This is a genomic window from Dietzia sp. MNB45, from assembly GCF_051994785.1.
In the GTDB taxonomy this organism is placed as follows: domain Bacteria; phylum Actinomycetota; class Actinomycetes; order Mycobacteriales; family Mycobacteriaceae; genus Dietzia; species Dietzia kunjamensis.
The window spans coordinates 850,001-907,671 of sequence record NZ_CP163397.1; the positions used below are offsets into that span (position 1 = coordinate 850,001).

46 protein-coding genes, 1 tRNA gene, 2 rRNA genes and 1 riboswitch (2 of these 50 running past the window's edge) are annotated in these 57,671 nt (G+C 70.8%); of the genes, 28 read left to right on the forward strand and 21 right to left on the reverse strand.

All coding sequences use genetic code 11. The annotated features are described in order from the left end of the window. Positions 1-2,976: ribosomal RNA gene (locus tag AB5G72_RS04150) — 23S ribosomal RNA — on the forward strand; it begins 120 nt to the left of the window's first position. A gap of 91 nt (positions 2,977-3,067) precedes the next feature. Further along, positions 3,068-3,184: ribosomal RNA gene (gene rrf, locus AB5G72_RS04155) — 5S ribosomal RNA — on the forward strand. Positions 3,185-3,275: 91 nt separating this feature from the next. On the opposite strand, the gene malQ is transcribed toward rrf, so the two are convergent. Next, a complete protein-coding gene (malQ, locus tag AB5G72_RS04160) occupies positions 3,276-5,426 on the reverse strand; it encodes a 4-alpha-glucanotransferase (RefSeq protein ID WP_440221065.1) in 2,151 nt (716 codons plus the stop codon). Positions 5,427-5,563: 137 nt separating this feature from the next. Between malQ and AB5G72_RS04165 the strand changes: the two genes are divergently transcribed. From AB5G72_RS04165 to AB5G72_RS04175, 3 genes are all read left to right on the forward strand, one after another. Next, the gene (locus AB5G72_RS04165) at positions 5,564-6,775 is read left to right on the forward strand and encodes an acetyl-CoA C-acetyltransferase (RefSeq protein ID WP_069389045.1); all 1,212 of its coding nucleotides are present in this window, start codon (positions 5,564-5,566) and stop codon (positions 6,773-6,775) included. 37 nt (positions 6,776-6,812) lie between these two features. Then, entirely contained in the window at positions 6,813-9,002 is a 2,190-nt protein-coding gene (locus AB5G72_RS04170; RefSeq protein WP_440221066.1) for a 3-hydroxyacyl-CoA dehydrogenase NAD-binding domain-containing protein, read from the forward strand. 235 nt (positions 9,003-9,237) lie between these two features. Then, positions 9,238-9,672, forward strand: a complete 435-nt coding sequence (locus AB5G72_RS04175) for a MaoC/PaaZ C-terminal domain-containing protein (RefSeq protein WP_440221067.1) — start codon at positions 9,238-9,240, stop codon at positions 9,670-9,672. Between the two features lie 50 nt (positions 9,673-9,722). Here AB5G72_RS04175 and AB5G72_RS04180 read toward each other — a convergent pair whose 3' ends face one another. Next, positions 9,723-10,874 carry a MalY/PatB family protein gene (locus tag AB5G72_RS04180; protein WP_317471227.1) on the reverse strand — a complete coding sequence of 384 codons (1,152 nt, stop codon included), beginning with the start codon at positions 10,872-10,874 and terminating at the stop codon, positions 9,723-9,725. Between the two features lie 43 nt (positions 10,875-10,917). Beyond that, entirely contained in the window at positions 10,918-11,529 is a 612-nt protein-coding gene (locus AB5G72_RS04185) for a hypothetical protein (RefSeq protein ID WP_154830375.1), read from the reverse strand. Positions 11,530-11,695: 166 nt separating this feature from the next. Here AB5G72_RS04185 and AB5G72_RS04190 point away from each other — a divergent pair, with 166 nt between their 5' ends. The 4 genes from AB5G72_RS04190 (at position 11,696) to AB5G72_RS04205 (ending at position 18,112) form a co-directional block, all read left to right on the forward strand. Then, positions 11,696-13,132, forward strand: coding sequence for a nitrate/nitrite transporter (locus tag AB5G72_RS04190; protein ID WP_440221068.1), 1,437 nt, complete (start codon positions 11,696-11,698; stop codon positions 13,130-13,132). Between the two features lie 41 nt (positions 13,133-13,173). Continuing rightward, positions 13,174-15,345 (forward strand): molybdopterin oxidoreductase family protein, encoded by a 2,172-nt coding sequence (locus AB5G72_RS04195; RefSeq protein ID WP_440221069.1) that lies wholly within the window; start codon positions 13,174-13,176, stop codon positions 15,343-15,345. Then, positions 15,342-16,859, forward strand: coding sequence for an FAD-dependent oxidoreductase (locus AB5G72_RS04200; RefSeq protein WP_440221070.1), 1,518 nt, complete (start codon positions 15,342-15,344; stop codon positions 16,857-16,859). The genes AB5G72_RS04195 and AB5G72_RS04200 overlap by 4 nt, the downstream gene beginning before the upstream one ends. A gap of 128 nt (positions 16,860-16,987) precedes the next feature. After that, entirely contained in the window at positions 16,988-18,112 is a 1,125-nt protein-coding gene (locus AB5G72_RS04205) for a uroporphyrinogen-III synthase (RefSeq protein WP_440221462.1), read from the forward strand. A gap of 198 nt (positions 18,113-18,310) precedes the next feature. Here AB5G72_RS04205 and nirD read toward each other — a convergent pair whose 3' ends face one another. The 5 genes from nirD to AB5G72_RS04230 form a co-directional block, all read right to left on the reverse strand. Beyond that, positions 18,311-18,733: a nitrite reductase small subunit NirD gene (gene nirD / locus AB5G72_RS04210; RefSeq protein ID WP_096905950.1), complete on the reverse strand. Its 423-nt coding sequence runs from the start codon at positions 18,731-18,733 to the stop codon at positions 18,311-18,313. A 128-nt stretch (positions 18,734-18,861) separates the two neighbouring features. Further along, positions 18,862-21,414 carry a nitrite reductase large subunit NirB gene (gene nirB / locus AB5G72_RS04215; protein ID WP_440221071.1) on the reverse strand — a complete coding sequence of 851 codons (2,553 nt, stop codon included), beginning with the start codon at positions 21,412-21,414 and terminating at the stop codon, positions 18,862-18,864. A 180-nt stretch (positions 21,415-21,594) separates the two neighbouring features. Next, entirely contained in the window at positions 21,595-22,281 is a 687-nt protein-coding gene (locus AB5G72_RS04220; protein WP_440221072.1) for a DUF3239 domain-containing protein, read from the reverse strand. Between the two features lie 53 nt (positions 22,282-22,334). Beyond that, positions 22,335-24,002 carry a DNA repair helicase XPB gene (locus tag AB5G72_RS04225; RefSeq protein ID WP_069390399.1) on the reverse strand — a complete coding sequence of 556 codons (1,668 nt, stop codon included), beginning with the start codon at positions 24,000-24,002 and terminating at the stop codon, positions 22,335-22,337. A 66-nt stretch (positions 24,003-24,068) separates the two neighbouring features. Then, a complete protein-coding gene (locus AB5G72_RS04230) occupies positions 24,069-26,483 on the reverse strand; it encodes a helicase-associated domain-containing protein (protein ID WP_440221073.1) in 2,415 nt (804 codons plus the stop codon). A 102-nt stretch (positions 26,484-26,585) separates the two neighbouring features. Between AB5G72_RS04230 and AB5G72_RS04235 the strand changes: the two genes are divergently transcribed. Further along, the gene (locus AB5G72_RS04235) at positions 26,586-26,786 is read left to right on the forward strand and encodes a hypothetical protein (RefSeq protein WP_067712692.1); all 201 of its coding nucleotides are present in this window, start codon (positions 26,586-26,588) and stop codon (positions 26,784-26,786) included. Between the two features lie 104 nt (positions 26,787-26,890). On the opposite strand, the gene AB5G72_RS04240 is transcribed toward AB5G72_RS04235, so the two are convergent. Together AB5G72_RS04240 and AB5G72_RS04245 are read right to left on the reverse strand one after the other, a co-directional pair. Further along, positions 26,891-27,526: a transglycosylase family protein gene (locus AB5G72_RS04240; RefSeq protein WP_132063566.1), complete on the reverse strand. Its 636-nt coding sequence runs from the start codon at positions 27,524-27,526 to the stop codon at positions 26,891-26,893. Between the two features lie 8 nt (positions 27,527-27,534). Then, positions 27,535-27,692, reverse strand: a riboswitch (cyclic di-AMP (ydaO/yuaA leader). A gap of 181 nt (positions 27,693-27,873) precedes the next feature. Further along, on the reverse strand, positions 27,874-28,161 hold the full coding sequence (locus AB5G72_RS04245) for a hypothetical protein (protein ID WP_440221074.1): 288 nt from the start codon (positions 28,159-28,161) through the stop codon (positions 27,874-27,876). A 115-nt stretch (positions 28,162-28,276) separates the two neighbouring features. On the opposite strand from AB5G72_RS04245, the gene AB5G72_RS04250 reads away from it, so the two are divergent. After that, positions 28,277-28,678 carry a cold-shock protein gene (locus tag AB5G72_RS04250; protein ID WP_067712771.1) on the forward strand — a complete coding sequence of 134 codons (402 nt, stop codon included), beginning with the start codon at positions 28,277-28,279 and terminating at the stop codon, positions 28,676-28,678. An 8-nt stretch (positions 28,679-28,686) separates the two neighbouring features. On the opposite strand, the gene AB5G72_RS04255 is transcribed toward AB5G72_RS04250, so the two are convergent. Genes AB5G72_RS04255 through AB5G72_RS04265 form a run of 3 tightly spaced genes read right to left on the reverse strand, consistent with a single transcriptional unit; the run spans position 28,687 to position 31,473 of the window. Further along, positions 28,687-29,196 carry a DUF2771 family protein gene (locus AB5G72_RS04255; RefSeq protein ID WP_440221075.1) on the reverse strand — a complete coding sequence of 170 codons (510 nt, stop codon included), beginning with the start codon at positions 29,194-29,196 and terminating at the stop codon, positions 28,687-28,689. Then, positions 29,193-30,584 (reverse strand): MFS transporter, encoded by a 1,392-nt coding sequence (locus tag AB5G72_RS04260; RefSeq protein WP_440221076.1) that lies wholly within the window; start codon positions 30,582-30,584, stop codon positions 29,193-29,195. The genes AB5G72_RS04255 and AB5G72_RS04260 overlap by 4 nt, the downstream gene beginning before the upstream one ends. Next, positions 30,577-31,473 (reverse strand): glutaminyl-peptide cyclotransferase, encoded by an 897-nt coding sequence (locus AB5G72_RS04265; RefSeq protein WP_440221077.1) that lies wholly within the window; start codon positions 31,471-31,473, stop codon positions 30,577-30,579. Before AB5G72_RS04265 ends, AB5G72_RS04260 begins: the two co-directional genes overlap by 8 nt. A 57-nt stretch (positions 31,474-31,530) precedes the next feature. Here AB5G72_RS04265 and AB5G72_RS04270 point away from each other — a divergent pair, with 57 nt between their 5' ends. After that, complete coding sequence (locus AB5G72_RS04270; RefSeq protein WP_440221463.1) at positions 31,531-32,466, forward strand: DUF3027 domain-containing protein; 936 nt, start codon at positions 31,531-31,533, stop codon at positions 32,464-32,466. Positions 32,467-32,471: 5 nt separating this feature from the next. Here AB5G72_RS04270 and AB5G72_RS04275 read toward each other — a convergent pair whose 3' ends face one another. Continuing rightward, positions 32,472-32,741, reverse strand: coding sequence for a DUF2530 domain-containing protein (locus AB5G72_RS04275; protein ID WP_163376607.1), 270 nt, complete (start codon positions 32,739-32,741; stop codon positions 32,472-32,474). 76 nt (positions 32,742-32,817) lie between these two features. Between AB5G72_RS04275 and AB5G72_RS04280 the strand changes: the two genes are divergently transcribed. Further along, positions 32,818-34,287 (forward strand): NCS2 family permease, encoded by a 1,470-nt coding sequence (locus AB5G72_RS04280; RefSeq protein ID WP_067712674.1) that lies wholly within the window; start codon positions 32,818-32,820, stop codon positions 34,285-34,287. 27 nt (positions 34,288-34,314) lie between these two features. Beyond that, entirely contained in the window at positions 34,315-35,151 is an 837-nt protein-coding gene (locus tag AB5G72_RS04285) for a TrmH family RNA methyltransferase (protein WP_067712671.1), read from the forward strand. A 28-nt stretch (positions 35,152-35,179) separates the two neighbouring features. Here AB5G72_RS04285 and AB5G72_RS04290 read toward each other — a convergent pair whose 3' ends face one another. The 3 genes from AB5G72_RS04290 to serC all read right to left on the reverse strand — a co-directional run bounded on the left by AB5G72_RS04290 (position 35,180) and on the right by serC (position 38,351). Further along, entirely contained in the window at positions 35,180-36,100 is a 921-nt protein-coding gene (locus AB5G72_RS04290) for a DUF6928 family protein (protein ID WP_363425682.1), read from the reverse strand. Positions 36,101-36,108: 8 nt separating this feature from the next. Beyond that, the gene (gene sepH, locus AB5G72_RS04295; protein ID WP_440221078.1) at positions 36,109-37,047 is read right to left on the reverse strand and encodes a septation protein SepH; all 939 of its coding nucleotides are present in this window, start codon (positions 37,045-37,047) and stop codon (positions 36,109-36,111) included. 179 nt (positions 37,048-37,226) lie between these two features. After that, positions 37,227-38,351, reverse strand: coding sequence for a phosphoserine transaminase (gene serC / locus AB5G72_RS04300; protein ID WP_440221079.1), 1,125 nt, complete (start codon positions 38,349-38,351; stop codon positions 37,227-37,229). A gap of 84 nt (positions 38,352-38,435) precedes the next feature. Here serC and pdxH point away from each other — a divergent pair, with 84 nt between their 5' ends. The 3 genes from pdxH (at position 38,436) to AB5G72_RS04315 (ending at position 40,927) form a co-directional block, all read left to right on the forward strand. Beyond that, positions 38,436-39,101, forward strand: coding sequence for a pyridoxamine 5'-phosphate oxidase (gene pdxH, locus AB5G72_RS04305; RefSeq protein ID WP_082923705.1), 666 nt, complete (start codon positions 38,436-38,438; stop codon positions 39,099-39,101). Between the two features lie 148 nt (positions 39,102-39,249). Continuing rightward, positions 39,250-40,539 carry a citrate synthase gene (locus tag AB5G72_RS04310; protein WP_096905937.1) on the forward strand — a complete coding sequence of 430 codons (1,290 nt, stop codon included), beginning with the start codon at positions 39,250-39,252 and terminating at the stop codon, positions 40,537-40,539. 31 nt (positions 40,540-40,570) lie between these two features. Continuing rightward, positions 40,571-40,927, forward strand: a complete 357-nt coding sequence (locus AB5G72_RS04315; RefSeq protein ID WP_067712656.1) for an FKBP-type peptidyl-prolyl cis-trans isomerase — start codon at positions 40,571-40,573, stop codon at positions 40,925-40,927. Between the two features lie 256 nt (positions 40,928-41,183). On the opposite strand, the gene AB5G72_RS04320 is transcribed toward AB5G72_RS04315, so the two are convergent. Beyond that, positions 41,184-43,100: an acetate--CoA ligase gene (locus AB5G72_RS04320; protein WP_440221080.1), complete on the reverse strand. Its 1,917-nt coding sequence runs from the start codon at positions 43,098-43,100 to the stop codon at positions 41,184-41,186. 62 nt (positions 43,101-43,162) lie between these two features. Next, entirely contained in the window at positions 43,163-44,689 is a 1,527-nt protein-coding gene (locus tag AB5G72_RS04325) for a carboxyl transferase domain-containing protein (RefSeq protein WP_069389711.1), read from the reverse strand. A 95-nt stretch (positions 44,690-44,784) separates the two neighbouring features. Between AB5G72_RS04325 and AB5G72_RS04330 the strand changes: the two genes are divergently transcribed. The 5 genes from AB5G72_RS04330 to AB5G72_RS04350 all read left to right on the forward strand — a co-directional run bounded on the left by AB5G72_RS04330 (position 44,785) and on the right by AB5G72_RS04350 (position 50,204). Further along, a complete protein-coding gene (locus AB5G72_RS04330; protein ID WP_317471256.1) occupies positions 44,785-45,531 on the forward strand; it encodes an enoyl-CoA hydratase in 747 nt (248 codons plus the stop codon). A gap of 217 nt (positions 45,532-45,748) precedes the next feature. Beyond that, positions 45,749-47,332, forward strand: a complete 1,584-nt coding sequence (locus AB5G72_RS04335) for a substrate-binding domain-containing protein (RefSeq protein ID WP_317471258.1) — start codon at positions 45,749-45,751, stop codon at positions 47,330-47,332. Positions 47,333-47,598: 266 nt separating this feature from the next. Then, entirely contained in the window at positions 47,599-47,889 is a 291-nt protein-coding gene (locus tag AB5G72_RS04340) for a DUF485 domain-containing protein (RefSeq protein ID WP_067712641.1), read from the forward strand. Next, positions 47,889-49,508, forward strand: coding sequence for a solute symporter family protein (locus tag AB5G72_RS04345; protein ID WP_067712638.1), 1,620 nt, complete (start codon positions 47,889-47,891; stop codon positions 49,506-49,508). Before AB5G72_RS04340 ends, AB5G72_RS04345 begins: the two co-directional genes overlap by 1 nt. A 135-nt stretch (positions 49,509-49,643) precedes the next feature. Then, complete coding sequence (locus tag AB5G72_RS04350) at positions 49,644-50,204, forward strand: hypothetical protein (protein WP_440221081.1); 561 nt, start codon at positions 49,644-49,646, stop codon at positions 50,202-50,204. A 37-nt stretch (positions 50,205-50,241) separates the two neighbouring features. On the opposite strand, the gene AB5G72_RS04355 is transcribed toward AB5G72_RS04350, so the two are convergent. Then, positions 50,242-50,317, reverse strand: a tRNA-Arg gene (locus AB5G72_RS04355). 208 nt (positions 50,318-50,525) lie between these two features. Here AB5G72_RS04355 and rplM point away from each other — a divergent pair. From rplM to glmM, 3 genes are all read left to right on the forward strand, one after another. Then, positions 50,526-50,969, forward strand: coding sequence for a 50S ribosomal protein L13 (rplM, locus tag AB5G72_RS04360; protein ID WP_007627425.1), 444 nt, complete (start codon positions 50,526-50,528; stop codon positions 50,967-50,969). Continuing rightward, positions 50,966-51,508, forward strand: a complete 543-nt coding sequence (gene rpsI, locus AB5G72_RS04365) for a 30S ribosomal protein S9 (protein ID WP_069389715.1) — start codon at positions 50,966-50,968, stop codon at positions 51,506-51,508. Before rplM ends, rpsI begins: the two co-directional genes overlap by 4 nt. A gap of 157 nt (positions 51,509-51,665) precedes the next feature. Continuing rightward, positions 51,666-53,024, forward strand: a complete 1,359-nt coding sequence (gene glmM / locus AB5G72_RS04370) for a phosphoglucosamine mutase (RefSeq protein WP_132063552.1) — start codon at positions 51,666-51,668, stop codon at positions 53,022-53,024. Between the two features lie 59 nt (positions 53,025-53,083). Here the strand turns inward: glmM and AB5G72_RS04375 are convergent, their stop codons facing one another. Beyond that, positions 53,084-53,956 carry a dienelactone hydrolase family protein gene (locus AB5G72_RS04375; RefSeq protein ID WP_440221082.1) on the reverse strand — a complete coding sequence of 291 codons (873 nt, stop codon included), beginning with the start codon at positions 53,954-53,956 and terminating at the stop codon, positions 53,084-53,086. 73 nt (positions 53,957-54,029) lie between these two features. Here AB5G72_RS04375 and glmS point away from each other — a divergent pair, with 73 nt between their 5' ends. The 3 genes in view from glmS to alr are tightly spaced (at most 38 nt apart) and all read left to right on the forward strand, a layout consistent with a single transcriptional unit that may run on beyond the window. Further along, positions 54,030-55,886: a glutamine--fructose-6-phosphate transaminase (isomerizing) gene (gene glmS / locus AB5G72_RS04380; protein ID WP_069389716.1), complete on the forward strand. Its 1,857-nt coding sequence runs from the start codon at positions 54,030-54,032 to the stop codon at positions 55,884-55,886. Between the two features lie 19 nt (positions 55,887-55,905). Further along, a complete protein-coding gene (locus AB5G72_RS04385) occupies positions 55,906-57,519 on the forward strand; it encodes a bifunctional ADP-dependent NAD(P)H-hydrate dehydratase/NAD(P)H-hydrate epimerase (protein WP_440221083.1) in 1,614 nt (537 codons plus the stop codon). A 38-nt stretch (positions 57,520-57,557) separates the two neighbouring features. After that, on the forward strand, positions 57,558-57,671 hold the 5' portion of the coding sequence (alr, locus tag AB5G72_RS04390; protein WP_440221084.1) for an alanine racemase. 1,065 nt of this gene lie beyond the right edge of the window; the window shows 114 of its 1,179 coding nt (coding positions 1-114); its start codon is at positions 57,558-57,560; the stop codon falls past the right edge of the window.

The window sequence follows — 57,671 nt, forward strand, 5'->3', positions numbered from 1 at the left end:
GGGGAAACCCAGCACGCGTGATGGCGTGTTACCCGCATCTGAATACATAGGGTGTGTGGAGGGAACGCGGGGAAGTGAAACATCTCAGTACCCGCAGGAAGAGAAAACAATAGTGATTCCGTCAGTAGCGGCGAGCGAACGCGGATCAGGCTAAACCGCATGCGTGTGATACCCGGCAGGGGTTGCGTGTGTGGTGTTGTGGGGCATGATGTCCCGGTTCTGCCGGACCGGGCGCTGATTGATCGCGGGTTAGGGGAACGACTTGGAAGGGTCGGCCGGAGAGGGTGAGAGTCCCGTACCTGAAAACCTTGCGGCGGGGCGATTTGTGTTCCCAAGTAGCAGCGGGCCCGTGAAATCTGCTGTGAATCTGCCGGGACCACCCGGTAAGCCTAAATACTTCTTGGTGACCGATAGCGGATTAGTACCGTGAGGGAATGGTGAAAAGTACCCCGGGAGGGGAGTGAAATAGTACCTGAAACCGTGTGCTTACAATCCGTCAGAGGCTTGAGGGCTGATGGCGTGCCTTTTGAAGAATGAGCCTGCGAGTTAGTGGTATGTCGCGAGGTTAACCCGTGTGGGGAAGCCGTAGCGAAAGCGAGTCCTAATAGGGCGTTTGAGTGGCATGCTCTAGACCCGAAGCGGAGTGATCTACCCATGGCCAGTGTGAAGCGACGGTAAGACGTCGTGGAGGCGCGAACCCACTTAGGTTGAAAACTGAGGGGATGAGTTGTGGGTAGGGGTGAAAGGCCAATCAAACTCCGTGATAGCTGGTTCTCCCCGAAATGCATTTAGGTGCAGCGTCGCATGTTTCACCTCGGAGGTAGAGCTACTGGATGGCCGATGGGCCCTACAAGGTTACTGACGTCAGCCAAACTCCGAATGCCGAGGTGTGAGAGTGCGGCAGTGAGACTGTGGGGGATAAGCTTCATAGTCGAGAGGGAAACAGCCCAGATCGCCGGCTAAGGCCCCTAAGCGTGTACTAAGTGGAAAAGGATGTGGGATCGCTGAGACAGCCAGGAGGTTGGCTTAGAAGCAGCCACCCTTGAAAGAGTGCGTAATAGCTCACTGGTCAAGTGGTCCTGCGCCGACAATTTAGCGGGGCTCAAGTACACCGCCGAAGCCGCGGCATTCATACAATAACCTCCTCCGGGCAGGTGTATGGATGGGTAGGGGAGCGTCGTGTGGCCATAGAAGCGCCGGAGTGATCCAGGCGTGGAGGCCACACGAGTGAGAATGCAGGCATGAGTAGCGAATGACGAGTGAGAAACTCGTCCGCCGAATGATCAAGGGTTCCTGGGTCAAGCTAATCTGCCCAGGGTGAGTCGGGACCTAAGGCGAGGCCGACAGGCGTAGTCGATGGACAACGGGTTGATATTCCCGTACCCGTGTATGCGCGCCCATGGTGAATCAGTGATACTAACCGCCCTGAACGTCCTAGAGCATCCTTCGGGATGACGTGGACCGGATGCGCGGGACCTGAACTGGTAGTAGCCAAGCGATGGGGTGACGCAGGAAGGTAGCTGGGCCAGTCAGTGGTTGTACTGGTGTAAGAGTGTAGGCCGTGACATAGGCAAATCCGTGTCACATCAAGGCTGAGACTTGATGCATACCCGTTGTGGGGAATTCAGTGATCCTATGCTGCCGAGAAAAGCCTCTAGTGAGTTCATACACGGCCCGTACCCCAAACCGACACAGGTGATCAGGTAGAGAATACCAAGGCGATCGAGAGAACTGTGGTTAAGGAACTCGGCAAAATGCCCCCGTAACTTCGGGAGAAGGGGGACCACGCCCGGTGACGATCCTTGCGATCTGAGCTGGGGGTGGTCGCAGAGACCAGAGAGAAGCGACTGTTTACTAAAAACACAGGTCCGTGCGAAGACGTAAGTCGATGTATACGGACTGACGCCTGCCCGGTGCTGGAAGGTTAAGAGGACCGGTTAGCCGCAAGGCGAAGCTGAGAATTTAAGCCCCAGTAAACGGCGGTGGTAACTATAACCATCCTAAGGTAGCGAAATTCCTTGTCGGGTAAGTTCCGACCTGCACGAATGGCGTAACGACTTCTCTGCTGTCTCGACCACAGACTCGGCGAAATTGCACTACGAGTAAAGATGCTCGTTACGCGCGGCAGGACGAAAAGACCCCGGGACCTTTACTATAGCTTGGTATTGGCGTTCGATTCGGTTTGTGTAGGATAGGTGGGAGACTGTGAAGCATGCACGCCAGTGTGTGTGGAGTCGTTGTTGAAATACCACTCTGATCGTATTGGACGTCTAACCTCGGCCCATGATCTGGGTTAGGGACAGTGCCTGGTGGGTAGTTTAACTGGGGCGGTTGCCTCCTAAAGAGTAACGGAGGCGCCCAAAGGTTCCCTCAGCCTGGATGGCAATCAGGTGTTGAGTGCAAGTGCACAAGGGAGCTTGACTGTGAGACTGACACGTCGAGCAGGGACGAAAGTCGGGACTAGTGATCCGGCACCGGCAAGTGGAAGCGGTGTCGCTCAACGGATAAAAGGTACCCCGGGGATAACAGGCTGATCTTCCCCAAGAGTCCATATCGACGGGATGGTTTGGCACCTCGATGTCGGCTCGTCGCATCCTGGGGCTGGAGTAGGTCCCAAGGGTTGGGCTGTTCGCCCATTAAAGCGGCACGCGAGCTGGGTTTAGAACGTCGTGAGACAGTTCGGTCTCTATCCGCCGCGCGCGTAAGAAACTTGAGGAAGGCTGTCCCTAGTACGAGAGGACCGGGACGGACGAACCTCTGGTGTGCCAGTTGTTCCACCAGGAGCATCGCTGGTTAGCTACGTTCGGAAGGGATAACCGCTGAAAGCATCTAAGCGGGAAGCCTGTTCCAAGATGAGGTTTCTCACCACCTTCGCGTGGTTAAGGCCCCCCACAGACCATGGGGTTGATAGGCCGGAACTGGAAGCGCAGCAATGCGTGCAGGTGACCGGTACTAATCGGCCGAGGGCTTACACACAAACAGCCCCTAAAGAATCGCAACGCGTCCACTGTGCAGTATCTGAAACAACACACCCACGCAAAAACACGTGGGCCTTGTTTCACAGAGTTACGGCGGCCATAGCGGCAGGGAAACGCCCGGTCCCATTCCGAACCCGGAAGCTAAGCCTGCCAGCGCCGATGGTACTGCACTCGTGAGGGTGTGGGAGAGTAGGTCACCGCCGAACACAACTTCACACGAGAGCCCCGAATCACCCACACAGGTGACTCGGGGCTCTCGTCATTCCACCCACAACACCCCGACCACCAGCCCGGCCCTCACCCCACCCGACCGCCGGCGGCACCCATCACCCGACGCGCCAACGCCGAACCCCGCAACTGCTCCACACCCACCACCTCACCACCGGGACCCGACAACGGCACCCGCCAATTCGGATACTCATCCGACGTCCCCGGAACATTCACCGCACGGCGATCACCCACGAGATCCGCCACCGACACGGCGAACAACAGCGACGGCGACTCGGCCACGAATCGATGCAGTGCCACGACTAGATCCTCGGGGGAGTCCCCGTCGAGCAGGCCACGCTCCCGCACGACAGCAGTGATGTCCGCGATCTCGGCCTCGGCACCACGACGTTCCTCGGCGCTGTCGCCCGTCAACTGTCCCAACTCCTCGCGGATATCCACATGGACGAGGTCGGCGTAGCCGGCGGTCGGCGGGAGATCATGGGTCGTCACCGACGCCATACACAGCCGTCGATAGTCCTCAGGCGGGATCGGGGCGTCCTCGTCCTGCTCGAACCACATCACGGACGTGCCCAGGATCCCGAGCTCGGACAGCGTCTCGCGGACCCCCGGAGCCACCGTTCCCAGGTCCTCGCCCACCACGACCGCGCCGGCCCGTGACGCCTCGAGTGCGAGAACTCCGAGCATCGCCTCGTGGTCATAGTGGACATATGTGCCCTCGGTCGGAGCCGCGCCCCGGGGAATCCACCACAGCCGGAACAGGCCGAGGATGTGATCGATCCGGACGCCGCCTGAATCCCGCAATGCCGCGCGGACGATGTCGCGGAAGGGACGGTAGCCCTCCTCGGCGAGGGCGTCCGGACGGAGCGGCGGCTGCGACCAGTCCTGACCGCGTTGGTTATAGGCGTCCGGGGGAGCACCCACCGAGACCCCACGGGCCAGTGAATGGTGGAGCGACCACGCATCGGCGCCCGTGGAATGGACCCCCACCGCCAGATCGTGCAGGACCCCGAGACGCATCCCCGCGGCAAGGGCCTCGCGCTGGGCGTGCGCCCGCTGCTCCGCGACCAACCACTGCAACCACAGGTGGAAACGGATCTCTTCCGGATTCTCGTCGGCGTAACCCGCGACGGCCTCCGAGCCCGGATCCCGGAGTTCCTCCGGCCAGGTGGACCAGTCGGGGCCGTGGTCACCGGCCAGCGCGGACCACGTGGCGAAGCCCAGAATCCCGGGATGCTCATCGACGAACCGGTCGAACGAGTCGGCCCGGGCGCGGGCCAGCGGGACCATGAACAGGATCCGCAACGCCTCGAGCTTCGCGGTCCACGAACTGTCGCGATCGATCGTGTCCACAGTGTTGGTCGCAGCCGCGGTGCGGGCCAGGTCATCCACGCGACGGCGGTCGGCGGCTGACAGGGCGGAGTACTCCGGCACGAGCTCGGGGCGCAGGTACAGGGGGGAGGCGAACCGGCGGGTCGTCGGGAGATAGGGCGACGGACCGACCGGCACGAACGGCTCACCCGCATGCATGGGGTTGACCAGGACGAAGTCCGCGCCGAAGTCGCGGCTCGCCCACTCGGCGAGGTCCCCGAGGTCGGCCAGATCGCCGACGCCCCAGGACTGTTCCGACCGGACCTGATAGATCTGTGCCGCCAACCCGACTGCACGGTGCTCCTCGAGTCCGGCGGGCACGGGGATTGCGCGGGGATGGACCAGCAGGGTGCACTCACTGGAGTGGCGGGTGCCGTCCGGGGCTCGGACCACTGCGGTGACGCGATGCCATCCGACGGGCAGATCATCGGGGACCGCCAGAGTGACCCGCTCCATCGCCACCCCGTCGACATCCCGGGCGATCCGGGGTTCGTCAAGGGGGAGCAACGTCGACGGCACGTCGGCGTCCTCGAGAAGGACCTCGACATTCACGATCGCGCCGCGCGGGACGTGGACCGGGCACCCGATGGCGGTGCCCTCACGCGCCACCAGCGTCGGTGGCAGCACACGTCGCCAGGGGCGCAGACGAACAGCGCCGAGTGCCTCACGTTCGGAGACGCCGCCCTCGTCGTCGTCGCCGACCTCGACGCCCATCGCGGCGAGCACCGCGCGCAGGGTCGAGGCCGGGACCTCGCGACGGACGCCGTCGGCGTCCTCGTAACTCGATGCGACGCCGCAGACGTCGGCGAGCTCGGCCAGGGCAGGGGATACGGCGTGGTTCTCGGTCACGGGACCCACTGTGCCACCGGAGCGAGCCCGGTGAGTCTCGTGCAGAAACGGACCGCAGTCCGAACCGTCCGGTGGGCACAACGTAGTGTGAAGCGGAACACGTATCAGCTCGCCCAGAGAAAGGCCGTGGACCACCCATGACCGAGGCATTCATCTACGACGCCATCCGGACTCCGCGAGGCAAGGGCAAGCCTGGCGGCGCTCTGCACGGGGTCAAGCCGATCGACCTGGTCGTCGGCCTCATCGAGGAGATGCGGCGGCGCTTCCCCGATCTCGACGAGAACCGGATCTCCGACATCATCTACGGGATCGTCACCCCGACGGGGGATCAGGGCATGGACCTGCCGCGGATCGCCGCGCTGGCCGCCAAGATGCCCGACACCGTCGCGGGTGTGCAGATCAACCGTTTCTGTGCCTCCGGTCTGACCACGATCAACATGGCAGCGCAGAAGATCCGCTCCGGGTGGGACGAGGTCGTCCTCGCCGGTGGTGTCGAGTCGATGTCCCGGGCGCCGATGGGCTCTGACGGCGGCGCCTGGGCTCTGGACCCGGCCACCAACTACGACACCTACTTCTCCCCGCAGGGGATCGGCGCCGACCTCATCGCCACCCTCGAGGGGTTCACCCGCGAGGACGTGGACCGCTACGCCGAGCGCTCGCAGCGCCTGGCCGCCCGCGCATGGGAAGAGGGGCGCTTCGCCAAGTCCGTCGTGCCCGTCAAGGACATCAACGGCGTCACCATCCTCGACCATGATGAGCACATGCGCCCGGGCACCACCGTCGACGCCCTGGCCAAGCTCAAGCCGTCCTTCGCCATGGTCGGCGACATGGGCGGATTCGACGCGGTGGCGCTGCAGAAGTACCACTGGGTCGAGGAGATCAACCACGTCCACCACGGTGGCAACTCGTCCGGCATCGTCGACGGCGCCGCACTCGTGGTCGTCGGATCGGAGAAGGCCGGGCAGGAGATGGGCATGACCCCGCGCGCCCGCGTCGTCGCCGCGGCCACCTCCGGTGCCGACACCACCATCATGCTGACCGGGCCCACCCCGGCGGCCAAGAAGGCGCTCGCCACCGCCGGCCTGACCCCCGACGACATCGACCTGTGGGAGCTCAACGAGGCCTTCGCCTCCGTCGTGCTGCGCTTCCAGAAGGACATGAACATCCCCGACGAGAAGCTCAACGTCAACGGCGGCGCCATCGCCATGGGGCACCCCCTCGGCGCGACCGGCGCGATGATCACCGGCACGGTGCTCGACGAGCTCGAGCGCACCGGCGGCAAGCGCGCCCTCATCACCCTCTGCGTGGGTGGCGGCATGGGCGTGGCCACCATCATCGAACGCGTCTGACCCGCACCGACACCACAGGCATAGGAGTAGAAAACCAGTGAGCGAAAACATGTTCCGGTGGGAGCAGGACGGCGACGGCATCGTCACCCTCACCATGGACGACCCCGACCACGGCGCCAACACGATGAACGCCCGGTTCATCGACGACTTCTCCGCCACCGTCGACCGCATTGAGGCCGAGAAGGAGTCCATCAAGGGCGTCGTGCTGACGTCCGCCAAGAAGAGCTTCTTCGGCGGCGGCGACCTCAAGTCCATGATCAAGGCCGGTCCCGACCAGGCCGACGAGCTCTTCGAGCGGTCCATGAGCATCAAGGGCCGCATGCGCGCTCTTGAAACCTGCGGCGTTCCGGTCGTGGCCGCCCTCAACGGCGCGGCCCTGGGCGGTGGCCTCGAGCTCGCGCTCGCCTGCCACCACCGCGTCATAGCCGACGCCCGCGGCGCCAAGGTCGGCCTGCCCGAGGTCACCCTCGGGCTGCTGCCGGGCGGCGGCGGCATCGTCCGCACCGTCCGCATGTTCGGCCTCGCGCAGGCCGTGCCCAACATTCTCATGTCCGGCCGGTCCTTCGCCCCGGACAAGGCTCTCAAGGCCGGCCTGGTCGACGAGGTCGTCGAGCCCGAGAAGCTCCTCGACGCAGCCAAGGCCTGGATCAAGACCGACCCCGAGGCGAGCCAGCCGTGGGACCGCAAGGGCTGGACCCTGCCCGGCGGCACCATCAGTGACCCGGCGCTGGCCGGCGTCCTGCCGTCGTTCCCGGCGAACATGCGCAAGCAGACCAAGGGCGCACCCTCCCCGGCACCGCGCGCCATCATGGCCGCCGCCGTAGAGGGCTCGCAGGTCGACTTCGCCACCGCCGAGAAGATCGAAGCACGCTACTTCGTGTCCCTCGTCACCGGCCCCATCGCGAAGAACATGATCCAGGCGTTCTTCTTCGACATGCAGCACTGCTCCTCGGGCGGGGCCCGGCCCAAGGCCGCCGACGGCTCGGAGATCCCGCGCACCCAGTTCACGAAGGTCGGTGTCCTCGGCGCCGGCATGATGGGCGCCGGCATCGCGTACGTGTGCGCGAAGGCCGGCATCGAGGTCGTGCTCAAGGACGTCGAGCAGGCCTCCGCCGACAAGGGCAAGGCGTACTCGGAGAGCATCGAGGCCAAGGCCCTCGAGCGCGGTCGCACCACGCAGGAGAAGTCCGACGCCCTGCTCGCCCGCATCACCCCCACGACAGACCCGCAGGCCCTGGCGGGGTGCGACCTCGTGATCGAGGCCGTCTTCGAGTCGCCCGAGCTGAAGAAGAAGGTGTTCCAGGAGATCGAGGACATCGTCGCCCCCGACGCGCTGCTCGGCTCCAACACCTCGACCCTGCCGATCACCGATCTCGCCACGGGCGTCAAGCGGCCCGAGGACTTCATCGGCCTGCACTTCTTCTCGCCCGTCGACAAGATGCAGCTGGTCGAGATCATCAAGGGGGACAAGACCACCCCGGAGACGCTGGCCAAGGCGATCGATCTCACGCTGGCCATCCGCAAGATTCCGATCGTGGTCAACGACTCGCGTGGCTTCTACACCTCACGGGTCATCGGCACGTTCGTCAACGAGGCGATCGGGATGCTGGCCGAGGGCATCGAGCCCGCCACCATCGAGCAGGCCGGCCGCATCGCCGGCTACCCGGCGGCCCCGCTGCAGCTGTCCGACGAGCTGAATCTCAACCTCATGGTCAAGATCCGGCAGGCGACCCGCGACGCCGCAGAGGCCGCTGGTGAGGAGTTCGTCCCCGACGCCGTCGACCAGGTGATCCTCAAGATGGTCGAGGAGATCAAGCGCTCCGGTCGCGCCGCTGGCGCCGGGTTCTACGACTACGCCGACGGCAAGCGCGCCGGACTGTGGTCGGGCCTGCGCGAGGCGTTCAGCACCTCCCCGGACAACGCACCCCCGCTGCAGGATCTCGTCGATCGCATGATCTTCGCCGAGGTCCTCGAGACGCAGAAGTGCGTCGACGAGGGCGTGATCGTCGACGACGCGGACGCCAACATCGGCTCCATCATCGGCATCGGGTTCCCGGCGTGGACCGGCGGCACCCGCCAGTACGCGAAGAACTACTCCGAGCCGGGGGCCAAGGTCGCCACCGGGTACAAGGGCTTCGTCGCCCGCGCCGAGGAGCTGGCCGCTAAGTACGGCGAGCGCTTCGCGCCCACCGAGTCGCTGAAGAAGCTGGCAGCCGAGCAGGGCTGACCTCCTCCCACACGGCCCGTACGGCGGTCGTCCCGGGGATACCGGGGCGGCCGCCGTACGAGCATCCCGGCGCGTGCGAACGCCTCTCGGTGTCACGGAACGTGTGCACCACCTCGCGCGGGAGGGCGTTCGGGGCCGTTGTCCCCATGGCCGATTCGCAGAAAGGGAACGCGAGATGTCTGGGCTTATCGCAGCCGACGATCTGCATAGCGGATATCTGATCCGACTCGGGGAGATGACCCTCTCGGAGGACGAGATCGTCGACTTCGCGTCCGCGTGGGATCCCCAGTGGTTCCACACCGATCCGGCGGCGGCGGCGACCGGGCACCACGGAGGCGTGATCGCCAGCGGTATCCACACCCTGGCGGTCCTCCAGAAACTCAGCGTGGAGGCGTTCTACTCACGGGCGGCCGTGATCGCCGGGCGCGGATTCGACCGCCTGCGCTTCACCGCACCGGTGCGTCCGGGCGACACGCTGAGGGGCTCGGTCACCGTGACCGAGGTGAGCCTCGACGAGACGAGGGGCCGCGTGGGGATGGACATCGAGATGCACGATCAGGACGCACGGACCGTCCTCACCGCCACGATGACGGTGTTCCTGTGGCGCCGCGGCCACGGTGGCGCCGCCGGCGGGTGGCGCCGCGGCCACGGTGGCGCCGCCGGCGGGTGACGGCGGGGCCGGACCCGAACCCGATCTGCGCGAGCGCGTGGAATCCGGCGTCAGCCGCGCTCTGCGGCGACCCGGCCCATCCGCACGAACGCCTCGGTGAGCAGCTCGGCGGAGCAGGCGAAGTTCACCCGGGCGAAGCCCTCGCCCTCCGTGCCGAACGCCGGCCCGGGGCTGAGCGCCACCCGCCCCTCGTCGAGGAACGCCGCGGCCGGGTCGTCGCCCAGGCCCGGGTAGCCGCGCAGGTCGATCCATGCCACGAACCCGGCGTCGGGCCGACGCCACCGCGCGCGGGGAAGGTGCTCGGCCAGCAGCCGCCCCATCAGATCGAGGTTCGACGCGAGCGCGGAACGCAGCTCATCGAGCCAGTCCAGGGACCCGGTCAACGCGGCCTCCGCGGCCAACGCCCCGAAGTGCCCCACGGCGCCCGACAGCGCCGAGCGCCGGACGTGGAACCGCTCCGGGTTGCCGTTGATCACGAACGCGCACTTGAGTCCGGCGAGGTTGAACGCCTTGGACGCCGACGAGATGGCCAGCCCCACCTCGCGCGCGGTGTCGGAGGCGGCCAGGAACGAGGTGAACTCGACTTCCGGCATGGCCAGGGGCGCCCAGATCTCGTCGGAGACCACCACGGCGTCGTGCCGCGCGGCCAGGTCGGCGAGCTCGGCCAACTCTGCCTGGCCGTGAAGAACGCCCGTGGGGTTGTGCGGGTGACTGAGCAGCACGGCCCGGGCCCCGTCGGCTAACGCCTGCTCGATGCCCGCCAGGTCCAGTCGCGGGTCCTCGCCGTCGTGGTCGACCAGGGGCACCGCGACCGGCGTCATCCCCACGCGCCGGATCCACGGTCCGAACGGCATGTACACCGGCGGCGTGTACACCACGCCGCTCCCGGCCGGGATGGTCCGGGCGAGGGTCTCCCGCACGCCCACGCCGACGTCGTTGACCGGCACCACCGCGTCCTCCGGCACGTCGTACCCGAAGCGCGAGTAGTACCGCGCGCACACACCGGCGAGTCGCTCGATCTCGGCGAAGTAGCCGGTGTCGCCGTCCGCCACCGCGGCGGCGAGGCGCTCCCGGATCGCCGGGGCGAGCAGGACGTCGGTCTCGGCCACGAACAGCGGCAGGACGTCCTCGGGGTAGGCCACCCACTTCTGGCTCCGCCGTCTACGCAGCTCGGACTCGGGGACATCCAGGGGGAACGGCACGGCGGTGGATCCTTTCGCAGCGGGTTCGACCGTCCCAGGTTACTCAGCTGCCGGGCACGAACCCCGGGTGCACCCACACGTCGAAGTCCCGGGAGTCGGCGCCGAACGGGGAGAGCGGCATCAGCGAGACCCACGTGGTGGTAGTCGAGCCGGGGACGGTGCCGGCGGGGATTCCGATACCGCCCGACGTGGTGGGCCATTCCCGCTCGTAGGCCAGGTCGTAGGCGCCCCGGACGCTCCCGTCGGCCGCGGACCCCGTCGATCCGGTGATCACGTCCGAGAGCACCGTGATGCGGTGGAGCCGGTGCGGCGTCCCCGAGGGGTCACGTTGCCAACAGTCCGATCCCTGGGACACGTAGTTCGAGCACCAGATCTCCGTGTCCGTGCCGAACGGGGAGAGCACGCGCATGGGTGCTCCGTTCGGGGCCCAGAACTGCGGATCCGACGGCGCGACGGCGTAGGGCCAGTACGAGAGCTCGGCCCATCCGAACGGGCCGTCGGTGGCGGGTGGGAACGGGCGGTCGGCGGGCCAGGCGGGATCGTCGAGTGACTGGGCGAGGGCGGCGGGCGCGGTCGCGAGGGGGCCGAGCAGCGGCGTGGCCAGGAGGACCGCGGCGAGAGCGACGCGGCGGAGTTGTGTGACGGTGCGTGACATGGACCCAGTCGACCACGCGAGCGGCACCCTCACAGGCCGAACCGCCAGACGTGAGTACACCGTGACGGGACCGTCACGACGGGTAGCGCAGGGGAAACAGCGGATTCCTACGGTGGCGTGGCACAGGGCGCCGGCGGGGCGCCCGCTACCGGGGAGAGGTGAAGCGATGACGCGCTCGCACGTGATCGAGGACTGGGATCCGGAGGACACGGCCCAGTGGGAGTCCGGAGGCCGGCGCACCGCGATGCGCAATCTGTACTGGTCGGTGTTCGCCGAGCACGTGGGGTTCTCGGTGTGGACCCTGTTCGCCGTGATGGTGCTGTTCATGCCTGCGGACGTCTACGGCCTGGACGCGCCGGACAAGTTCCTCGTCTCCGCGGTGGTGACCCTCACCGGCGCGTTCCTGCGCATCCCCTACACGCTGGCCACCGCGACCTTCGGTGGCCGCAACTGGACGATGTTCTCCGCGTTCGTGCTGCTCATCCCGGCGGGGGCGATGCTGTGGATCATGGCCAATCCCGGGCAGCCGCTGTGGCTGTACCTGGTGGTGGGCGCCCTCGCGGGCCTGGGCGGCGCCAACTTCGCCTCGTCCATGACCAACATCAACGCCTTCTTCCCGCAGCGCATGAAGGGCTGGGCGCTGGGCCTCAACGCGGGCGGCGGCAACCTGGGTGTGGCGACCATCCAGGTGGTGGGGCTCGTGGTGATCGCCGCGGCCGGAAACCGCTCGCCGCACTGGGTGATCGCGGTGTACCTGGTCCTGCTGGTGGTCGCGGGGATCGGCGCGGCATGCAAGATGGACAACCTCGAACACCACACCGTGGACGTCGCGAGCATGCGCGACGTGGCAGGCGACCGCGACGGCTGGGTGCTGTCCCTGCTCTACATCGGTACCTTCGGCTCGTTCATCGGGTTCAGCTTCGCCTTCGGGCAGATGCTCACCATGACCTTCACCGGTAACGGGCAGTCCCCGGCCGACGCCGCTCTCCACGCCGCGCAGATCACGTTCCTCGGCCCGCTGCTGGGCTCGTTGACCCGCATGCTGGGCGGCCGCCTGTCCGACCGCTTCGGCGGTGCCCGGGTCACCCTGGTGACCTTCCTCGGCATGGCCGCGACGACGGTGGCGCTGATCGTCACCTCGAGCATGCAGGCGGCCGACGGCGGCCGACTGTCCGGCGGCGCGCTGGTGTTGTTCTTCGCGGCGTTCCTCACCCTGTTCGCGCTCACCGGGATGGGCAACGCCTCGGTCTACAAGATGATCCCCACCGTCTACGAAGCCCGTAGCCGCGGCCTGGACCTGCCGGAAGCCGCCCGGGCGGCGTGGTCGCGTGCGCATTCGGGCGCGCTCATCGGGGTCGCCGGCGCGGTCGGCGCGTTCGGCGGGTTCCTCATCAACATGACCCTGCGCAGCTCCTACCAGTCATCGGGGTCCGCGACCTGGGCGTTCGTGGCGTTCACGGTCTTCTACGTGGTGGCGGCGCTCGTCACGCGGGCGGTGTACCTCCGGCGTCCGAGCGCCGCGCCGACGGGGGCCGGGGCCGCGGCATCCCGCACCGCGTCGGAACAGGGCCGGGCCGCACGTCCGGTGCCGGCCGCGCGCTGACCGGAAAGGAACGAGGGGACGACGGCGACGAGGAGAGCATCATGACGACCGTTCGCAGCAGCCCGGAGGTGCCGAACCTGACGACGGTGCCCGAGCCCGTTGAGGCGGGCCCCGGCGGGGACCGGCCCACCCACACGCATTGCCCGTACTGCGCCCTGCAGTGCGCGATGACGGTGACGCCGGCGGCGGACCCGGCCGAGGCGGTCGAGGTGGCGCCCGCGTGGTTCCCCACCAACCGTGGCGGGCTGTGCCGTAAGGGGTGGACGTCGGGAGAGCTGCTCGATCACCCGGGCCGGCTCACCACCCCGCTCATCCGGCGCGACGGGCGCCTGGAACCGTGCGACTGGGACACCGCCCTGGACCGCGTGGCCGAGGGGATCCGCCGGGCGCAGGCCGCGGGCGGGCCCGACGGTGTGGCCGTGTTCGGCGGGGGCGGCCTGACCAACGAGAAGGCCTACCAGCTGGGCAAGTTCACCCGGCTCGCGCTGGGCAGCCGGCTCATCGACTACAACGGCCGCTGGTGCATGTCCAGCGCCGCGGCGGCCGCGAACCGCAGCTTCGGCCTCGACCGCGGACTGCCGTTCCCCGTCACCGACCTCGCCGACGCCCGGGCCGTGATGCTCATCGGTGCCAACCCCGCCGACACCATGCCTCCGTTCCTCCAGCACCTCGACACGGCAGCACGCGCCGGCGGGCTCGTGGTGGCCGACCCCCGGCTCACCGCGACCGCGCGGCGCGCCCTCGACGGGGGCGGTGTGCACCTGCGACTGCGCCCCGGCACGGACGCGGCACTCGCGCTGGGACTGCTGCACCTCGTCGTCGTCACCGGCGCGGTCGACACGCGGTACATCGCCGAGCGCACCAGCGGGTTCTCCGACGCGTGGGCGCACGCCGCCGCCTGGCTTCCCGACCGCACCGAGCGCGTCACCGGTGTGTCTGTCGCACAGCTCGAGCGGGCGGTCGCCCTGCTCGCCCGCGCGCGTGACGCCGGGGCGGGGTCGTACATCCTCACCGCCCGGGGTGCCGAGCAGCACGCCGACGGCACCGCCGTGGTGGGCGCCGCCATCGCGCTCGCCCTGGCGCTGGGACTGCCGGGACGTCCGGGGAGCGGCTACGGCACCCTCACCGGGCAGGGCAACGGGCAGGGCGGCCGCGAGCACGGGCAGAAGGCCGACCAGCTGCCCGGGTACCGGATGATCACCGACCCCGCCGCCCGCGCGCACGTCGCCGGGGTGTGGGGAGTGGACCCGGAGCAGATCCCCGGGCCGGGCCTGTCGGCGTTCGAACTGCTCGACTCCCTCGGCGGGCCGGGCGGGCCCACCGCGATGCTGCTCCACGCCTCCAACCCGGTCGTCTCCGCGCCCGACGCCGACCGGGTGGCCGACCGGCTACGCGCGCTGGACACGCTGGTCGTGGCCGACTTCGTCCTCTCGGAGACCGCCGCGCTGGCCGACGTCGTCCTGCCCGTGCCCCAGTGGGCGGAGGAGGAGGGCACGCTCACCAGTCTCGAGGGCCGGGTGCTGCGGCGACGCCGGTCCGTCACCCCGCCCGCCGGTGTGCGCGACGAACTGTGGATCTGGCACGAGCTCGCCCGCCGCCTGGACCGCGGACCCGAGCGGTTCCCGACCGACGCCCGCGCGGTGTTCGGCGAGCTCGCGCGCACCTCCGCCGGCGGCAAGGCCGACTACTCGGCGATCGACTGGGACCGACTCGACGCCGGCGAGGCCCTGCACTGGCCGTGCGGCGCCGATTCGCCGGACGGCACGCCCCGCCTGTTCCTCGACCGCTTCGCCACGCCCGACGGCCGCGCCCGGTTCGTCGTGGACGAACCGCGCGCACCCGCCGAACCACCCGACTCGCAGTTCCCGCTACTCGGTACCACCGGCCGCCTGCTCGCGCACTACCAGTCGGGCGCCCAGACCCGGCGGGTCGCCGAGCTCGCCGACGCCGAACCGGACATGTGGGTGCAGGTCCACCCCGTCGTGGCACGCGCGGCCGGCCTGGTCGACGGCGAAGCGGCGCGCATCGTGTCGCGGCGGGGCGCGGTCGAGGCCGTGATCCGCTGCGACGAGGACATGCGCACCGACACCGTCTTCCTGCCGTTCCACTTCCCGGGCGACGGCCGGGCCAATCTGCTCACCCTGCCGGAGCTCGACCCGCACAGCCGGATGCCCGAGTTCAAGGTGTGCGCGGTCCGGCTGGAGGCGGCATGAGCGCGCGCCGCGTCGTCGTGGTGGGCGCCGGGATGGCCGCAGCCCGACTCGCGGAGGAACTGCGCGTCGGCGAGCCGGACCCGGAGCGGTTGTCGGTGACCGTGCTGGGCGCGGAACCGGAGGAACCCTACAACCGGATCATGCTGTCCCACGCCGTCGCGGCCCGGCCGGTCGCCGCCCCCGCCGCCCCCGACGCGCCGGCAGTGGCCCCCGCGGCCCCCGCCGCCGTCGCGCCCGCGCCGGTTTCCCGACTCAAACCCGTCGGGTGGTGGGAGCGTCACCACATCACGGTCCGGACTTCTACACCTGTCGCGGCGATCGACCGCGCCTGCCGCGAGGTGGAACTCGCCGATGGCGAACGCATCGGCTACGACCACCTGGTCCTGGCCACGGGCGCCGCACCCCGCATCCCGCCCGTCGACGGCATCCGCGGTCCCGGCGGCGGCCTGGCGCCCGGCGCGTTCACCCTCCGGGATGCCGCGGGCCAGCGAGAACTGACCGCTCATCTCGCCGCACACCCCGGCCCGGTCGCGGTCGTCGGTGCGGGCTTCATCGGCCTGGAGATCGCCTGCGCACTCGCCGGGGCGGGGCACGACGTCGTCGTCGTCCACCCCCGCGACCGGCCCATGAACGGGTGCCTCGACGCCGGCGCCGGCGCCGTACTGGTCCGCGCCCTCGCCGCGCTCGGGGTGCGGGTGCTCACCGGCGTGCGCGCCACGCGGTGGGACGGGGCCACCCTGACGCTCGACGACGGCGAGGTGCGCTGCCGGACCGTCGTACTCACCGCCGGGTCCGCGCCGCGGACAGACCTCGCACGCGACGCCGGGCTGGAGGTGGGCCACGGCGTGGTCGTCGACGACGAGCTGGCCACCAGCGATCCCGCCATCTCCGCGATCGGCGACTGCGCGCAGCACCGGGGCGTCGTCAGCGGACTGGTCGCACCCGCCTGGGACCAGGCCGTGGCGCTGGCCGCCCGGCTCAGCGGCGCGGACCCGCAGGCGAGATACCTCGGGGGCGCGGAGGTGACCAGGCTCAAGGCCCACGGGCTCGACGTGGTCGCCCTGGGCTCGCTCGCGACCGACGTCTACGGATCGCGGTGCCCCGACACCGGTGCGTCCATCGAGGTCACGACCCTGAGCGAACCCGCCCGCGGCCGGTATGCGCGCGTCGACGTGGCGGGGGGCCGCGTGGTGGGAGCCGCGCTGATCGGACACCCGGAGCCGGTCGGGATGCTCACGCAGCTGTTCGAGAACGCTCTTCCCGTGCCGGACGGCGTCGTGTCGGTGGTGCTGGGACGGGCCGAGGCGGTGGCCGCACAGACACCGTCGACCATGCCGGCCGCGGCGGTGGTCTGCCGCTGCAACGGTGTGAGCAAGGGAGACCTGGTCGCGGCCTGGGCCGACGGGGCACGCGACAACGATGCCCTGGCGCAGCGGACCCGCGCCGGGACGGGCTGCGGTGGGTGCTCGTCGGCGGTCGAAGGGATATGCGGATGGCTACAGGAGGCTGGATGACGGGGGACGAGCGGTCACGGGACGCGGCGGCGGGGGCGTGCGGTGCTGCGGCGGGGGCGGACGAGGCGGTGGAGGGAAACCTGCCGGACACACGCCTCGTTCATGATGGGGGAGTGACCGATTCCGACGTGACCACCTCCGAACCCGATCTCCCGCTGCTCGGACGCACTGTCGCCGTCACCGCCGCCCGGCGAGCCTCCGAGCAGCGCACCCTCCTCGAGCGGCGCGGGGCCACCGTCCTGCACGCCCCGGCGATGCACATGATCCCCATCGCCGAGGACACGGTGGTGCGCGAGGCCACCGGGCGCCTGCTCGCCGCGCCCGCCGACCTCATGGTGCTCACCACCGCGGCCGGCGTGCGCTGGTGGATGCAGGTGTGCGAGGAATGGGGCCTGGCCGACGACCTGCTCGAGCTGATGGGCGCGGTCCCGCTGTACTCCCGCGGACCCAAGACCACCGGCGCGATCCGTGCCGCCGGCCTGCGCGAGCACGCCTCGGCCAAGAGCGAGGCCAGCCCGGAGCTGCTGGAGATGCTGCTCGAGCGCGGCGTGGAGGGCCTGACGATCGGCGTCCAGATCCAGGGCGCCGGCTCCGGGTGGAACCCGATGTCCGTGCTGCTCGACGGTCTGCGCGAGGCGGGTGCCGACGTGATCGAGGTGCCCGTCTACCGCTGGGAGCTGCCCGACGATCTCGCGGCACTCGACGATCTGGTGCGGACCATCGCGGCGCAGGGCGTCGATGGCGTGACCTTCACCGCGGCGCCGGCGGTGGTGGCGGTGCTCAAGCGTGCCGAGGCACTGGGCGTGTTCGACGACCTGCTTGAGGCGCTGGACGGGCCCGTCGCCGCGCTGTGCGTGGGGCCGGTGACCGCGGCGCCGCTCGCCGAGCTCGGTGTGCCGTTCACCAGCCCGGACCGGATGCGGCTGGGGTCACTCATGCGGCACACCACCGACGAGCTCGCCGCCCGGACCGCGCCGATCGAGGTCGCCGGGCACGAGCTCACCGTGTGTGCGGCGGCCGCACTGGTCGACGGCAAACCGGTGGAGCTCACCCCGGCCCAGCTCGCGCTGCTGCGGGCCCTCGCCCGGCGCCCCGGGGCCTGCGTGAGCCGCGATGACCTGCTCGCGGCTCTCCCCGGAGACGGCACCGACCTGCACGCCGTCGAGACCGCGATGGGTCGCCTGCGGCGCGCGCTCGGCGTTCCCGACCTCGTCACGACCGTCGTCAAGCGCGGGTACCGACTCAGCATCTAAAGGCGCCGCCGGCCCTGCGGACTCCTCGACGTACGCGCCCTGAATGGTCCACACCCGCAGCGTAACCCGCCAGTGAGTGTGCATATTGCCATCGCACGCCAGCGGGGCGGCGCACGCAGAAGGGGCAGCGCACCCGCGAGTGGGTGCGCTGCCCCTGGTTCGGGCCGGGCCGGGCCGGCGGCGCGCAGGGCCTGGGGACTACGCCGCGATCACGCGGGCATGCCGGACGGCGGGCTGGGTAGCCACGAACACCGTGCCATCGGCGGCGACCCGGGCGGGGAACACCGAGAGTCCGTGCGAGGGGTCGTCGAGGCCGCGACCGTCGGCGAGCGCATAGGCCTGCTTGCCGATCGGTGAGATCACCGCGGGTTCGCCGGCGCGGTCGCCCACCAGGCCGCGGCTCATCACGGCGGCCCGGGCGACGGGGTCGATGTTGCAGAGGGCGCGGACCTCGTCGTCGTCGATCTTGTAGACCGCCACCTGGCGGCCGTCGGGCAGCAGGGCGGCGACCCCACGCCCCGGGATGAGGCGGCCGACCGGGCAGACGGCGATCTCGGCGGGGCGCGCGGCGCCCGATGCGGGAGCGGGGCGGGTGGCGGTGAACAGCTGGGTGGTGGTCATGACGGATCTCCTCCTGGTGGGCGGAACTGGTGAGCGGAAGTGGTGGGCGGAAGTAGTGGGCGGAGCTGGTGAGCAGGAGTCGTGGGCGGGGTGGCCGGCAGAGCTGGCCGGTGTCCGGCGCGGGACCGTCAGACGCGGGCCGGCATGGACGGCGAACCGAGCAGGACCGGCACCTTGCGGCCGTCGCGCTCCTCGAACTGCACGGTGGGGTCGGGCGCCTCGGGGGCGTTGATGAAGGAGACGAACCGGCCGAGCTTGTCCGGGTCGTCGAGGACCGCCGCCCACTCGTCCACATAGCCCTCGACGTGCGACTCCATGCGGCCCTCGAGCTCGGCCGCGAGCCCCAGCGAGTCCTCGCACACGACCTCACGCAGGTGGTCGATGCCGCCCTCCAGCGATTCGAGCCACGGCGCGATCCGCTGCAGTCGCTCGGCGGTGCGGACGTAGAACATCACGGTGCGGTCGATGTAGCGGATGAGCTGGTCGTCGGTGAGATCCCCGGCCAGCAGCTGGGCGTGCCGCGGGGTCGCGCCGCCGTTGCCACCGACGTAGAGGTTCCAACCGGTCTCGGTGGCGATCACCCCGACGTCCTTGCCGCGCGCCTCGGCGCACTCGCGGGCACAGCCGGAGACGCCCATCTTGATCTTGTGCGGCGCCCGCAACCCGCGATACCGGGTCTCGAGCAGGACCGCCATCCCCACGGAGTCCTGCTGGCCGTAGCGGCACCACGAGGTACCCACGCAGCTCTTCACCGTGCGCAGCGACTTGCCGTAGGCGTGACCGGACTCCATACCCGCGTCGACGAGGCGACGCCAGATCTGCGGCAACTCCTCGACACGCGCGCCGAAGAGGTCGATCCGCTGACCGCCGGTGACCTTGACGTACAGGTCGTGGTCGCGCGCGATCTCGCCGATCACGATGAGCTGATCCGCCGTGACCTCCCCGCCGGGCATCCGCGGGACGACCGAGTAGGTGCCGTTCTTCTGGATGTTGGCCAGGAAGTGGTCGTTGGTGTCCTGCAGTGAGGCCTGCTCGCCGTCGAGGACGTGGTCGGAGCTGGTCGAGGCGAGGATCGACGCAACGGTGGGCTTGCAGATGTCGCAGCCCGAGCCGCGGCCGAAGCGCCCGATCAGACCGGAGAAGGTCCGGATCCCGGTGACCGTGACGATCTCGAACAGCTCCGAGCGGGACTGGTCGAAGTGCTCGCACAGTGCCGTGGACTGCTCGACCCCCTCGGCCTCGAGCACCTGACGCATGAGCGGCAGGCACGACCCACACGAGGTGCCGGCGCGGGTGCACGCCTTGAGTGCCGGGACGTCGCACGCCCCGCCACAGATCGCGTCGCGCAGCGTGCCCTTGGTGACGGCGTTGCAGGAACAGATCTGGGCGTCGTCGGGCAGCGACTCCACGCCGACACCGCCGCCGTCCGCCGCGGCGCCCGGGGTGATGAGGGACAGGGGATTCGACGACGGCAAGGTGCGCCCGAGCAGCGGCTTGAGCAGCTGGTACGGGCCCGCGTCCCCGACGAACACCCCGCCGAGCAGGGTCAGGGCGTCGTCGCTGAGGACGAGTTTGGAGTAGGTCCGCGTGACGGGGTCGTCCACCACCAACTCGAGGCAGCCGGGCGTGCGCCCGTGGGCGTCGCCGAAGCTGGCCACGTCGACCCCCATGAGCTTGAGTTTGGTGGCGAGGTCGGCGCCGGTGAACTCGGCGTCGGCGCCCGGACCGTCGCCCAGCCGGGCGGCGACCACCTCGGCGGAGGCGTACCCGGGTCCGACCAGGCCGTAGCAGGTGCCCTCGATGGCCGCGCACTCGCCGATCGCGAACACGTGCGGGTCCGAGGTGCGGCACGCCCGGTCGGTCAGCACGCCGCCCCGCTCGGCCAGTGCCAACCCGGCCCCGCGGGCGAGCTCGTCACGGGGGCGCACACCGACGGAGAACACCACGACCGCTGCCTCGACCGCGGTCGTCTCGCCGTCGTCGCCGCTCAGGGTCACCCGGACCCCGCCGTCACCGTCCGCACCGTCGCGCGGTTCGATCACCGTGTCGGTCACGCTCAGGTGCACCTCGATGCCACGGTCGCGGATGAGGTCGCCCAGCAGCGCGCCGCCCCGACCGTCGACCTGGACGGGCATGAGCCGGTCGTTGCGCTCCACGACGTGCGGGGTCAGCCCGATCAGGCTCAACGCATTGGCGGCCTCGATGCCGAGCAGCCCGCCGCCGATCACGACGCCGTGCGCGCCGGGCCCTGCGGTCTCGGCGGCCGCGCGGATCGCGTCGAGGTCGTCGAGGGTGCGGTAGACATGGCAGCCGGGCAGGTCGTGACCGGGCACGGGCGGGACGAACGCGCGCGAGCCGGTGGCCAGGACCAGCGTGTCGTAGGAGATGAGCTCGCCGGAGTCGAGTTCGACCTGCCGCGCGGATCGGTCGATCGCCGTGACGAGGTGTCCCGAGCGGACGGTGACCCTCGGGTCGGCGGAGTGGCGGGCGTCCTCGAGGTGCAGGGCCGCACGTTCCCAGGCGCCGACATAGGCCGAGAGGCCCACGCGGTCGTACGCGGGGTCGGGTTCCTCGCCGATCACCGTGACGGCCAGGTCGGTGTCGGCGTACCGCGAGCCGAGGGTGGAGACGAATCGGTGGGAGACCATCCCGTGCCCGACGACGACGATGTGCTCAGTCATTCCTGGACCTCCTTCGAGCCTGTACCGATCAGGCTAGGAAGGCGGTGTTGCGGAACTGTGGCGTCAGATCACGGTCCCGTGACGCTTAGTTCACAGGGGACCCGGCGGCGGGTGAGGCCGCGGACGGGCTACGGGTGCGGGCGTGCCGAGGGCGCGCGGATGCCGGGGAAGGGGCCCGGCTCAGTCGAGAGGGAGCAGGCTCGTCGGTGTGGCCGAGACCTCGTCCACGCGGTCGAGGTTCTGGCGCACCCGTTCCCACTCGCCGGCGGGGATCTCCTTCTCGAGTCGGCGCAGGACGGCCTTGTCGGAGGTCGCCCATGCGACGGGCATGGGTGAGATGAACTGGTACAGGTTGTCGCCGCCGCGGGCGCTGCGGTTGCCGACCACGGCCACGCACGGCACGCGCTCGCCCACGCGGACGTCGTGACCCGGGAGCTTCTCGCAGCTGCGGACGGCCAGCCCGGGTAGCTTTCCGGCGGAGCGGTCGACGGCACGGTCGACCAGCGCCAGGAGGGTCAGCCCGCGGGGGCGCACCTCGGCGATGATGGCCGGGACGAGTTCCGAGGTGGCGTAGGTGCGCTGCATCGAGCCCATTTTGCGCGGGATGTACCCGATCATCGCCAGGCATCCGAGAGCGAAGACCCCGGCCAGCGCGGCGACGATCCAGGCCCAGGCCTCGAAGCCGGAGTAGATGAGCAGGCCCACGGCCGCGGCCAGGACGAGCACACCGAGGATGCCCGCGGACCACTGCAGCCGCCGCACCTCGGCGAGGCTCTCGTTGTGCTTGCGGACCCAGGCGTCGTCGACGGGGATGTCGGCGAGGCGGTACTGCTCGTGCGGGGCGCGGGGGGTGCGATCGGCGACCATGGGTCCAGTATCCCAGGAACCGTCCGGACCGGACCCGCGGGTGGCCGCCGGCGTCAGCCGACCTCGGGGATCGGCGGCCCCAGCAGGTCGTCGGCGTCGATGATCCGGTAGGCGTACCCCTGCTCGGCGAGGAACCGCTGCCGGTGCGCGGCGTACTCGGCGTCGAGGGTGTCGCGCGAGACCACCGAGTAGAAGTGTGCCTGGCCACCGTCGTGCTTGGGCCGCAGCAGCCGGCCCAGCCGCTGCGCCTCCTCCTGCCGGGAGCCGAACGTCCCCGACACCTGCACGGCCACACTGGCCTCGGGCAGGTCGATCGAGAAGTTGGCGACCTTGGACACCACGAGCGTGGAGATCTCCCCGGCGCGGAACGCGTTGAAGAGCTTCTCACGCTCTTTGTTGGAGGTGGAGCCCTGGATGACCGGGGCGTCGAGCTCGTCGCCGAGCTCCTCGAGCTGGTCGAGGTAGGCACCGATCACCAGGGTCGGGGCGCCGGCGTGCTTGGCGAGGATGCTCTTGACCACAGGGATCTTGGTCCGTGCGGTCGAGCACAGCTTGTACTTGTCCTCCGCCTCGGCGGTGGCGTAGAGCATCCGTTCGTTCTCCGTGAGCGTCACCCGTACCTCGACGCAGTCGGCCGGGGCGATCCAGCCCTGCGCCTCGATGTCCTTCCACGGGGCGTCGTACCGCTTGGGTCCGATGAGGGAGAAGACGTCACCCTCTCGGCCGTCCTCGCGCACCAGGGTGGCGGTGAGCCCGAGCCGGCGCCGGGACTGCAGGTCCGCGGTCATCCGGAACACCGGCGCGGGCAGCAGGTGCACCTCGTCGTAGATCATCAACCCCCAGTCGCGGGAGTCGAACAGCTCCAACGCCCGGTGGACGCCCTTGGTCTTGCGGGTGACCACCTGGTACGTGGCGATGGTGACCGGGCGGATCTCCTTGCGCTCGCCGGAGTACTCGCCGATCTCGTCCTCGGTCAGCGTGGTGCGGGCCAACAGCTCCCGCTTCCACTGCCGACCGGCGACGGTGTTGGTCACCAGGATGAGCGTGGTGGCCTTGGCCTTGGCCATCGCGGCCGCCCCGACCATCGTCTTGCCCGCGCCGCAGGGCAGCACGACGACACCCGAGCCGCCCGCCCAGAACGAGTCGGCGGCCATCTGCTGGTAGTCGCGCAGCTCCCAGGGCTCGGTCTCGGTGGACAGGTCGATGTCGTGGGCCTCGCCGTCGACGTACCCGGCCAGATCGTCGGCGGGCCAGCCCACCTTGAGCAGCTCCTGCTTGAGGCGGCCGCGCTCGGACGGGTGCACCACGACGGTGTCGGTGTCGATGTCGGCGCCGAGCATTGGGGCGATCTTCTTGTGGCGTTTGACCTCGGCGAGCACTGCGGAGTCCAGGGAGACCAGGGTCAGTCCGTGGACCGGGCTCTTGACCAACTGGAGCCGGCCGTAGCGGGCCATGGTCTCGGCGATGTCCACCAACAGCGGCTGCGGGACGGGGAAGCGGGAGAAGTTGACCAGCACGTCGACCACCTGCTCGGCGTCGTGGCCGGCGGCCCGGGCGTTCCACAGCGCCAGCGGCGTGATCCGGTAGGTGTGGACGTGCTCGGGGGCGCGCTCCAGCTCGGCGAACGGGGCCAGCGCCTGGCGCGCGTCGTTCGCCTGATCGTGGTCGATCTCCAGCAGCACGGTCTTGTCCGACTGGACGATCAGCGGTCCACCACTCACTCCGGCCCTCCTCAGGGTCTCACCGGACCCGCGTGGGTCCGACCCTTCATTGTCCAGGAATCCGGGTCAGCGGGTCGGGTCGACGTCGGAGACGGAGATCACGCGGTGCAGCGGCAGGGTGACGGGCTCGGCGGAATCGGGCTCGATCCCCTCGATCCGACCCCCGCCGACGGAGGCCGGCACGAGCAGTCGCGCGGTGGACCGGCCCTGGGCGTCGACGACCGAGACGGTGACGGCGGTGCCCGTGCTCGCCGCGTCGTGCAGGCGGGCGATGGCGGCCTCGCCGGTGTACGCGCCCCCTGAAGTACCCCGCGCCGAGCGCACCCGGTCGGCCGAGCGCATCGCCGCGACGGCCGCCCGCAGTTCGGAGGGGGTGGCCGTGCGCGTGGGGACGCGGGGCGCGCGGGTGATGCGGCTCACCCGGACACGGGCCACCGGCCGGGTCAGGGCGACGACGGCGCCGGTCGTGTCCTCGACGACGGGGGAGAACCCGTGCTCGCGCAGGGCCTCCACCAGGTCCAACGGCCGGGCCTGGGAGATGAGGACGGTCGGCGCGACGGTCCGCAGTGCGCAGTTCTCGGCCACCGGGGAGCTGAGGACCTGGGCGACCAGCGACGGGTCGTCGCACCGGACGAAGGACAGGGCGGTACCCACCCGCAGCCGACCGTGACGACGGGCCACGTCCTCGATGAGGTAGTCCAGCGACTGCGGGACGGGGGTGACGGAGGTCCGGGCGAGCAGGTCCCGGATCCCCGCCGCCGTGCGCCCGGCGTCGAGTGCGCGACGCACGGAGGTCTCGGTGACGCGGTAGGTGGTGGCGGCGCCGGCCGACTCGACGTCGGCCAGGAGCGCGAACTCCGCGGCGAGCTCGGGCACGAGCGGGCCGGGGGCGAGGATCGTCAGGTCGGCCTGGACGATGACCTCCGAGACCGGGTCTGGCAGGGCGGCGACGAGGACCGGTTCGAGGTCCTCGACGCCGGGGGCGGGGGTGCCGTCATGGGTGGTGGCGGTGTGGGTGGCGGCTCCGGCGACGGGTGCGTGGGTGTCGCCGGCGAGGGCCCTGGCCGCGCTGGTGGCGGTGGTCCCGACGACGAGTCCCATCAGACGCGCCTCCGCCACGGTCTCGGCCACGGGCCGGGAACCCGCACGCGAGAACCACACCGGCGAGGACCAGCGCACCACCTCCGTCAGCAGAGTGGCGTCGGGCTCCGCTGCGGGGTCCAGGGCGACCAGAGCCTTCAGCACCCGGATCCGTTCGGTGGGTCCGGGCGGGCCGATGGGCTCACCCAATGCGGGCACGGTGCCGCCGCCCTCGATCTCGGACCCGACCCGCCACGGCGTCCGCGGCATGGACCACCACGCGAGGACGAGCTCGGCCCAGCGGCGTGCGGGTTCGCGGGCCGACCACACGTCGGCGGCCTCGGTGGGCGCCCACACCGAGTCGAAGGCCACGTCGCCGACGTCGGCGTCGCCGACCGCGATGAGTCCCGCGGCCGCGAGGACCTCGAGCAGCAGGGGGAGCTCGCGCTCGACGAGGCCGGAGGCGCGGGCCACCCGCCGCAGTTCGCGCACCCCGACACCGCCGGCCTTGAGGGTGGCGGCCGGGGCGGTCGACAGGGCGGAGAGGACCGAGTCGCAGCGGTGCAGCAGCTCGAGGGCCGCGACGCCGCCGGAGGCGTCGACCCGGCCCGCCCCGCCCGCGGCCGCCCCGGCCCTCGGAGCGGCCCACGCAGGGGCGTGGAGCAGCGACGATCCCTCGTCGCGGGCGCCGTGGCGGGCCCGGTCCAGCGCGTGGGCACGCGGGACGACCACCTCGCCGTCGTCCCCAGCGGTCACCTCCGCGAGCCCCGAGCCCGCCAGCTCTGTCGCGGCGGCACGCACCGGCTCCGACGCCCCGGCGCCGAGAGCCCCGACGGGGGTGCGCCCGCGGGCGATCGCCTCGAGCACCCCGACCGCCGGAGCGGACAGGCCGCCCCAGGCGACGTCGAGGTCGGCGCCCGCGGGCTCGCCGGGGTGCGGCGCCACCACCGGGGCCGACCGGACGGCCACCGCCGTGACGGGCACCATCCGGACATGGTCCCCTCCGCCCCAGAGCAGGGTGAGGTCGCGGAGACGGGCGAGGGCGGCGTGGAAGACGGGCTCGTCGTCGTCGACACCCAACCGGCCCGACACCGCACCCAGCGGCACCGCCCCGGAATCGGCTCCCACCGCTGCGGCGGTGGCCAGGACCACGAGCTCCGGCCACGTCAGGGTCCCCAGCGCGCGGGCGGTGGACGCCGGCAACCGCAGCCTCGACGCGAGCACGTCGACCGAGGCCGGGGGAGGGGTGGCCACATCTGGACGCAACTCGCACACGCGGACGAGCGCGTCATCGGACAGTCCGGCCAGCCACGCGGGGAAGTCCGGCTCGTCGCCGGCGGCACCGGGGGAACCAGCACTGCGGGGGGCGACACGGCGGGAGGAGGCTCGGGAACTCGGCATGATCCGTCCCAGCCTAGTGAGATCGCGGCGGCGGTGAGGACCGTCCGGGTCCGATACGACCCGGATGCTGACGGGACGCCCGCGAGGTGAGACACTGGACACGTGGCTGCCAAGAAGAATCTGACCCATGACAACCCGGGATGGCCCGACGCCTCGTTCGGCGAGCACCCGGTGACCGAACTCGCCGCGCTGGTCGCGGGAGGCCTGTCCCCCTTCGGGCAGGAGACCTTCCCGCTGCCGCAGCATCGGCTGGGCTACCTCCACCCGGAGACGGTGGTCAACAGGACCGTCCGCACCCGCTGAGCGCGACGCACTCACACACGAGGAAGGGCCGCCACTCCCTGCAGGGGGTGGCGGCCCTTCCTCGTGGTCCGTGGTCCGTGGACCGGGGCTGCGCGGGTGACGCGTCAGTTGGCCAGGTAGGTGGCGAAGAAGCCGTCCACCAGGTCCTGGTTGCCGGCGTAGGCGGCGTCGACGGCGTCCCGGTTGGCCTCGTAGGTGTCGGCGATCGGCAGCACGATGCCGCGGCCCTCGGCGAAGGAGGACAGGGTCGCCACGTGATCGGCAGCGGTGACCGCCTCCGGGGCGGCGGGCGCGGCCGGGGCGTGGGCACGCGGGGCCGGCGCGGGCGCCGGGTTGGACAGGTCGCGCGGGGTCGGTGCGGAGTTCAGGCCCAGCTTGGCCGAGCAGGCGGGCCAGGCGCCCCAGCCCTGACCGGCGAGGGTCTTCTCGGCGATCGCGATCTGCTGCTCGCGCGTGGCCTGGTTGGCCGTCGGGGCGTACTGCGTACCGCCGTAGGCGGCCCAGGTGCTCGGAGAGAACTGCAGGCCGCCCTGGTAGCCGTTCCCGGTGTTGATGCCCCAGTTGCCGCCGGACTCGCACTGGGCCAGGCGGTCCCAGTCGGAGTCGGGGGCGGCGTTGGCGGCCGGCGCGAGGGCCAGGCCGGCGGCGGAGAACGCGGTGCCCGCGAGGACGACCTTCACAGCGTTCCTGGGCGCTGAGGAGGCGGCGGCGGCACGGTGGCGTCCGGTGTAAGAGGTCATGTCGTCAGTCCTTTTCACTCTGTGCCTACGGGGTGAGCTGTCGGGTTCGGACGAGTGCGTCCGGCCGCCGGTGGCGGCTTCACCCCAAGGCGACCATCGGTCGCCGGGCCCGTGGTGGGCCCTGTCGGGTCCCCCGTCCCCGCCCGGGTAATGGTCACTGTGGCATCGGCCGCTGGGCGGGGTTCGGTAGGTGCGTCCGATGCCGACTCGCTGACGAGTCTGCTACGAAACTGTAGCGGTCCGATGCCGGATCGTCACCATTCTGAAATAAACCGAGGCAGTCTGGGTCTGACGTGCGTGCCGTTATCGGCTCGTTACCAGCGGTGTTCGCAGGAGGGTGTGGTTGATCACACCGAGGGCGGTCGCGAGCCGAGGATGGCGTAGAGCAGCCCCAGCAGGAACCCGACCGGCGTGAACAGCATCGCGCCGACATACAGGAGGGTCGGCGCGTCGCGGCCGAGCACGAACGGGGTCAGCGCCGCCGCGACGGTGAACAGCACCCCGATCGTGAAGATGACGAGCGCCGTCACGAACAGGCCCCGGCGTCGTGGCCGCACGGGCTCGGCTGCCCGGGTGGACGCCGCGGCGTCAGGTGTCCAGGGGTCGTCGGCGGGGCGTCGATCGTCGGCGGTCACACGGGGAGGTTACCGCTCGCCTCGCGGTGGGCACCAACGCGCACGAGGGTAGTCTCGGGGCATCAGTCATGGTTGTCGGTCGCGTATGCCGCGTCCGGTCGGAAGGTGGTTCGCGGTGCCCAGCGGCAAGGTCAAGTGGTACGACGCGGAGAAGGGCTTCGGCTTCCTGTCCCAGGAGGGCGGCGAGGATGTCTACGTGCGCTCCGAGGCGCTCCCCGCAGGGGTCGAGACGCTGCGTCCGCGCCAGCGCGTGGAGTTCGACATGGTCTCCGGGCGCCGCGGCCCCCAGGCGTTGCGCGTGGTGGTCCACGACGAGCCGACGGTCGCGGAGGAGCGGGCCCCGAGGAGCGGGCCCCGACGTTCGGCGGACGAGCTGCACGGGATGGTCGAGGACATGATCAAGGTGCTCGAGTCGACCGTCCAGCCCGAGTTGCGCCGTGGTCACCGTCCGGAGGCCAAGGTCTCGGGCCGGGTGGCGTCGGTGCTCCGCGCGGTCGCGCGCGAGCTGGACGCCTGACCCACGGATCAGTCGTCGTAGGTGAAGCGCACCGACCACTCGCCGTTGAGGATCGACTCCGACCCGTCGGCGGCATAGACGATCGCGACCGCACGGATGGCGAGGCCCTCGATCCGGCCCTCCTCCGGGGTGGTCACGGGCACCAGCAACCGGCCCGGCCCGCCGGCCTCGACGGTGTAGTCGCGAGAGCCGTCGGCGCGGATCTCGTAGACGTCCATCGTCGACGCACGCAGCTCTCCGGGCAGCCGGACGGTGAGGACGTCCTCATCCTGCACCCGGAACTCGCCGACCGGATTGGTGAAGGTGTTCCCGTCCAGGTCGGTCGCGGTGAACGGCAGCACGGTCACCTGGCCGCGATCGCTCGCGACGGTCACCTCGGGTAGTGCACCGTACCGGGCCTCCGAACCCTGCCAGGCGCCGACGATCGCGGCGATCATGATGATCATCCACGCCGCGATCGCCCAGGTGATGGGACGGATACGGGAGCCGGTCGACGGGGTCTCGTTGCGGGAACTCACTCCCTCATTCTGCCGAGGGGCCGGGTGTCGGCCACACCCGGGTCACGCGGCGGGCCCGGGAAGCGCGGCCTGTTGCCGCCGAGGCCGGGGACGAGGGTCGACCCGCGGCCGGTCAGGTGCGACTGCGCGAACATCAGGGCGCCGACCACGGCGATCACCGAGAACCCCACGGTGAAGTCGGTCGGCAGAAGGACGCCCAGTGCTCCGCCGAGGACCCACGCCACCTGCAGGGCGGTCTCGGAGCGACCGAAGGCCGAGGAGCGTGCGGCGTCCGGGATGTCCGTCTGGACCGACGCGTCGAGGGCGACCTTGCCCAGGGCACTGCACACCGCCGCGACGAGCGCGAGGACGGCCGCGGCCCAGATGGTCCCGAGGAACGCGGCGACGACGGCGGTCGCCAGGGCCGCCCCCGCGGCCGTGCCGGCGATCCGTTCGGGCCGGCCCAGCGAAAGCCGCGCACCGACGGCGTTGCCGGCGAAGGTACCCAGCCCGCCGGCGGCGCCCGCCATCGCCAGGAGGCCGGCCTGCTCGATTGCGGTGGCGTCCTCCTGGGCCTTGGCCATGAACGCCAGGAACAGGGTGAGGAAGCCGGTCATGAAACGCAGGAGCGACACCGCCCACAGGTTCGCCAGGACGTTCCTGCCCAGCGGCCGCGTGAGGACCGCCCGGAGGTCACCGGTCAGACTCGGGCCCCGCTCCATCCGCAGGGTGGCGGACTCCTCGTCCCGGGACGCCTCGGCGTGCGCGGGGATGGTCACGGCGACGTAGGCCGCGACGAGGGCGACCGCTGCGAGCAACCACAGGGCGGCGTCGGAGTCCCACAGCCACGCCACGGCGCCGGCTGTCGCCCCTGCGATGAGGCTGCCGCAGACGTGCCCCAGCACGGTCAGGCGGGAGTTGGTGCGGACCAGGTCCAGGGTCGGGGGCAGCACGTGGGGGGTGATGGACGCCTTGACGACGCCGAACGTCTTGGACAACACGAGCATGCCGAGCGCGAGGGGGTACAGGAGCCAGGAGTCGAAGTTCAACGCGAGGATCACCGCGAGCACCGCACGCAGGGTGAACGTCAGTGAGACGGTGAGGCGTCGGCCCCGGTGGAGGCGGTCCAGGGCGGGGCCGATGACCGGCGCGATCAGCGCGAACGGCGCGACCGTGACCAGGAGGTACAGCGCCACGCTGGCGCGGGACTCCGCGGTCGCGGCGGAGAAGAACAGGGTGTTGGCCAGGGCCACGGCGAGAATCGCGTCGCAGGCGAAGTTGGCGACCGTGACGTAGCTGAGCGGAGCGAGTCCCGAACGGTCCGCGCCGTCGGCGTGGAAGACCCGGCGCACGCCCCGTCCGGCGGAGGAGGCGGCGCGGCGCGCGGGACCGGCGGTACGCTCACCCAACGAGGCGCACCTCGTACATGGTCGGCCACAGCTTGCCGGTGAGCAGGACGTTCCCGGAGTCCGGCAGTGCCGCGATCCCGTTGAGCACGGCATCGGGGTCGGCGGGCCGCGGTTGCTGGAGCTGCCCGGCGTCGTAGATGGCGGTGACCTGCCCCGTGGCGGGGTCGATCCGCACGATCTCGTCGGTCATCCACACGTTCGCGAGGACCGAGCCGTCCGCACATTCCAGTTCGTTGAGCCGGGTGACCGGCGTGCCCCCGGACGTCACCGACACGCGTCCGGTCGGCTCGAAGGTCGCCGGGTCGCGGAAGGTCAGGGTGTCGGAGCCGTCGCTCATCACCAGTGTCGTGCCGACGGTGCACAGGCCCCAGCCCTCGCCCTCGTACGGGGCCTCGGAGCGCACCTCGAGGGTCTGCGGGTCGCGGTTGTGGGCGATGCCCTTCTGCCAGGTGAGGGTCCACAGGGTGTCGGGGGTGACGGCCAGGCCCTCGCCGAACTCGTCCTCCGCCATGGCGACGGTCACCGTGGGCTCGCCGCCCTCCAGCGGTCGACGCTGGACCACGGAGCTGCCGACCCGCCCCGTGGACTCGTAGATCTCGTCGCCCACCACCTGCAGCCCCTGGGTGAACAGCGACGGGTCGTGCTCGAGCGTGCGCACGACCTCCACCGAACCGCGCACGGGTTGCGGGTCCGATGGCCCGACCGGCACCCGGGGGGCCGCCGAACTCACGGCGGCCGAGCCGGCGGGAACGCTCGACGAGGCCAGTGAGGCGCCGGCGGTGGTGGTGGCGGGCGGGGCCCCTCCGTCGTCCGACGAACACGCCGTGAGGGTGGCGACGAGGCTCAGGGACACGACGAGGGGGCCTACCGGGCCGAGGGCGCTGCGCATGCCCCCAGGATGCCGCACGACGGGCCGGGCCGTGACCTCCACGCGGAGATGCGCATAATGGGAGGGGTGAACACCGGGGTAGGCACGGATCAGGGGTCGGATTTCGACGGCGCGCTGCGTGAGCGGCTGGCCTCCGGCGTCGACGTGGCCCGGGCGGCGGTCGAGGAGTTCGCCGCGGAGGGCGTGGGGGGGCACCTCGGCAGCACTGTCGAGGCGGAGTTCACCACCACCCACCGGTTCGCCTCCGAGCTGCCCGGGTACCGCGGGTGGTACTGGGCCTGCGTCCTCGCCCTCGTGCCCGGTGGTGACCTGACCGTCGACGAGATCGCGCTCCTCCCGGGTGCGGACGCGCTGGTCGCTCCCGAGTGGGTGCCGTGGGATCGGCGCATCCGGCCCGGGGACCTCGGCGCCGGGGATCTGCTCCCGCCGCCCGAGGACGACGACCGGCTCGTCCCCGGCTACACGCTGAACGGCGACGACGAGTTGGACGACGCCGCGGGGCCGATCGGTCTCGGCCGACCGCATCACCTGAGCTGGGAGGGCCGCGCCGCCGCCGCCGATCGCTGGACGGTCGAACGCGGACCCGACTCCGAGATCGCCCGGGCCGCCAAACACCACTGCGGGACCTGTGGGTTCCTGGTGCCCGTCGCCGGGTCACTGGGCGCCCTCTTCGGGGTCTGCGCCAACGAGTTCTCCGCCGACGGGCAGGTCGTCCACCTCGAGTACGGCTGCGGCGCCCACAGCGAGGTCGAGATCCCCTCCGACACCGGGCCGGCTGTTGCCGAGGCGTACGACGACGCCGCCGTCGACGTGGTGGTCCTGCCCCAGCAGCTCGCCGCGACCGCACGTGCCCGCTCCGCCGCCGATGACCGCACGAACGATCAGGCCGCGTCCGGCCACCCTGCGTCCGGCCACGCCGCGTCCGGTGCGGCCGCCCCCCACGAGGGTGGGGACGCCGAGACGTCTGTCGACGAGCCCACGTCCGCGGACTGACCCGCTCAGTCCAGGTCGTAGTCCAGGCCCTGTTGGGCACCCGCGCTGCCGCGTAGTACGGCCCGGCGCTGCAGTGCATAGACGATCGTGCCGACCGCCCCGACGCCGACGCCGACCGCGCCCAGGATGACCGAACGCATGTCGACCTCCTCCATGAGCATGTGGGCCAGGAGGGCCAGCGTCCACGCCAGAGTCCCGATGATGACGACGGGTCGGGGGTCCAGCAGGTAGGCGGGAATCCGGGGGACCCCCGGCTCTGTCGACTCGTCCGTCATGACCGCGACGCTACCGCAGGCGGCGGGGCGGTTACTCTATGACGGTTCCTCACCCACAGCTCAGGAAGGTCACCAGATGTCGCAGAGCACCGGGGCCCCGTCGCAGCCCCCCACCAAGGTCGGGGCGCTCGATCGCTACTTCAAGATCAGCGAGCGCGGCTCGACGGTGTCCCGCGAGGTCCGCGGCGGGCTCGTCAGCTTCTTCGCGATGGCCTACATCATCATCCTCAACCCGCTGATCCTCGGCTCGGGCACCGACGTCGAGGGCAACCAGCTGTCGATCGTCGAGATCGCCGCGGTCACCGCCTTCACGGCGGGCGTGATGACCATCGCGTTCGGTGCGATCGCGCGGTACCCCTTCGCATTCGCCACGGGCCTGGGGATCAACTCGCTCGTCGCCGTCACCATCGCGCAGCAGGTGACCTGGGCCGAGGCCATGGGCCTGGTGGTCATCGAGGGCATCATCATCGTGATCCTCGCCGTCACCGGGTTCCGCACCGCCGTGTTCAACGCGGTGCCCGGCGAGCTCAAGGCGGCCATCGCCGTCGGCATCGGCCTGTTCATCGCGATGGTCGGTGTCGTCGACTCCGGTTTCGTCCGCCGCCTCCCGGACGCGGCCGGCACCACCGTCCCGGTGGGGCTCGGCATCAACGGGTCGATCGCCTCGTGGCCCACCTTCGTCTTCGTCGTCGGTCTCCTGCTCTGCGGAATCCTCGTCGCACGCCAGATCCGCGGCGGCCTGTTCATCGGCATCGTCGTCACCGCGGTCTTCGCGGTGATCGTCGAGGCCCTCGCGGACGCGGGCCCGTCCTTCGTCGACGGTGAGCCCAATCCGACCGGCTGGGGCCTCGCGGTCCCCGGCATCCCCGATTCTCTCGGGGGCATCCCGAACCTGTCGCTGATCGGCCAGGTGGACCTCATCGGCGCGTTCGTCCGCATCGGGCCGCTGGCCGCGGGACTGTTCGTCTTCACCCTGCTGCTCGCCAACTTCTTCGACGCCATGGGCACCTTCACCGGCCTCGGCAAGGAAGCCGAGCTCATGGACGACAAGGGCAACCTGCCCAACATGAAGGCCGCGCTGGTCGTCGAGGGATTCGGTGCCGTCGCCGGCGGTCTGACCTCGTCGTCGTCGAACACGGTGTTCCTCGAGTCCGCCTCCGGCATCGCCGAGGGAGCCCGGACGGGCCTGGCGAACGTCGTCACGGGCGGGTTGTTCCTGCTGGCGATGTTCTTCACCCCGCTGTACGAGGTCGTCCCGGTCGAGGCCGCCGCGCCCGCGCTGGTGATCGTGGGTGCGCTGATGATCTCGCAGATCAAGGCGATCGACCTGACCAACTTCGCGGTCGCGCTACCGGCGTTCCTCACGATCGTGGCGATGCCGTTCACGTACTCCATCGCCAACGGCATCGGGATCGGTTTCATCGCCTGGGTCGTCATGGCAACGGCCACCGGCAAGGGCCGCACCGTGCATCCGATCCTCTGGATCGTCGCGGTCGCGTTCGTCGTGTACTTCGCGATCGGTCCCATCACCGACGCGCTGGCCTGACCGGCCGGCGGGAGGAGCGACCGAACCGTGCACGTCGTCGACGTCTCCGACCCCGCCGACCCCAGGCTGGACGACCTCCGCGACCTCAACAACTCCGACCGGCGGCCCGACCTGCCCGGCGGGCGGGGACTGGTGATCGCCGAGGGCACGTACGTCGTGGGCCGCATGCTGCTCTCGCGCTTCCGGCCACACGTCCTCCTGGGTACCGACGCGCGGTTGCACCAGTTGCGCAGGGAGGCCGCCGCCGAGGGGTGGGACGCCGACGAGCGCGCGGGCGACGCGGTGTACCTGCGCACCACCAAGGACGTCCTCAGCGAGGTGATCGGCTTCCGGTCCAGCCGCGACATCCTCGCCGCCGCGGACCGGCCCGCACCACTGCCGGTCGAGGAGGTGCTGGACGGCGCGCGGACGCTCGTCGTGCTCGAGGGCGTCAACGACCCCGAGAACCTCGGCGCGATCTTCCGCAACTGCGCTGCCCTCGGGGTCGACGGCGTGCTGTTCGGGGCGGCCGCCGGGGACCCGCTCTACCGGCGGGTCGTGCGGGTGTCGATGGGACACGTGCTCCGCCTGCCGTTCGCCCACCTGCCCGGCACGCCCACCACCTGGCAGCGTTCGCTCGAGGACCTGCGGGAGCGGGGCTTCCGGACCGTCGCCCTGACGCCGTCCGCCGACACCCCGCTGTCCCGGGCCGTCGACGCCGACAGGGTGGCGTTCGTGCTCGGCGCGGAGGGCCCGGGGCTCACCGAGCACGCGATGCGTGCCTGCGATGTGCGGGCCGCGATCCCCATGACCGACGGCACGGATTCGCTCAACGTCGCCACCGCCGCGGCGGTCGCGTTCTACGAGCGGTCCCGCCGGGACTGACCCGCTCGCGACGGGCCGCGTCGACCCGCTAGCGGGATCCGCCGTCGCGACGGCGGCGGGACACCGAGTCCGCGCCCCGGCGCACGGCGTCACCGACGAGGCCGGCGATGCTCCGTATCCGGCCGCCGCGCGCACCCCCGCCCGGCCCGCGGGATCCGGAGGGGAGCCGCTCGTAGTCGTCGTCGGCGTAGGGGGAGGGCCCGCCGGCGGCGCTGTCGCCATCGGCGTCCGTGTCGGACCCGACGCCGGCGGCACGCCTCGCGGCCGCGTGGAGCTCGGCGCGGCCCGGCATCCCCACGACATGCAGTGCCGGCCCGGAGAGCGGGGTGTGCTGGCGTACCTCGCGGCGACCGTCGGTGGCGAACCCGTGGACCGGCACGTCGAGACCCCCCGGCTCCAGGTCGAAGCCGAGCCAGTCGCGGTGGGCGGCGTGGAGGAGTGACGACGGCGAGAACGGCAATGCCAGGGGGTTGTCGGTCGCCGTGTCGAGCGGGAACTCGCCGGCCCAGTAGGGCCTCTCGAACGGCAGGGGCATGCCCTCGTCCTCGACGATCCGGTCGTCGGCCCCGGCGAACGCCCGCACGAGCCGACCCGACTCCCACCGGGCGAATCCGCTCACCCCGTCCTCCGCATCCTGGGCGAACAGCAGGATGGTGGGCGCCTCGACCAGTTTCAGCCACATCTCCGGGGTGGCGGACGGCGCGATGGGCCCCTCCACCGGGGTCTGGACGACGGTGAGTCCCGGGAACGAGCCCACGTAGATCTCACCCGGTCCGGCCGAGGCCGAGCGGTTGAGCGGGAACGCGCCCAGGGACGCCACCGTGACGGTGGGGAACAGCCGCGACAGCAGGCGGCGCGCGAAACCGGGGTCGGACGGCTGTCCCGCCCGGATCGGTGCGGCGGGATCGTCCGTGGCCAGATACCAGAACGTCGCGACGTGGTGTCCCATGACCGGACTCAGTCGTCCTTACCGCGGACCCCGAGCAGGACGTCCTCCCACGAGGGCATCGTGGGGTGACGGCGCGAGGGGCGTCGTTCGGGTTCGGTGGGCGTGGGCTGCAGGAAGTCGTTGTTGTCGTCGTCGCCGTCGTTGTCGTTCCCGCGTCGTTCCCCCGTGGGGCGGGAGTCGCCGGACGTCGACTCCGACCGCCCGGACGCCCCCGGTCCCGTCCCCGCGGGAGGGGCGGATGCTGCTGGGGTGGACGATCCGGCTGGGGTGGCCGGCGCGGCGGACGGCGCGGGAACCGCGCGGATCGGCGGCGGGCCCGGCGGCAGCGGGGGAGGAGACGAGACCGAGCGCAGCGCCGTCGCGCGCGAGGGGTCGAGGATGTTCTCCGCCTCGTCGTCGAGGGCCCGGGCCGAACCGCCGTGCGAGTCGGGGACGAACGACCACGTCGCACTGGCGTCGTCGGACAGGCCCGCCGGCCAGGAGGTACGGACGACCCACCCACCGGACCGGTCACGCCAGGCGTCCCAGACGACCAGGTCCGGGTCCACGCCACGGCGGTCGAGGGCGGCACCCACCCGGTCGGCGAGCGTGTTGAGGGCCGGGCCGTCCGGCAGCACCGGATGGGCGCCCTTGGCCATTTCGGCGGCGTTGGCGCGTTCCAACAACACCGGCACGGCGAACCCCTGGATCCGCGACAGTGACACGCCGGCGTCGGCGGCGACCTCCTCCGGGGAGGCGCCGTGCCGGATGCGGTCCTGGATCTCGCGGGGGCGCAGCGTACCGGTCACAGGAGCCCGACCGGACCCACCACCGGGCACGAACTCACCACGGGCGGCCGCCCGCAGACGATCATCGAGTGGGAGGGAGAGCTTCTCGCCGGAGTCCGCGACCTCGCATTCGACGACCGACGACTCGGTGTCCACACCGACGATCCTCAGCTTCCGCATGCCGCCTCCTCGACTCCTCGCGGTCCCGTGGGCGGCTCGAGGGGTCGAGTGGCGCGCACCCGGGTCCTGGGCGTTGATCCACATGGTAGGTCAGCACAGCCCACCCGGCGCGCGGACGGGCCGGGTGGGCTGCGGAAAACTGCAGACGATGCTGCGCGGGTGGCCCCGGAGGACGCCGATCAGGCGAGCTGGCCGACCACGTGGTCGATGCAGCGGGTCAGCTGCGTGACGTCCTCCGGCTCGATCGCCGGGAACATGCCGATGCGCAACTGGTTGCGGCCCAGCTTGCGGTACGGCTCGGTGTCGAGGATGCCGTTGGCGCGCAGCGTCTTGGCGACCTTCGCGGCGTCGATGTTCTCGTCGAGGTCGATGGTGCCCACGACCTGCGAGCGGTGGGCCGCCTCGGTGACGAACGGGGTGGCGTAGTCGCTGGCCTCGGCCCAGTCGTAGAGGCGCGCGGACGAGTCCTTGGTGCGCGCGACGCACCAGTCCAGACCGCCCTGGGAGTTCATCCACTCGATCTGCTCGGCGAACATGATCAGCGTGGCCACGGCCGGGGTGTTGTACGTCTGGTTCTTGCGCGAGTTGTCCACCGCGGTCGGCAGGGACAGGAAGTCCGGGCACCAGCGGTCGGTGGCGGCGATCTCGTCGACCCGCGCGAGCGCGGCCGGGCTCATGATCGACACCCACAGGCCACCGTCCGAGGCGAACGACTTCTGCGGGGCGAAGTAGTAGACGTCGGTGTCGGCGATGTCGACGGGCAGCCCGCCGGCGCCGGAGGTGGCGTCGATCGCCACCAGCGCGTTGTCCGAGCCGGCCGGACGGCTCACGGGGAGCATGACGCCGGTCGAGGTCTCGTTGTGGGCCCAGCCGATGAGGTCGACCGACGGGTCCGAGGTCGGCTCGGGGGCCGAACCGGGCTCGGCGGAGATGACGATCGGGTCGGCCAGGAACGGCGCACCGCCGGTGACCTTGGCGAACTTGGAGGAGAACTCACCGTAGGTCAGGTGAAGCGACTTCTCGCGGACCAGTCCGAAGGCGGCGGCGTCCCAGAACGCGGTGGTGCCGCCGTTGCCCAGCACGACCTCGTAGCCGTCGGGCAGGGAGAACAACGAGGACAGGCCGTCGCGCACGCGGCCCACGACATCCTTGACCGGGGCCTGCCGGTGACTGGTGCCCATCACGGTGGTGGCGGCGTCGGACACGGCCGCGATCTGCTCGGGACGGACCTTGGACGGGCCGCAGCCGAAGCGGCCGTCGGCGGGCTTGAGGTCGGCGGGGATGGTGGGCAGCTGATCGCTCATGCTCTTGGGGTGCCGTTCGGTCGGGGTGTGGGACGTGGTCCATCGTAGTCCGGCCCGTCCGTGGCCCGGAGTACCGTCTGGGTCATGGAGGAACCCGCCCTGGAACCGGCCGATTTCGACGTGATGCGGGTCGGGTACGGCCTGCATCCGCGCTTGGACGTCGCCGACCTGGACGACGGGTGGCTGCCGCTGTTCACCGCGTGGTTGGAGGAGGCGGGGCGCCGAGGTGTCCGTGAGCCCAACGCGATGGTGCTCGGCACCGTCGGTGCCGACGGCCGGCCCTCGACCAGGACGGTGCTGTGCAAGGGCGCCGACGAGCGGGGGGTGACGTTCTTCACGACGACGACGTCCCGCAAGGGCACGCAGTTGGCGGAGACCGGGTACGCGTCGGTGACCTTCCCGTGGTTAGTCGCCGAGCGTCAGGTCCACATCGAGGGTCCGTGCCATCCGGTCGACCGGGCGGACAGCCTCGACTACTGGCGCACGCGTCCCCGGGGGTCGCAGGTCTCGGCGTGGGCTTCGGAGCAGTCCCGACCGGCCGAATCCGTCGAGGAGCTGGAGTCGCTGTACGCGACCGCGGAGCGGCGACTGGCGGGCGTCGACGAGATCCCCATGCCGGACAGATGGGGCGGGTTCCGGCTGGTGCCCGAACGGGTCGAGTTCTGGCAGGGCGGTCCGGACCGCTTCCACGACCGCGTCGAGTGCCTCCTGGCGGGGGAGACGTGGACGGCCCGCAGGCTCCAGCCCTGACCACCCGCGTCCAGACAGGCTGTGGGGCCGTGGGGGGAGCGTCTGAGAACTCCCTTCGAACCGTGGTCCGCCCTCACGGTAGGGTGTGGCACAGCACATTCGTGGCGGGATTCAGGCCGCCGGGACCAGTCGTCGGAGAGGGAATCGCGTGACCGCAGGCTCGAACGGTTCGGACCGCAATGCAACACTGTCCTACCCCGGCGGTGAGCTCGAACTCGATGTGGTGGAAGCGACCTGCGGAAGCGACGCGGTGCAGCTGGGTTCCCTGCTGGCGAAGACGGGGATGACGACCCTGGACGTCGGGTTCGTCAACACCTCCGCCTGCACCTCCTCGATCACCTACATCGACGGCAACGAGGGCATCCTCCGTCACCGCGGGTACCCGATCGACCAGCTCGCCGACAACGCGTCCTTCCTGGAGGTCTCGTACCTGCTCATCTACGGTGAGGACCCCACGGAGGCCCAGCTCGCCGAGTTCACCGAGAAGGTGCTCGCCGAGACGACGCTGCCCGGCCAGATGATGCCGCTGCTGCAGGCCTTCCCCCGGGACACCCACCCGATGCCCGTCCTGTCGGCCGGCGTGAGCCTCTTCGGGACCCACGGTGACGACCTGGACATCGACGACCCCAAGGCCGTCGACCTGGCCACCGCCCGACTCCTCGGACGCGGCCCGACCCTGGCCGCCGCGATCGAGCGCATCCGGGGCGGCAAGGACGCCATCGACCCGGACCCGTCGCTCGGGTACGTCCGCAACTTCCTGCGGATGACGTTCGGCCCGGACTACGAGGTCACCGACGAGGTCGCCGACGCCCTCGACATGCTCCTCGTGCTGCACGCCGATCACGAGCAGAACTGCTCCACCTCCACCGTCCGCATGGTCGGTTCCTCCGAGGCCCCGCTCTACGCCTCGATCACCGGGGGCATCAACGCGCTGTACGGTCCGCTGCACGGTGGCGCCAACCAGGCTGTGCTGGAGATGCTCGAGCGGATCGACTCGGAGGGCGGCGACGCCACCGACTACATGGACCGGGTCAAGAACAAGGTCGACGGCGTCAAGCTGATGGGCTTCGGCCACCGCGTCTACAAGAGCTACGATCCGCGCGCGCAGATCGCCAAGAAGCACGCGCACGCGCTGCTGTCGCAGAGCAACGACCCGCTGCTCGAGATCGCGCTCAAGCTCGAGGAGACGGCGCTCGCCGACGACTACTTCGTCGAGCGCAAGCTCTACCCGAACGTGGACTTCTACACCGGCCTGATCTACCGCGCGATGGGCTTCCCGACGGAGATGTTCACCGTGCTGTTCGCGCTCGGCCGTATGCCCGGGTGGATCGCGCACTGGCGCGAGATGCGCGAGGATCCGTCCACCAAGATCAACCGCCCGCGTCAGGTCTATACCGGCCCGGCCGAGCGGAGTTTCACCCCGATCAGCCAGCGCTGAACCCGGGAACCTGACTCCAGGAGGAGACACCATGGACAAGCCCGAGATCGACATGCCGACGGGCCCCGCGCCCACCGACCTCGTCGCCGAGGACATCACGGTGGGGGACGGTGCCGAGGCGGTCGCCGGCGGCAACGTCACCGTCCACTACGTGGGGGTCGACTACGAGACCGGTGAGCAGTTCGACTCCTCCTGGGACCGCGGCGAGTCCATCACCTTCCCGCTCAACGGCCTCATCCAGGGTTGGCAGGAGGGGATCCCGGGGATGAAGGTCGGCGGTCGCCGCCAGCTGGTGATCCCGCCGGACAAGGCCTACGGCACCTCCGCGGCGCTGCACCCGCTCGGCGGCAAGACCCTGGTGTTCGTCATCGACCTGCTCAACGCCTGAGCCCTCCTCCCGTAGCCGGGAGACCCGATCGCCCCGTCCTCCCCACGGAGGGCGGGGCGATCGGCGTCGGTAGGGGGGCCGGCAGGGCGGAGATGGCGGGGCGGACGTCGCACGCCTCGTCCGGGCTGACGCGCACCGTGGGGAGCCTGGGGTGTGTGCCCGTTCTGCCCGCATAGACGGGGGCTACGCGCCCGGACTGGTCCCAGGCGGACGCGCACGCCCGCGCAGCCGTGCAGAACCGGCGCGTAGGTCCGGGTTACTTCCTCGGTCGCAGGAAAGGCGCCAGCGCGTCCAGCACGGCCGGGTCCTCGATCGTCGAGGGCACCACGACGTCCTGTTGTCCGTCGGCGATCTGTCGCATGGTCTTGCGCAGGATCTTGCCCGACCGGGTCTTGGGCAGACCCTGGACGACCGTGCAGTCCCGGAACGTGGCCACCGCCCCGATCTCGTCACGCACCATCTCCACCAGCTCGGCGCGTAACTCCTCGGGGTCGCGGACCTGCCCGGACTTGAGCACCACGTACCCGACCGGGCGCTGACCCTTGAGCTCGTCCCTGACCCCGATCACGGCGGCCTCCGCCACGGCGGGGTGGGTCGCGATGACGGCCTCCATCGACCCGGTCGACAGGCGGTGGCCGGCCACGTTGATCACGTCGTCGGTCCGGCCCATCACGTAGACGTAGCCGTCGGAGTCGATGTACCCGCCGTCCCCGGTCGAGTAGTACCCGTCGAAGACCGACATGTATGAGGAGACGAACCGCTCGTCGTCCTCCCACAGCCCCGCCAGCGTCCCCGGTGCCATGGGCAGCTTGATCGCGAGATTGCCCTCCTCGCCCGCGGGCAGCGGGTTGCCCTCGCCGTCGAGAACGTGCAGGTCGTACCCGGGCACGGCGACGGTGGGCGAGCCCGCCTTGATCGGCATCGGCTCCAGACCGCGCAGGTTGGACGCGATCGGCCACCCGGTCTCGGTCTGCCACCAGTTGTCCACCACCGGCGTGCCGAGCTTGTCGGTGGCCCACTGGTAGGTGTCAGGGTCCAGGCGCTCACCCGCGCAGAACAGCGTGCGCAGGGAGGACAGGTCGTACTTGTCGACCTCGGCACCCTCCGGATCCTCCTTGCGCACGGCGCGGACGGCGGTCGGGGCGGTGAACAGCGCGGTGGCACGGTGCTCGGAGATGACCCGCCAGAAGGCCCCGGCATCCGGCGTGCCGACCGGCTTGCCCTCGTAGATGATGGACGTCGCACCGATCAACAGCGGTGCGTAGACGATGTACGAGTGGCCGACCACCCAGCCCACGTCCGAGGCGGTCCACCACACCTCACCCGGCCGGACCCCGTAGACGTTCCACATCGACCACGCGAGCGCGACCGCATGGCCACCGTTGTCCCTCACGACGCCCTTGGGCAGGCCCGTGGTGCCGGAGGTGTAGAGGATGTACAGGGGATCGGTGGCCTTGACGGGCACCGGGGCCGCCCGCTCGGACGCGGCGACGGCGTCATCCCAGTAGCTCCAGGTGGTGCCCGGCGTCTCCGGGAAGGCCTCGTCGGGGAACTGCTCGTGACGCGGGGCCACGATCACGGCACCGGGGGTGTGCCGGGTGAGTTCGAGGGCCTTGGTCACCATGGGGAAGTACGGCACCTTGCGGGTCGGCTCGATCCCGCCGTGGGAGGTCACGATGACCTTCGGGCGCGCGTCGTCGATACGGATCGCCAATTCCGGGGCGGCGAAGCCTCCGAAGACGACGGAGTGCACCGCACCGAGCCGGGCACACGCGAGCATCGCGACGGCCGCGCGGGGAACCATGGGCATGTAGATGACGACCCTGTCGCCCCGCCCGACGCCCTCGGCGGCCAGCGCTCCGGCGAACTCCTCGACCCGGTCCAGCAGCTGGGCGTAGGTGATGGTCTCCTTCACCCCGGTCACGGCGGAGTCGTAGATGAACGCGGCCTGGTCCCCCAGGCCCGCCTCGACGTGGCGGTCCACGCAGTTGTAGGAGGTGTTCAGCTCCCCGTCCGGGAACCAGCGGTAGAACGGCGGGCGAGAGCGGTCGACCGCCGTGGTCGGAGGCGTGGTCCAGTCGATATCCGCCGCGACGTCGAGCCAGAACGCGTCGGGATCGCTGATCGAAAGCCGGTGGGCGGCGGCATAGGACGAGGCGGTGGAGTCCGTCATCGGGAGTTCCCCTCACAGGTGGGAGCGTGCCCGCCGGCCGGGCCGACGGGCTGTGACAGGACTCACTCTAGTGGCAGGCCGAGCTCCCGATACCTCATCATCCGCTCGGCATACCTCCGCTCAGGGGGGCGCCTGCGGACCTCGAGGAGGGCCGCGGCGACGGCATCGGCCATCCGGTCGCAGAAGGATTCCGGTTCGTCGGCGGCGTCGGGCCTCTCCGGGACCACCACGTCCACGATCCCGGCTCCCAGCAGGTCGGCGGAGGTGATCCCCTGCGATCGGGCGACCTCCGGCGCCCGGGAGGTCTCGTGGTGGAGGATGGCGCTGGCGCCCTCGGGCGGGAGCGGTGCGAGCCACCCGTGCCGTGCACACAGGACCCGGTCGGCCGGGAGCAGCGCGAGGGCTGCCCCGCCGGTGCCCTGGCCGAGTATCACCGAGACGGTCGGGCTGGACAGCGTGACCAGGTCCGCGAGGCTCCGGGCGATCTCGCCCGCGAGGCCGCCCTCTTCCGCCTCCCGGGACAGCGCGGCCCCCCGGGTATCGATGAGCAACACCAGCGGAACGCCCATCTCCGCCGCGATCCGCATCCCACGGCGGGCCGACCGCAACGCGGACGGACCGAGCGGGCTCGTCTCGTTCTCCGCATCGCGGTCCTGGGCCAGGACGACCGCGGACTGGCCCCGGAAGCGCGCCAGGGAGAGCAGGAGGGACCCACTGTCCTCTCCCTGCCCCGTCCCCGACAGCGGGACGCGGGTGGGTGCGACCCGGTCGAGGAAGGCGCGGGCGCCCGGGCGGTCGTGCCGGCGGGACCGGGTGATGGCGTCCCAGGCGTCGGGTGGGGTGCCGTCGTCGGGCTCCGGCTCGGGTACGGGGCCGGGCGGTGGGGCCGGCTCGTCGTCGGAGGGCGGGTCCTGGCACAGCACCCGCAACGCCCGCGCGGTGAGGTCCCGCAGGCCCTCGGGAGGGAGGACACCGTCGATCATCCCGCGGCGTGCGAGGTTCTCCGAGACCTGGACGCCGTCGGGGAAGGGGGCGTCGTAGAGGGCCTCGTACACGCGGGGTCCGAGGAACCCGATGAGTGCTCCGGGTTCCGCGACGGACACGTGCCCCAGTGAGCCCCAGGACGCGAACACGCCGCCGGTGGTGGGGTGCCGCAGATAGACGAGGTAGGGCAGGCCAGCGGTCTTGTGTCCCGCCACCGCGGCCGAGATCTTGACCATCTGCAGGAATGCGATCGTGCCCTCCTGCATCCGGGTCCCACCGGAGGTGGGGGAGGCGAGGATGGGCAGGCCCTCGGCGGTCGCCCGTTCGATCGCCGAGACGATCCTCTCGGCGGCGGCGATCCCGATGGAGCCGGCGAGGAAATCGAACTCGCATGCGATGAGCACCACGCGTCGACCCAGCAGGGTTCCTTCGCCGGTGATGACGGACTCGTCCACTCCCGATTTCTCCGCCGCCCGCCGCAGGGAGTCCTCGTACCCGGGCACCGAGTCCACGTGGGGCGGGCGTACCGGAGCGCCGTCCCACGGTCGGAACGAACCGTCATCGAGGACCAGGTCGAGGATCTGCAGTGCTCCCGTTCGCGCCATGACCGCATCGTACGGTGGGGGCGACTACCAGCCGGTATCCTCGGCGCAGGGGTGCGCCGCCGCACCCCCCGTCCCGCAGAGGAGGCCCCGTCGCCATGATCGTCACCCGCAGGGACGGCGCAGTCGTCGTCGTCACCATCGACCGTCACGAGACCCGCAACGCCCTGGACGCCGAGGTGTGTACCGCGCTGCGGGAGGCCGTCGAGGCCGCCGGGGTTGAGGCCGAGTCCGAGGATCCGGTCCGGGCGATCGTCATCACGGGCGCGGGAACCGCGTTCTGCGCCGGGGCCGACCTGTCCGGCGGGGTGTACAACTCGAACTTCTACGACTGCCACGCCGGGATGCTCCGGGCCGTCGAATCGGCTCCCGTGCCGGTCATCGCAGCCGTCAACGGACCGGCCGTGGGCGCCGGTGTGCAGCTCGCGCTGGCCGCGGATCTCCGGGTTGTGGCACCGGGCGGGGTCTTCGCCGTCCCGGTCGTCAAGGTGGGGCTGGCGCTCGACAACTGGACGATCAAGCGGCTCGCCAACGTCGTCGGCGGCGGGCACGCCCGCTCGGTCCTCATGACCGCGCGCCCCGTCGGCGCGGAGGAGGCGGCCCGGATCGGCCTGGCGAACGAGATCGGTGACATGGATTCGGCGATGGAGCTCGCGGCGGAGCTCGCCCGCTCGGCGCCGCTGAGCCTGCGGCACATCAAGACCGTCATCAACGACGACGACGCCCGGCTGCTCCCGCGGGACGAGCACACCGAGCTCCAGCTCCGGGCCTGGGGCAGTGAGGACATGGCCGAGGCCCGGGCCGCGCGCGCCGAGAAGAGGCCCCCCGTCTTCCGCGGACGCTGACGCGCCACACCAGCGGTGGGGCGCGCCGCGGCGGCTCCCACGTGTCGGCCCCACGTGGACCCCGGCCCGGGTACGATTCCAGCGCCCGACCCGGATCCGCCTGACGTGGGCGTCTGGCACGGCCCCGGGTAAATGACATCCAGGGGGAACGCCAGCGATGGCCAGGCACAGTGCGTCGCCGCAGAGTGGGAATCCGACGGCCCGCAGGGTCGTCCTCGTGGGAGCCGCGCTCCTCGCGGTCGTGCTCGTCGCGGTACTGGTGCTCGCCGGGCTCTCCCGGGCCGGTGTCGGTGGATTCTGTGGAGACGACCTCCGGATCAGTGTCGCCGCCGAGCCCGAGATCGCCGACCACGTGGATGCCCTGGCCGAGGATGCCGACGGGTGCTATTCCTTCGAGGTCGCCCCTGTCTCGTCGGCTGACCTCGCCGGGCGTGTCGCCTCCCGTGAGGCGCTCCCCGACATCTGGGTCCCGGACTCGGCGGTGCGGCTCGCGCAACTGTCGCGGGACGTGCAGATCCCCTTCGACACGGTGGTGAACTCGCTCGCGTCCACCCCGGTGGTCATCGCGTCCCGCGACACCCCGGTCGACATGTCGACGTGGACCTCCGCCCTGGCGACCCCGGGACTGATGATGGGCGATCCCGTCCGGTCCGGGATCGCGGACGCGCCGATCCTCGCCGCCGCGTCCGAGGTGGAGATCATGCGGTCGACCGCGGACGCACTGGGCGCGTCCATGGCGATCCTGGCGCAGGGGCAGATGAGCCGCATGGAGGTTCCCCCGACATCGCGCGAGATGCTGGACAGGGTGGTCTCCGGGGGCGGCGCGACGATCGTGACGGAGCGTGAGGCGGTGCTCGCCCGGCGTGAGGCCCCGCACGCGGGACTCCAGATCGCCGCTCCCGCCACCGGGGCGGTGTTCCTCGGGTACCCGCTGGCGGTGACCACCCAGGACCCGACCCGGCGAGCCGAGGTCGCCGGTGCCGCCGAAGCACTCCGCGACGCCACGGCCTCGCCCGCCCACCGCGACGGCCTCTCGGCGGACGGTTTCCGGAAAGCGGACCGCGCGCCCCTCGCGGACGGGTCAGGGGTGGGCGAGATCGAGATGCTCGTCGTCCGCGACCCCGACCGCCTCCACGGCGTCCTCCGACGGTGGCGGGTGTTGGCGATGCCCGGGCGGTCCCTCGTCCTGGTGGACACCTCGGGATCGATGGGATTCGGGATACCGGGTACGGACCGGACCCGGATCGAGGCACTGGTCGCCACGGCGGGCGCCGGCCTCGGGCAGTTCCCCGACGACGCGGCTCTCGGGCTGTGGGCGTTCGGCGGGGCCGCCGGCCGGGATGGCAGGCCCTACGCGGAGGTCGCGCCACTCCGACGACTCGACGAGGCCGGCGCCGACGGTTCGCACCGGGAGGCCCTCGGCGGCGCGCTGGCGGCCCTGCCCGGTCTGGTGGGCGGCGGAACCGACCTCTACCGGTCCGTACTCGACGCCTACGCCCAGGTGCGCTCCGGCTACGACCCCAACATGGTCAATTCGATCATCGTGATCTCCGACGGGGCCGACGACGCCACCTCGGACCTCGACGAAGGGGAGTTCCTCGCCCGACTACGCGACATGGTCACCCCGTCGCGCCCGGTGATCGTCGTGACGATCAGTCTGCTCGACGACGCCGCGCCGGGCACCCTGGCGGAGATCTCCCGGGTGACCGGCGGCAGCAGCCACGTCGCGCGGACGCCCGACGAGATCGTGCGGGTGTTCGCCGACGCGGTGGGCCGTCGCGGAGCGGCGCCCGGCGCCTGACTCCCTTAACCCCGGATAGAGGTAGCTGCCCCCTCGGATGGGGGTGCGGCATCCTCCGGTTTCCAGGGAATCGACCGCGTTGCCTGAGAGTCTTCGCCGAGAACTTGTGTTACGTGTCACACTTCCTCCGTCACTATCTGTGAGGCGCATCACTACAGGGGTGCGCTGATGAGAACCCGAAACGGAGGACCTCCGTGTCCCAACCAACTGATCCGCCGACGGGGGGCGCATCGCGGCGAACCCCAGGAACGGCGGAGTTCACGGCGATGCAGTCCAGCCCCGCCTTCCAGGAGTTGCGCAGCAAGTTCCGGGCGTTCGTCTTCCCCATGACCGTCGCCTTCCTCATCTGGTACTTCCTCTATGTCATCCTCGCCGTCTACGCCACGGACTTCATGGCCACGAAGGTCTTCGGAAACATCACCTGGGGGCTGATCATCGGGCTGGGGCAGTTCGTGACCACCTTCCTCATCACGTTCCTCTACATCCGGTTCGCCAACCGCGTGATCGACCCCCGTGCGGAATCCATCCGCCTCGAGCTGGAAGGTGAGGCTGTCTGATGGATTGGCTACTCAACATCAATGAACTCACGCCGGGTGAGCAGGTAGGCAGCACGCTACTCAACATGGTCGTGTTCGGGATCTTCATCGTCATCACGATGACGCTCGTCCTGAGGGCATCCAAGTCCACGAAGTCGACGAAGGACTTCTACACCGGTGGGTCGAGCTTCACCGGTCCGCAGAACGGGTTCGCGATCGCCGGTGACTATCTGTCGGCGGCATCCTTCCTCGGCATCGCCGGCGCCATCGCGATCAACGGCTACGACGGCTTCCTCTACTCGATCGGATTCCTCGTCGCCTGGCTCGTCGCCCTGATGCTCGTCGCCGAGCTGATGCGCAACACCGGCCGGTTCACCATGGCCGACGTGCTCAGCTTCCGCCTCAACCAGCGGCCCGTCCGGATGGCGGCGGCCCTGGCCACCCTCGCGGTGTGCCTGTTCTATCTCATCGCCCAGATGGCGGGCGCGGGTGGCCTCGTCGCCCTCCTGCTGAACATCAACGACTCCACGGGGCAGGCGATCGTCGTCGCGGCCGTGGGGCTGCTGATGATCGTCTACGTGCTGGTCGGCGGCATGAAGGGCACGACCTACGTCCAGATGGTCAAGGCCGTCCTGCTGGTCAGTGGCGTCCTCATCATGTGCCTCATGGTTCTCGTGGCCGCCCGCGGCAACTTCTCCGCGCTCCTGGGTGAGGCCGTCGCGAACTCGGGCAAGGATCTGTTGCAGCCCGGTCTGCAGTACGGCGCCACCGAGACCAGCAAGCTGGACTTCGTCTCGCTGTCGATCGCGCTCGTCTTCGGTACCGCCGGCCTGCCCCACGTGCTCATGCGCTTCTACACGGTCCCCACCGCCAAGGAGGCCCGCCGGTCCGTCACCTGGGCCATCGCCCTCATCGGCGGGTTCTACCTGTTCACCCTCGTGCTCGGCTTCGGTGCCGCGGCGATGGTCGGACCGGAGGTGATCGAGGCGGCGCCCGGTGGCGTGAACTCGGCGGCACCGCTACTCGCATTCGCCCTCGGCGGTGAGATCTTCCTCGGCATCATCTCCGCGGTCGCCTTCGCGACGATCCTGGCGGTGGTGGCCGGGTTGGCGATCACGGCGTCCGCATCGTTCGCGCACGACATCTACAACGGCGTGATCAAGCACGGCAAGGCCACCGAGAAGTCGCAACTCCGGGTCTCGCGGATCACGGTCGTCGTGATCGGGCTCCTGTCGATCGTCATGGGTATCGGCGCCATGGGGCAGAACATCGCCTTCCTCGTCGCCCTGGCCTTCGCGATCGCCGCATCGGCGAACCTGCCGACCATCCTGTACTCGCTGTTCTGGAAGCGGTTCAACACCACCGGCGCACTGTTCTCGATGTACGGCGGGCTCATCAGCACCCTGGTGCTGATCGCGCTCTCGCCGGCGGTCTCCGGTGGCGAGAAGTCGATGATCACCAGTGTCGACTTCTCCCTGTTCCCGCTCTCGAACCCGGGCATCGTGTCGATCCCGCTGGCGTTCCTGCTGGGTATCGTCGGCACGTTCATCGGGAAGAAGGACGAGTTCCCGGAGAAGCGGGTGGAGATGGAGGTCCGTTCCCTCACCGGTGTCGGTGTGGAGAAGACCATCGCTCACTGACGTCTCCTCGGCGGGCCCACCACCACGGGCCCCCGCCGGGTCCGCCCGGTCGTCCTCGGACGACCGGGCGGACCTCGTCGTGGGCCGGGAGGGACTACCCTCGGTGGGCACCACACCGATTCGGAGGCGGTAGAGATGTATCCCGGACAGGACGACCAGACCCGACGCATGGGGCAGCAGCCCGACTCGCGTGCCTACTCGCGGATGGGCGACGACCAGGCCTACGACCCCGCCTATGACGACGGCTACGGAGCCGACGGGGGATACGCCGCCGCGCCCGCGGCGAAGCGCCGTGGCCCCGCCCTCGATGTGGGCAAGTTCGCCGGCAGCGTGGTCGCGACCGCCCTCGTGGCGGCCATCGCCGGATGGCTGATCGCATGGATCGTGGAAGCGGTGTTCTCGCGTTTCGGGCACCAGTGGGCCAACGGCGGGAACACGCCCACGATGTACGCGGTCTACGGGGCTGTCGCCGCGCTTCTCGCCGGGCTGCTCTGGTACCTGCTGCTCGTCGGCACGGCCAACCCCCAGCAGTTCTACTCCTGGACCGTCGGGCTGCTCATCGTCGCCGCCGTGGCGCTGCCGCTGCTGGTCACGGTGCCGTTCCTCGACGGCCTGGCGGCCGCGATCGTCCACCTGTTCATCGGGTTGCCGATCCTGGCGCTGACCAGCGCGTTCTCCGCGACTCTCCGGCGATGACGCGCCTGCGGCGGCCGTGACGGCTGGCCGCTGTGGGTGGTGCCCCCGAGAGGAATCGAACCTCCGACACCGGCTTTAGGAGAGCCGTGCTCTATCCACTGAGCTACGAGGGCGGGAACCGGGGAGAGTCTAACCGATGGGCAGGGGATCGTGATCGCCGACTTGGAGAGAGTGGTCCCGGCCGGTAGTCTTGACCGTCGGCGTCCATGTCGTCCCCTGGTGGGGCGGTGGACCACCTCGCGCGGGTCACCACCGGCCGCCGTTCGAGGGGGAGGGCGCCCGCCCGGCCGGCAGCCCACTAGACAGACAGAGGTATCGCCTGTGTCCACGTACACCCCCAAGCCCGGGGACGTGACGCGCGCCTGGTACGTCATCGACGCCACTGATGTGGTTCTCGGTCGACTCGCCGTCCAGGTCGCCAACATCCTCCGTGGCAAGCACAAGCCGCAGTTCGCCCCGAACGCCGACACCGGCGACTTCGTCATCATCATCAACGCCGACAAGGTCGCGATCTCGTCCAACAAGCGTGACCGCGTGGTGCAGCACCGCCACTCCGGTTTCCCGGGCGGCCTGAAGTCGCAGACCCTGGGCAAGGCCATGGACACCCGTCCCGATCGCGTCGTCGAGAAGGCCGTCAAGGGCATGCTGCCGAGCAACAAGCTCGGCCGTGCCGTCGCCTCCAAGCTCAAGGTGTACGCGGGTCCCGATCACCCGCACGCCGCCCAGCAGCCCGTGCCCTTCGAGATCAAGCAGGTGGCCCAGTGACCGACGAGAACATCACCCCCGAGGCCGAGGTCGCCGACGACGTGGTGGCGGACCTCGCCGCCGAGGTCGCCGAGGACTACAGCGAGGCCGACTACGCCGGTGGCACCGACTTCGTCGCCGATGCCGACGCCCAGCTGGGGTCGACCGTCACCTCCGGTCCGGCCCAGGCCGTCGGACGTCGCAAGGAAGCCGTCGCCCGCGTGCGCCTGCTCCCCGGTTCCGGCCAGTTCACCCTGAACGGCCGCACCCTCGAGGAGTACTTCCCGAACAAGGTGCACCAGCAGCTCGTCAAGTCGCCGCTGGTCCTCGTCGAGCGCGACGAGCAGTTCGACATCGTGGCACTGCTCCACGGTGGCGGCCCCTCGGGTCAGGCCGGCGCGCTGCGTCTGGCCATCGCCCGCGCGCTCATCCAGTACTCGCCGGACGACCGCCCGGCGCTCAAGAAGGCGGGCTTCCTCACGCGCGACGCCCGTGCCGTCGAGCGCAAGAAGGCCGGCCTCAAGAAGGCCCGTAAGGCCCCGCAGTACTCGAAGCGCTGATCCACCCGGGTCGCGTCACCGGAGCAGGCCCCTGCGTATGCGGGGCCTGCTCCGATCCATTTGCCCACTGCACTGTCGGTCGGGGTTATCCTGACCCGGCCATTCACGCCCACCGTCCGCGGCGGGGCGAACCACCACCCCCGGAGGACCACACGATATGACGCGACTGTTCGGCACCGACGGGGTCCGCGGACTCGCCAACCGGACCCTCACCGTCGACCTGGCCGTGCGCCTGGGGGCGGCCGCCGCGGCGGTCCTGGCGACCGAGGTCGAGCCGTCGCCCCGCCGGGCCGGATCCCGGCCCGTCGCCGTCGTCGGCCGTGACCCCCGTGTCTCCGGGGAGATGCTCGAGGCCGCCCTGGCCGCCGGCCTGGCGAGTCAGGGCGTCGATGTCCTGCTCGTGGGCGAGTTGCCGACCCCGGCCGTCGCCCACCTCACGGCCCAGCACGAGGCCGAGCTGGGTGCCGTGATCTCCGCCTCGCACAACGCGATGCCGGACAACGGCATCAAGTTCTTCGCCGCCGGGGGCCACAAGCTGGCCGACGAGGTGGAGGACCGTGTCGAGGCCGCCCTCACCGACGGTGCCATCACCGGACCGACCGGCTCAGCGATCGGCCGTATCTCGCGGGCGCCGCAGGAGGACGCCCTGGACGGCTATGTCCGGCACCTGCTCGATGCCACGCCGGGCCGGTTGGACGGGCTCGTCGTCGTCGTCGACTGCGCCAACGGCGCCGCTAGCGCGGCGGCCCCGCGTGCCTACCGCGAGGCCGGCGCCACGGTGATCGAGATCCACGCCAGCCCCGACGGCTACAACATCAACGACAACTGCGGTTCCACCCACCTCGACGACGTCCGCGCCGCGGTGCGCGCGCACGGTGCCGACCTGGGCCTGGCGCACGACGGCGACGCGGACCGGTGTCTGGCCATCGACGCCTCCGGCGAGGTTGTCGACGGCGACCAGATCATGGCGATCCTGGCCCTGGCGATGCGCGACTCCGGGGAACTCGTCGGCAACACACTGGTGGCCACCATCATGAGCAACCTGGGGCTCAAGGTCGCCATGCGGGAGGCCGGGATCGAGATCACCGAGACCAAGGTGGGCGACCGCTACGTCCTCGAGCGTCTGCGCGAGGGTGGGTACAGCCTCGGCGGCGAACAGTCCGGGCACCTCGTGCTGCCCGCCCACGCCACCACCGGTGACGGCGTGCTCACCGGGTTGCGCCTCATGGCCCGCATGGCGGAGACCGGCAAGTCGCTGGCCGAGCTCGCCGGGGTCATGACCGTGCTGCCGCAGGTCCTCGTCAACGTGCCGGTCGAGGACAAGGCCGCAGTCGTGGCATCCGGGGCGGTCTGTGACGCCGTGGTGGGGGAGGAGCGCAGGCTCGGCTCCACAGGCCGCGTGCTTCTGCGTCCCTCCGGCACCGAGCAGCTCGTCCGCGTGATGGTCGAGGCGGAGGACGCGAACCTGGCCGGCGAGGTCGCCGAGCGCCTGGCGGGCGTGGTCGCCGCCGTGTGACCGTCCGGGCCCGTGCGCTCTCCGGCGCCGGGCCCCGGCGACCGGGCCCCGGAGGGCGATCAGCCGCCCGTGAAGGACTTGACCAGCTTGAGCATCGGCGGGGCGCTGGCGAGCAGGTCGTCGGCCTCCTCGTCGAGCATCTCGTGGGTGACCGTGACGGTGCCCTTGAACTCCGCCTCCGGATCGGCGAACGCGGCATAGGTGTCGTCGTCGGTCAGGGTGGCCAGCAGGTACCCCGCCAGCAGCGGGCGCACGGCCCGATGGGTGCGGAGGTCGGGGTCCGCCAACCCGACCCGCTCGAGAAGCGGGTTGCGCTCGACCAGACCCGTCTCGATCGCCTTCTCCAGGCGTCGGTGTACCAGGTCGCCGCGCCACAGGCGCTGCAGATCGCGGGCGTCCTCGGAGTGGACCCCGCCCGCACCCGAGAGCAGCAGGGCGGGGGCGTCGACGGTCATCGCCCGATCGGCGGCCGAGGGCACGGTCTCGGTGGGGAAGACCATGACCACCCCGTCGATGTCGGTGCGCTGGGAGGCCAGCAGCGCGGCGACCCCACCGCCGAGACCGTGCCCGGCCACGGCGATCCGGTGTGGATCTGCCCGGACGGCCCCACGGCCCAGGGTGGCCTGGAGGACGTCCTCCAGCGCGGCGGACAGGTGATCCGCGTAGTGCTGGTGGTTCGGCCTCAGGCCGCGGTCCGAGGCGGGCGCCACCACCACGAACCCCCACGACGCGAGATGCTTGAGGGTGTCGACGTAAGCCTCGGGCCCCCTGGTCCAGTCGTGGGCCCAACCCACGAGCGGGGCCGGCGACGGAGCGCCGCGGGGGACGAACACGACCCCCGGCGTCCCGGTGAAACCGAGGTCGCCCCTGTCGACACCGTAGGGGCCGCGTCGGGACACCCGGGCGAGCAGTTCCTTCGTCTTCTTGGCCACGATGGCCACAGTATCGCCTCGGGGGCGACGAAGGGGCGAGGGTCCCCGGACTGCGTGGCTACACTTAGCGGCCATGTGCGGAATCGTCGGATATGTCGGGCACAGGCCCGCCCTCCCTGTCGTCGTCGAGGCCCTGCGGCGGATGGAGTACCGCGGCTACGACTCGGCTGGTGTCGCCGTCCTCGACGGCGCGGGCACCTCCCGGGTCGAGAAGAAGGAGGGCAAGCTCGCCAACCTCGAGGCGGAGCTCACGGCGGCGGGCGGGGGCGGGTTCCCGGGTACCACCGGCATCGGCCACACCCGCTGGGCCACCCACGGTCGCCCGAGCGACCGGAACGCCCACCCGCACGTCTCGGGCGACGTCGCGATCGTGCACAACGGCATCATCGAGAACTTCGCCCCGCTGCGCGCGGAGCTCGAGGCCGCCGGGGTCGATCTGGAGTCCGACACCGACTCGGAGGTGGCCGCCCACCTGGTGCGGTGCGAGATGGAGTCGGGCCGCAGCGGCGGTGACTTCGTCGCCGCGTGCCGCACCGTGCTCCGCCGCCTCGAGGGCGCGTTCACCCTTGTCTTCAGTCACGCGGCCCACCCGGACGTCCTGGTGGCCGCGCGGCGCTCGACCCCGCTGGTGCTGGGCGTCGGCGAAGGCGAGATGTTCCTCGGTTCCGACGTCGCGGCGTTCATCGAGCACACCCGCGAGGCGGTCGAGCTCGGCCAGGACAACGTCGTGGTGTTGCGGGCCGACTCCTACGAGATCACCGACTTCGCCGGTGAGCCCAGCGAGGGGCGCCCCTTCCACATCGACTGGGATCTCGCCGCCGCCGAGAAGGGCGGTTACGACTACTTCATGCTCAAGGAGATCGCCGAGCAGCCGCAGGCGGTCGCCGACACGCTGCTGGGCCATTTCCAGAACGGCCGCATCGTGTTGGACGAGCAGCGGATGACCGACCAGGACCTGAGGGACATCGACAAGGTGTTCATCGTCGCCTGCGGCAGCGCCTATCACTCCGGCATGGTCGCCAAGTACGCGATCGAGCACTGGACGCGCCTGCCATGCGAGGTCGAGATCGCCTCGGAGTTCCGTTATCGCGACCCGGTCCTGGACCGTTCCACGCTGGTGGTGGCCATCTCCCAGTCCGGCGAGACCGCGGACACCCTCGAGGCGGTCCGCCACGCCAAGTCCCAGAAGGCGCGCGTCCTGGCCGTGTGCAACACCAACGGCTCGCAGATCCCGCGCGAGGCCGACGCCGTCCTGTACACGCACGCCGGTCCCGAGATCGGTGTGGCGTCGACGAAGGCGTACCTGGCGCAGATCACCGCCAACTACCTTGTGGGCCTCGCGCTCGCGCAGGCCCGCGGCACCAAGTACCCGGACGAGGTCGCCGCCGAGTTCCGTCAACTCGAGCAGATGCCGCACGAGATCCAGAAGGTCGTGGACTCCCTCGACCCGGTCCGCGGGATCGCCCGGGAGCTCGCCGGCGCCAAGTCGGTGCTGTTCCTGGGGCGCCACGTCGGCTACCCGACGGCCCTCGAGGGCGCGCTCAAGCTCAAGGAGCTCGCGTACATGCACGCCGAGGGCTTCCCGGCGGGCGAACTCAAGCACGGGCCCATCGCGCTCATCGAGGAGGGCCTGCCGGTCTTCATCGTGATGCCGCCGGTCGAGGGCCGCGGGGTGCTGCACTCGAAGCTGGTGAGCAACATCCAGGAGATCAGGGCCCGCGGCGCGCGGACCATCGTGATCGCCGAGGAGGGTGACGACGTCGTCCGGCCGCTGTCGGACTACTTCATCCCGATCCCGGCGTCGACCACTCTCCTGCAGCCGCTGCTGGCCACCATCCCGTACCAGGCGTTCGCGGCCGAGGTCGCGGCCGCGCGGGGGTACGACGTGGACAAGCCGCGGAACCTCGCCAAGTCCGTCACGGTCGAGTAGGACGGCGGGGGCCACGGCAATGAGGCGCGCTCACCCGGTCGGGCAGATCAGGGATGCCGAGCGCCCGCTCATCGCCGCCGCCGCAGCCTCCGGGGACCCGGATGCGGTGATGCGCCGTGCCGCGGCCGGGGTGGCCCACCACACCGCCGTCCTACTGAGGGAGCGCACCGGGGGCCTCTATGGCCGGACGGTGCAGCTGCTGGTCGGTGCCGGCGACAACGGGGGCGACGCGCTCTACGCCGGCGCGATGCTCCGGGCCCGTGGCTGTCGCGTCGACGCCGTGATGCTCGACCCGGACCGCGCACACGCTCGCGGCCTGGTCGCCCTGCGCCGTGTCGGCGGGCGGATCCACGACACGGAGTCGGTGGGCTCTCGTCTTCCGGTCCCGGATGTCGCCGTCGACGGCGTGGTGGGCCTGGGCGGACGCGGACCGCTGCGCCAGCCGGCCGACCGGATCGTCAACGGCCTGGCCGCGGCCGGGGTTCCGTGGGTGGCAGTGGATCTGCCCAGCGGGGTCGACGCCGACACCGGCACCGTCCACGACGCCCACGTTCCCGCCACCCTCACCGTGACGTTCGGGCTGCTGCGGCGGGCCCACTTGCTGGCTTCGCCGGTGTGCGGCCGCGTCGAGGTGGTGGATATCGGCCTCATCGATCCCACGGATCCCGTGCAGGCGCGTCGTCTGCAGATGCAGGAGCGCGTGCCGGACTATCTGAGCGCCGGTCCGAACACTGTCGTCGCCCACTCCCGCGCCGAGGTGGGGCGCACGTGGCCGGTGCCCGGCCCGGCCGACGACAAGTACACCCAGGGCGTCGTGGCCGTGCGCGCTGGATCCGACCGGTATCCGGGGGCAGCGGTGCTGTGTGCGTCCGCCGCCGTGGCGGCGACGTCGGGGATGGTGAGGTACGTCGGATCCGGCGCGGGGGCGGTGCTCGCGGCCCGACCGGAGGTGGTGTGCCACCCGACGGTGGCCGAGGCCGGCACCGCCCAGGCGTGGGTGGTGGGGCCGGGCGGCGGGACGGGGACCGACGCGGTGGCCGACATCGACGCGGTCCTGTCGACGGGACGGCCCACCGTCCTCGACGCCGACGCCCTCACCTGCATCGCCACCCACCCCGTGCTGCTGCGCAGCGCCACCGCGCCCGTACTGCTCACCCCGCATGCCGGCGAGTTCGACCGCCTCACCGGTGGATGGGACCGCGGGGACCGCCCCGGCGCGCTGCGCCGCTTCGTCGCGGGTCTGCGCGAGCGCGGGATCGGGGCGACGGTGCTGCTCAAGGGGCGGGTCACCCTGATAGACGACGGCGAGACGACGTTCGCCGTGGATGTCGGTTCCTCGTGGGCCGCGACAGCGGGTTCGGGCGATGTCCTGGCCGGGATGGCGGGCGCGCTGCTGGCGAGCGGCATAGGTGTCGGTGGCACGGGGGTTGGTGGCAGGGGTGTCGGTGGCAGGGGGGTGGGCGGTTCCGTTCCCGGGGAGTCGTTGGCGTGGCCGGCGGTCGCGGCCGCGACGGCGCACGGGGAGGCCGCGCGGCGGGCCGCGCACCGCCAGGGAGTGGCGGGTGCGCCGATCGGGGCCTCCGATCTGCTGGCAGCAGTGCCGGGAGCGATCTCCGCCCTGCGGGGGGCGTGAATCGCCCACCGGTGGTGCTTTTTGGCAGTATTGACGAAATGGGTCCAGTTGTCCCCCCGGCGCCGTGCCGCGCCGAGATCGATCTGGACGCGATCGAGCACAACAGTCGCGTCCTGGTCCGAGCTGCGCGCGGGGCGCGGGTCATGGCCGTG

Excerpts from the sequence above, each read along its gene's own strand:
- AB5G72_RS04330 (WP_317471256.1), top strand. The coding sequence starts at position 44,785 with ATGATCGTCACCCGCAGGGACGGCGCAGTCGTCGTCGTCACCATCGAC.
- AB5G72_RS04270 (WP_440221463.1), top strand. The coding sequence starts at position 31,531 with ATGGGAGGGGTGAACACCGGGGTAGGCACGGATCAGGGGTCGGATTTC.
- AB5G72_RS04340 (WP_067712641.1), top strand. The coding sequence starts at position 47,599 with ATGCAGTCCAGCCCCGCCTTCCAGGAGTTGCGCAGCAAGTTCCGGGCG.
- AB5G72_RS04200 (WP_440221070.1), top strand. The coding sequence starts at position 15,342 with ATGAGCGCGCGCCGCGTCGTCGTGGTGGGCGCCGGGATGGCCGCAGCC.
- pdxH (WP_082923705.1), top strand. The coding sequence starts at position 38,436 with ATGGAGGAACCCGCCCTGGAACCGGCCGATTTCGACGTGATGCGGGTC.
- AB5G72_RS04325 (WP_069389711.1), bottom strand. The coding sequence starts at position 44,689 with ATGGCGCGAACGGGAGCACTGCAGATCCTCGACCTGGTCCTCGATGAC.
- AB5G72_RS04265 (WP_440221077.1), bottom strand. The coding sequence starts at position 31,473 with ATGCGCAGCGCCCTCGGCCCGGTAGGCCCCCTCGTCGTGTCCCTGAGC.
- nirB (WP_440221071.1), bottom strand. The coding sequence starts at position 21,414 with ATGACTGAGCACATCGTCGTCGTCGGGCACGGGATGGTCTCCCACCGA.
- nirD (WP_096905950.1), bottom strand. The coding sequence starts at position 18,733 with ATGACCACCACCCAGCTGTTCACCGCCACCCGCCCCGCTCCCGCATCG.
- AB5G72_RS04240 (WP_132063566.1), bottom strand. The coding sequence starts at position 27,526 with ATGACCTCTTACACCGGACGCCACCGTGCCGCCGCCGCCTCCTCAGCG.
- AB5G72_RS04280 (WP_067712674.1), top strand. The coding sequence starts at position 32,818 with ATGTCGCAGAGCACCGGGGCCCCGTCGCAGCCCCCCACCAAGGTCGGG.
- AB5G72_RS04220 (WP_440221072.1), bottom strand. The coding sequence starts at position 22,281 with ATGGTCGCCGATCGCACCCCCCGCGCCCCGCACGAGCAGTACCGCCTC.
- AB5G72_RS04190 (WP_440221068.1), top strand. The coding sequence starts at position 11,696 with ATGACGCGCTCGCACGTGATCGAGGACTGGGATCCGGAGGACACGGCC.
- glmS (WP_069389716.1), top strand. The coding sequence starts at position 54,030 with ATGTGCGGAATCGTCGGATATGTCGGGCACAGGCCCGCCCTCCCTGTC.
- AB5G72_RS04385 (WP_440221083.1), top strand. The coding sequence starts at position 55,906 with ATGAGGCGCGCTCACCCGGTCGGGCAGATCAGGGATGCCGAGCGCCCG.
- AB5G72_RS04230 (WP_440221073.1), bottom strand. The coding sequence starts at position 26,483 with ATGCCGAGTTCCCGAGCCTCCTCCCGCCGTGTCGCCCCCCGCAGTGCT.
- sepH (WP_440221078.1), bottom strand. The coding sequence starts at position 37,047 with ATGCGGAAGCTGAGGATCGTCGGTGTGGACACCGAGTCGTCGGTCGTC.
- AB5G72_RS04175 (WP_440221067.1), top strand. The coding sequence starts at position 9,238 with ATGACCCTCTCGGAGGACGAGATCGTCGACTTCGCGTCCGCGTGGGAT.
- AB5G72_RS04195 (WP_440221069.1), top strand. The coding sequence starts at position 13,174 with ATGACGACCGTTCGCAGCAGCCCGGAGGTGCCGAACCTGACGACGGTG.
- AB5G72_RS04345 (WP_067712638.1), top strand. The coding sequence starts at position 47,889 with ATGGATTGGCTACTCAACATCAATGAACTCACGCCGGGTGAGCAGGTA.
- AB5G72_RS04290 (WP_363425682.1), bottom strand. The coding sequence starts at position 36,100 with ATGGGACACCACGTCGCGACGTTCTGGTATCTGGCCACGGACGATCCC.
- AB5G72_RS04320 (WP_440221080.1), bottom strand. The coding sequence starts at position 43,100 with ATGACGGACTCCACCGCCTCGTCCTATGCCGCCGCCCACCGGCTTTCG.
- AB5G72_RS04350 (WP_440221081.1), top strand. The coding sequence starts at position 49,644 with ATGTATCCCGGACAGGACGACCAGACCCGACGCATGGGGCAGCAGCCC.
- AB5G72_RS04275 (WP_163376607.1), bottom strand. The coding sequence starts at position 32,741 with ATGACGGACGAGTCGACAGAGCCGGGGGTCCCCCGGATTCCCGCCTAC.
- AB5G72_RS04185 (WP_154830375.1), bottom strand. The coding sequence starts at position 11,529 with ATGTCACGCACCGTCACACAACTCCGCCGCGTCGCTCTCGCCGCGGTC.
- serC (WP_440221079.1), bottom strand. The coding sequence starts at position 38,351 with ATGAGCGATCAGCTGCCCACCATCCCCGCCGACCTCAAGCCCGCCGAC.
- AB5G72_RS04165 (WP_069389045.1), top strand. The coding sequence starts at position 5,564 with ATGACCGAGGCATTCATCTACGACGCCATCCGGACTCCGCGAGGCAAG.
- AB5G72_RS04315 (WP_067712656.1), top strand. The coding sequence starts at position 40,571 with ATGGACAAGCCCGAGATCGACATGCCGACGGGCCCCGCGCCCACCGAC.
- glmM (WP_132063552.1), top strand. The coding sequence starts at position 51,666 with ATGACGCGACTGTTCGGCACCGACGGGGTCCGCGGACTCGCCAACCGG.